Source organism: Ideonella livida (assembly GCF_010499455.1).
Classification (GTDB): Bacteria; Pseudomonadota; Gammaproteobacteria; order Burkholderiales; family Burkholderiaceae_C; genus Ideonella; species Ideonella livida.
In genome coordinates this window covers 1-40,799 of record NZ_JAAGOH010000037.1, presented here as the reverse complement: position 1 = coordinate 40,799, position 40,799 = coordinate 1, and the positions used below count along the sequence as shown (strand labels likewise).

General features: G+C 73.1%; 35 protein-coding genes and 1 pseudogene. 21 read left to right on the top strand and 15 right to left on the bottom strand.

Going from position 1 to position 40,799, the window contains the following annotated elements:
* From G3A44_RS20120 to G3A44_RS20080, 9 genes are all read left to right on the top strand, one after another.
* Positions 1–428: SPOR domain-containing protein (locus G3A44_RS20120; protein WP_203561498.1), on the top strand; the 428-nt coding region annotated here is incomplete at its 5' end.
* A 103-nt stretch (positions 429–531) separates the two neighbouring features.
* Positions 532–1,173, top strand: a complete 642-nt coding sequence (locus G3A44_RS20115; protein WP_203561497.1) for a thiol:disulfide interchange protein DsbA/DsbL — start codon at positions 532–534, stop codon at positions 1,171–1,173.
* Positions 1,174–1,286: 113 nt separating this feature from the next.
* Positions 1,287–1,862: a lipopolysaccharide transport periplasmic protein LptA gene (gene lptA / locus G3A44_RS20110; protein WP_163459545.1), complete on the top strand. Its 576-nt coding sequence runs from the start codon at positions 1,287–1,289 to the stop codon at positions 1,860–1,862.
* Positions 1,859–2,644, top strand: coding sequence for an LPS export ABC transporter ATP-binding protein (lptB, locus tag G3A44_RS20105; RefSeq protein ID WP_310734423.1), 786 nt, complete (start codon positions 1,859–1,861; stop codon positions 2,642–2,644). The genes lptA and lptB overlap by 4 nt, the downstream gene beginning before the upstream one ends.
* A 23-nt stretch (positions 2,645–2,667) precedes the next feature.
* Complete coding sequence (locus G3A44_RS20100; protein WP_163459544.1) at positions 2,668–4,194, top strand: RNA polymerase factor sigma-54; 1,527 nt, start codon at positions 2,668–2,670, stop codon at positions 4,192–4,194.
* Between the two features lie 134 nt (positions 4,195–4,328).
* Entirely contained in the window at positions 4,329–5,591 is a 1,263-nt protein-coding gene (locus G3A44_RS20095) for a THUMP domain-containing class I SAM-dependent RNA methyltransferase (protein ID WP_239061997.1), read from the top strand.
* Positions 5,592–5,679: 88 nt separating this feature from the next.
* Positions 5,680–7,125 carry a M16 family metallopeptidase gene (locus G3A44_RS20090; protein WP_163459542.1) on the top strand — a complete coding sequence of 482 codons (1,446 nt, stop codon included), beginning with the start codon at positions 5,680–5,682 and terminating at the stop codon, positions 7,123–7,125.
* On the top strand, positions 7,122–8,633 hold the full coding sequence (locus tag G3A44_RS20085) for a M16 family metallopeptidase (protein ID WP_163459541.1): 1,512 nt from the start codon (positions 7,122–7,124) through the stop codon (positions 8,631–8,633). The genes G3A44_RS20090 and G3A44_RS20085 overlap by 4 nt, the downstream gene beginning before the upstream one ends.
* A 137-nt stretch (positions 8,634–8,770) precedes the next feature.
* On the top strand, positions 8,771–10,096 hold the full coding sequence (locus G3A44_RS20080; protein WP_163459540.1) for a tryptophan--tRNA ligase: 1,326 nt from the start codon (positions 8,771–8,773) through the stop codon (positions 10,094–10,096).
* 48 nt (positions 10,097–10,144) lie between these two features.
* Here the strand turns inward: G3A44_RS20080 and proC are convergent, their stop codons facing one another.
* Complete coding sequence (gene proC, locus G3A44_RS20075; protein WP_163459539.1) at positions 10,145–10,984, bottom strand: pyrroline-5-carboxylate reductase; 840 nt, start codon at positions 10,982–10,984, stop codon at positions 10,145–10,147.
* Positions 10,985–11,193: 209 nt separating this feature from the next.
* Here proC and G3A44_RS20070 point away from each other — a divergent pair, with 209 nt between their 5' ends.
* Complete coding sequence (locus G3A44_RS20070) at positions 11,194–12,468, top strand: Glu/Leu/Phe/Val family dehydrogenase (RefSeq protein WP_163459538.1); 1,275 nt, start codon at positions 11,194–11,196, stop codon at positions 12,466–12,468.
* Positions 12,469–12,493: 25 nt separating this feature from the next.
* Here the strand turns inward: G3A44_RS20070 and dsbD are convergent, their stop codons facing one another.
* From dsbD to mrtJ, 7 genes are all read right to left on the bottom strand, one after another.
* On the bottom strand, positions 12,494–14,422 hold the full coding sequence (dsbD, locus tag G3A44_RS20065) for a protein-disulfide reductase DsbD (RefSeq protein WP_163459537.1): 1,929 nt from the start codon (positions 14,420–14,422) through the stop codon (positions 12,494–12,496).
* A 142-nt stretch (positions 14,423–14,564) separates the two neighbouring features.
* Positions 14,565–15,512, bottom strand: a complete 948-nt coding sequence (locus G3A44_RS20060; RefSeq protein ID WP_163459536.1) for an FAD:protein FMN transferase — start codon at positions 15,510–15,512, stop codon at positions 14,565–14,567.
* 16 nt (positions 15,513–15,528) lie between these two features.
* On the bottom strand, positions 15,529–16,818 hold the full coding sequence (locus G3A44_RS20055) for a DUF3570 domain-containing protein (protein WP_163459535.1): 1,290 nt from the start codon (positions 16,816–16,818) through the stop codon (positions 15,529–15,531).
* Complete coding sequence (locus tag G3A44_RS20050; protein ID WP_163459534.1) at positions 16,805–17,032, bottom strand: DUF4266 domain-containing protein; 228 nt, start codon at positions 17,030–17,032, stop codon at positions 16,805–16,807. Before G3A44_RS20050 ends, G3A44_RS20055 begins: the two co-directional genes overlap by 14 nt.
* Before the next feature lie 27 nt (positions 17,033–17,059).
* On the bottom strand, positions 17,060–17,581 hold the full coding sequence (locus G3A44_RS20045; protein ID WP_163459533.1) for a TlpA family protein disulfide reductase: 522 nt from the start codon (positions 17,579–17,581) through the stop codon (positions 17,060–17,062).
* Between the two features lie 63 nt (positions 17,582–17,644).
* A complete protein-coding gene (locus G3A44_RS20040) occupies positions 17,645–18,931 on the bottom strand; it encodes a choice-of-anchor D domain-containing protein (RefSeq protein WP_163459532.1) in 1,287 nt (428 codons plus the stop codon).
* Positions 18,932–19,033: 102 nt separating this feature from the next.
* Positions 19,034–19,477, bottom strand: coding sequence for a JDVT-CTERM system glutamic-type intramembrane protease MrtJ (mrtJ, locus tag G3A44_RS20035; protein WP_163459531.1), 444 nt, complete (start codon positions 19,475–19,477; stop codon positions 19,034–19,036).
* 115 nt (positions 19,478–19,592) lie between these two features.
* On the opposite strand from mrtJ, the gene G3A44_RS20030 reads away from it, so the two are divergent.
* Positions 19,593–20,582, top strand: coding sequence for a Bug family tripartite tricarboxylate transporter substrate binding protein (locus G3A44_RS20030; RefSeq protein ID WP_163459530.1), 990 nt, complete (start codon positions 19,593–19,595; stop codon positions 20,580–20,582).
* Between the two features lie 181 nt (positions 20,583–20,763).
* Positions 20,764–21,273: a hypothetical protein gene (locus G3A44_RS20025; RefSeq protein ID WP_163459529.1), complete on the top strand. Its 510-nt coding sequence runs from the start codon at positions 20,764–20,766 to the stop codon at positions 21,271–21,273.
* Between the two features lie 40 nt (positions 21,274–21,313).
* Here G3A44_RS20025 and G3A44_RS20020 read toward each other — a convergent pair whose 3' ends face one another.
* Both G3A44_RS20020 and recG read right to left on the bottom strand, forming a co-directional pair.
* Positions 21,314–22,237 (bottom strand): LysR substrate-binding domain-containing protein, encoded by a 924-nt coding sequence (locus tag G3A44_RS20020; protein WP_163459528.1) that lies wholly within the window; start codon positions 22,235–22,237, stop codon positions 21,314–21,316.
* 17 nt (positions 22,238–22,254) lie between these two features.
* Positions 22,255–24,423, bottom strand: coding sequence for an ATP-dependent DNA helicase RecG (gene recG, locus G3A44_RS20015; protein WP_163459527.1), 2,169 nt, complete (start codon positions 24,421–24,423; stop codon positions 22,255–22,257).
* A 167-nt stretch (positions 24,424–24,590) separates the two neighbouring features.
* Between recG and G3A44_RS20010 the strand changes: the two genes are divergently transcribed.
* The 8 genes and pseudogenes from G3A44_RS20010 (at position 24,591) to G3A44_RS19975 (ending at position 33,477) form a co-directional block, all read left to right on the top strand.
* On the top strand, positions 24,591–24,731 hold the full coding sequence (locus G3A44_RS20010) for a hypothetical protein (protein WP_163459526.1): 141 nt from the start codon (positions 24,591–24,593) through the stop codon (positions 24,729–24,731).
* A 174-nt stretch (positions 24,732–24,905) separates the two neighbouring features.
* Positions 24,906–25,928, top strand: a pseudogene (queA, locus tag G3A44_RS20005) (tRNA preQ1(34) S-adenosylmethionine ribosyltransferase-isomerase QueA); the annotation flags it as partial.
* A gap of 163 nt (positions 25,929–26,091) precedes the next feature.
* Positions 26,092–26,469: a c-type cytochrome gene (locus tag G3A44_RS20000; protein ID WP_163459525.1), complete on the top strand. Its 378-nt coding sequence runs from the start codon at positions 26,092–26,094 to the stop codon at positions 26,467–26,469.
* 128 nt (positions 26,470–26,597) lie between these two features.
* Positions 26,598–27,650 carry a cache domain-containing protein gene (locus G3A44_RS19995; RefSeq protein WP_163459524.1) on the top strand — a complete coding sequence of 351 codons (1,053 nt, stop codon included), beginning with the start codon at positions 26,598–26,600 and terminating at the stop codon, positions 27,648–27,650.
* Positions 27,647–28,780, top strand: a complete 1,134-nt coding sequence (locus G3A44_RS19990) for a ligand-gated ion channel (RefSeq protein ID WP_163459523.1) — start codon at positions 27,647–27,649, stop codon at positions 28,778–28,780. Before G3A44_RS19995 ends, G3A44_RS19990 begins: the two co-directional genes overlap by 4 nt.
* A 44-nt stretch (positions 28,781–28,824) precedes the next feature.
* On the top strand, positions 28,825–29,970 hold the full coding sequence (gene tgt, locus G3A44_RS19985) for a tRNA guanosine(34) transglycosylase Tgt (RefSeq protein ID WP_163459522.1): 1,146 nt from the start codon (positions 28,825–28,827) through the stop codon (positions 29,968–29,970).
* Positions 29,971–29,974: 4 nt separating this feature from the next.
* Complete coding sequence (locus tag G3A44_RS19980) at positions 29,975–30,592, top strand: UPF0149 family protein (protein ID WP_163459521.1); 618 nt, start codon at positions 29,975–29,977, stop codon at positions 30,590–30,592.
* Positions 30,593–30,768: 176 nt separating this feature from the next.
* Complete coding sequence (locus tag G3A44_RS19975) at positions 30,769–33,477, top strand: hypothetical protein (protein WP_163459520.1); 2,709 nt, start codon at positions 30,769–30,771, stop codon at positions 33,475–33,477.
* Positions 33,478–33,554: 77 nt separating this feature from the next.
* On the opposite strand, the gene G3A44_RS19970 is transcribed toward G3A44_RS19975, so the two are convergent.
* From G3A44_RS19970 to G3A44_RS19955, 4 genes are all read right to left on the bottom strand, one after another.
* Positions 33,555–34,688, bottom strand: a complete 1,134-nt coding sequence (locus G3A44_RS19970) for an NUDIX domain-containing protein (protein WP_163459519.1) — start codon at positions 34,686–34,688, stop codon at positions 33,555–33,557.
* A gap of 194 nt (positions 34,689–34,882) precedes the next feature.
* Positions 34,883–36,667: an NAD+ synthase gene (locus tag G3A44_RS19965; protein WP_163459518.1), complete on the bottom strand. Its 1,785-nt coding sequence runs from the start codon at positions 36,665–36,667 to the stop codon at positions 34,883–34,885.
* Between the two features lie 41 nt (positions 36,668–36,708).
* The gene (gene pncB, locus G3A44_RS19960; protein ID WP_163459517.1) at positions 36,709–37,947 is read right to left on the bottom strand and encodes a nicotinate phosphoribosyltransferase; all 1,239 of its coding nucleotides are present in this window, start codon (positions 37,945–37,947) and stop codon (positions 36,709–36,711) included.
* A gap of 69 nt (positions 37,948–38,016) precedes the next feature.
* Positions 38,017–38,877: a cysteine hydrolase family protein gene (locus tag G3A44_RS19955; protein WP_163459516.1), complete on the bottom strand. Its 861-nt coding sequence runs from the start codon at positions 38,875–38,877 to the stop codon at positions 38,017–38,019.
* A gap of 121 nt (positions 38,878–38,998) precedes the next feature.
* Between G3A44_RS19955 and G3A44_RS19950 the strand changes: the two genes are divergently transcribed.
* The gene (locus G3A44_RS19950) at positions 38,999–39,727 is read left to right on the top strand and encodes an NUDIX hydrolase (protein ID WP_163459515.1); all 729 of its coding nucleotides are present in this window, start codon (positions 38,999–39,001) and stop codon (positions 39,725–39,727) included.
* Between the two features lie 356 nt (positions 39,728–40,083).
* On the opposite strand, the gene G3A44_RS19945 is transcribed toward G3A44_RS19950, so the two are convergent.
* Positions 40,084–40,650 (bottom strand): GNAT family N-acetyltransferase, encoded by a 567-nt coding sequence (locus G3A44_RS19945; RefSeq protein ID WP_163459514.1) that lies wholly within the window; start codon positions 40,648–40,650, stop codon positions 40,084–40,086.
* Between the last annotated feature and the right edge of the window lie 149 nt (positions 40,651–40,799).

Here is a 40,799-nt window from a genome sequence, read left to right as displayed (position 1 = left end):
CCTCCGCACCGCCGCTGCCCGCCTCGGCCCCGGCCCGCGCCGCCAGCCGCGCCCCGGCGGCCAGCCCGGCGCCGGTGGCCTCGTCCCCGGCACGTGCCTCCGGTCGGGATCCCCTGGCCATCCTGGAGGGCGGCCCGGTCATCACCGAGGCCACCAAGCCCGCGCCCAAGCCGACCGAGCCCGTGGCGGCCGGCTTCTATGTCCAGGCCGGGGCCTACTCCAGCGGCGCCGACGCCGAGCAGCAGCGTGCCCGCCTGGCCATGCAGGGCTTTTCCTCCAAGGTGGTCGAGCGCGAGCAGAACGGCCGCAGCGTCTACCGCGTGCGCCTGGGCCCCTACGGCAGCCGCGAGGACGCCCAGCAGGCCCAGGACCGGCTGAAGTCGGCCGGCTTCGACGCCATCCTCTCCAGCGACCGGCCCAAGCCCTGACAGGCACCTGGCCCCGCGCCCTTTGCGCCTCCCTTGTCCACCGCAGGCCGCCTCCGCACGTTGCGGTCAGGCTGTTCCCCTGAAACCGGAGTTCCCCTGGACCATGATTCCCCGTCGTGACCTCACCCTGGGCCTGGCTGCCGCCGGCCTGCTGCCTGCCCTTCCCGCCCTGGCCCAGGGCGCACCCGCCGAGGGCAAAGACTTCGTGCGCCTGAGCCAGCCGGTGCCCATGGCTGCCTCCGGCAAGGTCGAGGTGGTCGAGTTCTTCTGGTACGGCTGCCCGCACTGCAACGCCATGGAGCCCTCCCTGGAGGCCTGGGTGCGCAAGCTGCCGGCCGACGTCTCCTTCCGCCGCATGCCGGTGGGTTTCACCCCGGTGCATGAGCTGCACCAGCGGCTGTTTTACACGCTGGAAGCCCTGGGCCAGCTCGAGGCGGTGCACCGCAAGGTCTTCGCCGCCATCCATGTGCAGCGCCGCAACCTCAACAGCGAGGCCGCGCTGGTGGAGTTTGCCGGCAGCGTGGGCTTGGACGCCGCCCGCTTCAGTGAGACACTCAAGTCCTTCAGCGTGTCGGGCAAAGCCCGGCAGGCCAAGCAGATGACGGCGGCCTTCCGCATCGACGGCGTGCCCGCGCTGGGCGTGCATGGCCGCTTCTACACCTCGGCCGCGCTCACCGGCAGCCACGAACGGGCCTTTGCTGTGACCGACTGGCTCATCCAGCAGGTCCGCAAGGCCGGCGTCTGAGCCGCCGCGGACGGCGCGGGACGCGCCGCCCGGGTCTTCCCGGGCCACGGTCGAAGTTCTCCCTACGGCCCGGCCCAGGGTCTAGAATGGCAAGCAAGTTCCGTGCCCTTGCCATGACGCCACACCGCTCCCTCCTTCTGTCCGCGCCCCTGCTGCTGCTGGCCTGCGCCGCGCAGGCCGAACGCGCCGACCGGCTCCAGCCCATGGTGGTGGAGAGCGACGGTCAGCAGGCCGCCACTGTGGACCTGGCCCGCAAGATCACCGTGGTCTCGGGCCATGTGCTCATCACCCAGGGCACGCTCAAGGTCCAGGCCGACCGGGTTGAGGTGCGCGAGGTGGCCGCCGGCCGCTACACCGCCCTGGCCACCGGCCAGGCCGGCGAGCCCGCGCGCTACCGCCAGAAGCGCGACCGGCCCGACGAGGTGCTGGAAGCCCAGGCCGAGCGCATCGAGATCGACGGTCAGGCCGAGCGCACCCGCTTCTCCGGCACTGCCCAGCTGCGCATCCTGCGCAATGGCGTGGTCAGCGACGAGGCCAGCGCCGCCGTCATCGTGTACGACCAGAAGACCGACACGCTGGTCTTCGAAGGTGGGGAGCGCAGCGCAGCCCGTCCCGAGTCCGGTCGCGCCCGCCTGGTCTTCACCCCGCGCCAGGAGGCGGCTTCCGCCCCTGCGGGAGCCGGCAAGTGAGCGCCGACGCTGCCGTGCCCGCGGTGGCCCCGGCCCTGCCGACCAGCCGCCTGGAGGCCAGCGGCCTGCAGAAGGCCTACGGCAAGCGCCAGGTGGTCAAGGAAGTCCATCTGGCGGTGGGGGCTGGCGAGGTGGTGGGGCTGCTGGGCCCCAACGGCGCGGGCAAGACCACCACCTTCTACATGGTCGTGGGCCTGGTGCGTTGTGACGCCGGGCAGATCCTCATCGACGGCGTGCCCGTGGAGCGCCAGCCCATCCACCGCCGGTCCCGGCTGGGCTTGTCCTACCTGCCGCAGGAGGCCTCCATCTTCCGCAAGCTCACCGTCGAGGAGAACATCCGCGCCGTGCTGGAGCTGCAGAAGGGCCCCGACGGCCGGCCCCTGCCCAAGGCCGAGATCGATCAGCGCCTGGACGGCCTGCTCTTTGACCTGAGCCTGACCAAGCTGCGCGAATCGCCGGCCCCGGCGCTGTCCGGCGGCGAGCGCCGGCGCTGCGAGATCGCCCGCGCCCTGGCCACCCAGCCGCGCTTCATCCTGCTGGACGAGCCCTTTGCCGGTGTGGACCCGATCGCCGTCATCGAGATCCAGCGCACCATCAGCTTCCTCAAGGCCCGCGGCATCGGCGTGCTCATCACCGACCACAACGTGCGCGAGACCCTGGGCATCTGCGACCGGGCCTACATCATCAGCCAGGGCAGCGTCCTGGCCGAGGGCACGCCCGCCCAGATCATCGAGAACCCGGACGTGCGCCGCGTGTACCTCGGCGAGCACTTCCGCATGTAAAGCAGTACCAGAGGTCGCTTCGGATGAAACCCACCCTGCAGGTCCGCCTCTCCCAGCATCTGGCGCTCACCCCCCAGCTGCAGCAGTCCATCCGGCTGCTGCAGCTCTCCACGCTGGAGCTGCACCAGGAGGTGGAGCAGATGCTGGAGCAGAACCCCTTCCTGGAGGCCGACGACGACCTGGGGGGCTTCGACTACAGCGCCAGCGCCACCGCCAGCAGCCGCGAGGAGGCGGGCACCACCGCCACCTCCGCCACCGCGGAATCCGGCAGCACCGAGTCCGGTGGCGACGAGCCCGCGGGCCTGGACGGCCAGGACTTTGGCACCACCGAGCGCGACGACTGGGAGAACGGCACCGAGCGCGACGACTTCGACGGCATCCGCGAGACGCCCTCGGCCGCCAGCGGCGCCGGCGGCGACGAGGACTTCGAGCCCCAGGAGCGGTCGGCCCATGGGCCCACCCTGCAGGAGCACCTGCGCGCCCAGCTCATGGGCATGCGCCTGTCGCCCCAGGACGCCGCCGCGGTGCATGTGCTCATCGAGTCGCTGGATGAGGACGGCTACCTGGACGGCGCGCTGGAAGAGATCGTGGCCCGGGTGGCCGAGGTGTTGGGCATCGAAGGTGAGGAAGCCCTGGACGAGCTGCAGGACCAGCTGCGCTGCGGCCTGCGCTGGCTGCAAAGCATGGAGCCCACCGGCGTGGGCGCGGCCAACCTCTCCGAGTGCCTGACCCTGCAGCTGCGCCAGCGTGCCCCCGGCGCGGCGCGGGAGTGCGCCATCGCCATCGCCCAGGCCCACCTGGAGCTGCTGGCCCGGCGCGACCTCAAGAAGCTCTCGGCCGCCACCGGCTGCGACGAGGCCACCGTCAAGGCCGCGCAGGGCCTGATCGTGGGCTGCGAGCCCAAGCCCGGCCGGCCCTTTGTGCCCGCTGAAAGCCTGGTCATCGTGCCCGACGTCATCGTGGTCAAGAGCGGCCGCAACTGGAAGGTCACGCTCAACCCTGACGTGATGCCCAAGCTCAAGGTCAGCGACCTCTACGCCCAGGCCATCCGCGGCCAGCGCGGCGGCGGCAACCTCTCGGCCCGGCTGCAGGAGGCGCGCTGGTTCATCCGCAACATCCAGCAGCGCTTCGAGACCATCCAGCGCGTGTCCCAGGCCATCGTCGAGCGCCAGAAGGCCTTCTTCACCCACGGTGAGATCGCCATGAAGCCGCTGGTGCTGCGCGAGATCGCCGACGAGCTGGGCCTGCACGAATCCACCATCTCCCGCGTGACCACCGCCAAGTACATGGCCACGCCGTTTGGCACTTTCGAGCTCAAGTACTTCTTCGGCTCCAGCCTCAACACCGACGCCGGCGGCAACGCCAGCTCCACCGCGGTGCGCGCGCTCATCAAGCAGTTCGTGGCCGCGGAGGACACCAAGAAGCCGCTGTCCGACAGCCAGATTGCCGACATGCTCGAAGAGCAGGGCATCCAGGTGGCCCGTCGCACGGTGGCCAAGTACCGCGAAGCGCTCAAGATCGCGCCCGCCAACCTGCGCAAGGCGCTATGAACTCCCTGCCCCCCTCCCGGCCGCCCGGCGCTCCCGCGTCCGGCGGCCCCCGCCGCATCCCCCGCGCTGACCGTTCCGGCCCGGAAGGCCTCGCCCAGCCGGTCCGTCCCTACAGCGGGCCCGAGCGCGGCACCCTGTTCCTGCCCTGTGCCGCCGGCGTGGAACCATTCCTGCTGGCCGAGTGCCAGCGCCTGCTGCCCGCCGGCACCCGCGCCGAGACCGGCCGCGGCGGCGTCTATGTGGAGGGCACCCGCCAGGACGCCATGGCCCTGAACCTGGGCAGCCGCATCGCCCAGCGGGTGCTCTGGGAGGTGGCCGCCGGACCCTACCGCGACGAGCGCGACCTCTACGACCTGGCCCTGCAGGTGGACTGGACCGAGTGGATCAGTCCGCGCCACACCCTGCGGGTGGACGTGTCGGCCCACCGCAGCCCGCTGCAGAGCCTGCAGTTTGCCGGCCTGCGGGTCAAGGACGCGGTGTGCGACCAGATGCGCCATGCCGCCGGCGCCCGCCCCGACGTGGACACCCACCACCCTGACCTGGCCCTGGTGCTGCACGTCGGGCCGGAGTGGGCCGCCCTGTCGGTGGACCTCTCCGGCGAGGCGCTGTTCAAGCGCGGCTGGCGCGAGGTCAAGGGTGAAGCCCCGCTCAAGGAGACCCTGGCTGCGGCCATGCTGGCGGCCGCCGGCTGGCAGGGCCGGGAAGAGGACGGCGGCCTGCTCGACCCCTGCTGCGGCGCCGGCACCATCGTCATTGAGGCCGCGCAGATGGCTTGCGGCATGGCCCCGGGCCTGCACCGGCGCTTCGCTTTCGAGCGCCTGCTGCCCTTTGCCGGCTTGCAGGCCGACTGGCGCCAGCTCAAGGCCGCTGCCCAGGCGGCGGTGCATCCCCCGCGGGTGCCGGTGTGGGGGGGCGATGTCTCCTTCCGCATGACCGACTTCGCCAGCCGCAACGCCGAACGTGCCGGCGTGCTCAACGCCATCCAGTTCAAGACCGCCGACGCCCTGCAGCGCCCGGCCCCGGCAGAGCGCGGCACCCTGATGATGAACCCGCCCTACGGCGAGCGCATCGCGCCCAAGGGTTCCGGCCAGGGTCAAGGCCTGGGCGGCCGCCGTGGTGAGGTGCAGGGCGAGCGCTTCGAGGGCGCGGCCGACGCCGCCGACTTCTATGCCCGCCTGGCCGCCCACTGGAAGAAGGGCTACGCCGGTTGGACCGCCTGGGTGCTTACCCCCGAGGCCAAGACCCCCAGCCTCATGCGCCTGAAGGAAAGCCGCCGCGTGCCCATGTGGAATGGCGCCATCGAGTGCCGCATGTTCCGCTTCGACATGGTGGCTGGCAGCGCCCGCAGCGCTGCCGCCCCGGCGCCCGGTGCGGCGCCGGACGCCAGCGCCGCCTGAGCCCCCGCGCCCGGCCGCCGGCGCTGCCTGCGGCTATGCTCCCGCGCCGATGGCCCCGTCGTGTGCAAGGGGGCAAGGAGAGCGTTCCGTGGTGGCAGAGGTGGACAAGGATCGCCGGCGCTGGCTGGCGTGTGGCGCGGGCCTGGCGCTGGCGGCCGGTGTGCCGGCGGTGGCTGGGGCGGCGGGACCTGGCGGTGTGCGCGGGGGGCCGGCGCTGAGCCTGCCGCGGCTGGACTACCAGGCTTTCGCCCTGGACAACGGCCTGCAGGTGCTGCTGCAGCCCGGGGGCGCCGGCGGCATGGTCAGCGTGCAGGTCTGGTACCGCGTGGGCGGCAAGGACGACCCCGAGGGCCGCTCCGGTTTTGCCCACCTCTTCGAGCACCTCATGTTCAAAGGCTCGCGCCATCTGCAGCCTGAGCAGTTTGACCGCCTGACCGAGGACGTGGGCGGCATGAACAACGCCTTCACCGCCGAGGACGTCACCGCCTACCAGAACCTGGTGCCCAGCCACCACCTGGAGCGACTGCTCTGGGCCGAGGCCGAGCGCATGGGCCACCTGGACGTGAGCGATCCGCACTTCCAGAGCGAGCGCAAGGTGGTCATCGAGGAGTTCAACGAGCGCGTGCTCGCCGCCCCCTACGGCCGGCTCTTCAACGCCCTGCCGGCCCTGGTCTTCCAGCGTCACCCCTATCGCCGCCCGGTCATCGGCAGCGTGGCCGACCTGGAGGCCGCCACCCTGGCTGACGTGCGCGCCTTCCATGCCGCCTACTACCGGCCCGACAACGCGGTGCTCATCGTGGCCGGCGACTTTGAGGCCGGGGCCGCCCGCGCCGCCATCGCCCGCTACTTCGGCCCGCTGACCCGGCCGGCCGGCGACATCCCCCGGGTGCAGGTGGCCGAGCCGCGCTGGAGCGCCTCGCGCCAGACCATCCTCACCGCGCCCAACGTGCCGCTGCCCGCGGCTGCGGTGCTCTGGCAGGGCCCCGATGCCCGCGACCCGGACGCCGCCGCCCTCACCGTGGCCCAGGCCCTGCTGGCCCAGGGCGATGCCTCGCGGCTCGACGCCAGCCTGGTCCACCGCCAGCGCCTGGCGCAGCAGACCGGCTTCTATGCCCAGCTCCTGCAGGACGGCGGCTACCTGGCGGCCTTTGCCATTGCCGCCGGGCCCCGGCCGGCCCGGGCCCTGGTGGCCCCGCTGCGTGCCGAGGTCGAGCGCCTGGCCCGCGGCCCCATCGCCGCCGAGGAGCTGGACCGCGTCCGGAACCAGCTTTTCACCGGCGTGCTGGCCGGCTGGCAGGCCCCCTGGAGCCGGGCTGAGAGCCTGGGCACCGCCATGATCACCCACGGCGATCCCGCCCGCGTCAACCGCGAGCTGGCCGAGATCGCCGCGGTGCAGGCGGCCGATGTGCAGCGTGCCCTGCGCCGCTGGTGCCTGGACCGGCCCACCCACACCGTGCTGTACCAGCAGGACGCGGCCGCCTCGGCCGCACGCCCCTCCGCCCCCACTTCCACCGCCGCTGGAGCCCCCCGGTGAACCGCCCCGTCCCCTGCGCCGCACGCCGCCACGCCCACCACGACCGCCGGCAATGGCTGGCCCGCGCCCTGGCCGCCGCCGCCGGCCTGGGCCTGCCCCCCCTGTCCCGGGCCGAGCCCGGCGTGGACGAGCCGCCCCTGCCTGGTACGCCCCGTCTGCTGCGCCTGCCTGAGCCGCGGCAGGCCTGGCTGGACAACGGCCTGCAGGTGGTGGTGGCCCCGCTGCCCGGTCTGCCCCTGGTCACCCTGTCGCTGATGCAGCGCCCTGGCGGCCTGGCCGACCCGCTCCGGCTGGCCGGCCGCACCGCCCAGATGGCCCAGCTGCGCACCCGTGGCGCCCGCTGGCAGGGCCGGGCGCTGGACGCCACCGGCCTGGCCCGCGTGGCCGAGGGCCTGGGCGGCAGCCTGGCCGCCGGGGCTGGGTTGGAGACCACCCACACCAGCCTGACCATCACCCGGCCGCAGCTGGACACCGCCCTGCAGCTGCTGGGCGCCGTCGTGCGCCAGCCCACGCTGGCCGCGGCCGAATGGTCACGCCAGCGCGACAGCGAAGCCGACGGCCTGCGCTTTGCCCTCTCCGACCCCGGCACCCTGGCGGGCTGGGTGGGCAGCCGCGCCTTCTGGGGCGACAGCGTGCTGGGCAGCGCCTTCACCGCCGCCAGCCTGTCACGCCTGCGGCTGGACGACCTGCGCCAGGCCCATGCCGCCCAGGACCGCCCCGATGGCAGCTGCCTGCTGCTCACCGGCGACATCCAGTTGGAGGAGGCGCTGGCGCTGGCCCACCGTCACCTGGGCGGCTGGCGCCGGCCGACATCCCCCGCCCCCGTGTCCCCGGCCCCCGGCCCGGCCCGGCCTCAGGCGCCGGCCACCGTGCTGGTTGACCTGCCGGGGGCGGGCCAGTGTGCGGTGGTGGTCAGCGCCCCGGCCGTGGGGGCGGAGTCGCCCGAGCGGCGCGTGGCCCAGCTGGCCTCGGCCGTGCTCGGCACCGGCTACCGCTCGCGGCTCAACGAGGCCATCCGCATCCGCCGCGGCCTGAGCTACGACGCCCGCACCGCCCTGGAACTGCAGGCCCCCGGCGGCCGCCTGAGCGCTGTCAGCCAGACCGCCCCGGCCAACGCCGCCGAGGTGGTGCGCCTGTCCCGGCAGGTGCTCACCAGCCTGGCCGATCAGCCCCCCAGCGCCGAGGAGCTGGCCGCCCGCCAGGCCACCCTGCTGGGCGGCCTGAGCCGGCAGGTGGAGACCACCGCCGGCCTGGCCGGCCGCCTGGCCGATCTGGTGGCCCGTCAGCGGCCGCTGGACGAGCTGGCCCGCATCGGCCCGGAGCTGCTGGCCGTCACCCCCGAACAGGTGCAAGCCCTGGCCGCGCGGGACTGGACCCCTGCCCGCCTGCGCACCGTGGTGGTGGGCGACCTGCAGGCCGCCGGCGACAGCCTGCGCCAGCTCGATCCCGACGCCCTGGTGCTCTCCGTGCGGCAGCTTGACCTGGACCTGCCCGGCCTGAGGCGCTGAGGCGCCGTTTCCGCCCCCGTCATCCACAGCCTTGTCCACAGGACCGGCCGTGCGGGGGCGCGCCGGGGCCGGGGCCGGCCGGCTGCACACGCCACAATCAGGGCCCTTCTTCGCACCATCCCACGCCAGAGCCTGCCATGTCCGCCCGCACCCGCGTCCTCACCGGCATCACCACCACCGGCACCCTGCACCTGGGCAACTATGTGGGCGCCGTGCGGCCCTGCATCGAGGCCAGCCGCCGCGCCGAGGTCGACAGCTTCTTCTTCATGGCCGACTACCACGCGCTGATCAAGTGCGACGACCCGGCCCGCATCGAGGCCAGCCGCCTGCAGATCGCCGCCACCTGGATCGCCGCCGGCCTGGACACCGACCGCGCCACCTTCTACCGCCAGAGCGACATCCCCGAGATCCCCGAGCTCAACTGGCTGCTGACCTGTGTGACGGCCAAGGGCCAGATGAACCGCGCCCACGCCTACAAGGCCAGCGTGGACGCCAACGTGGCCGCCGGCGAGGACGCCGACGCCGGCGTCACCATGGGCCTGTACTGCTACCCCATCCTGATGGCCGCCGACATCCTGATGTTCAACGCCCACCGCGTGCCGGTGGGCAAGGACCAGGTGCAGCACATCGAGATGGCGCGCGACGTGGCCCAGCGTTTCAACCACCTGTTCGGGGCCGGCCAGGAGTTCTTCGTCTTGCCTGAGGCCCAGATCGATGCCGAGATGGAGCTGCTGCCCGGCCTGGACGGCCGCAAGATGAGCAAGAGCTACGACAACGTCATCCCGCTGTTCGAGGGCGGCGAGAAGGCGCTGCGCGAAGCCATCGCCCGCATCGTCACCGACAGCAAGCTGCCCGGCGAGCCCAAGGAGCCCGAGGGCACCGCCCTGATCCAGATCTTCGATGCCTTTGCCACGGCCGAGGCGCGCGCCGCCTTCCGTGCCGAGCTGCGCGCCGGCCTGGGCTGGGGCGAGGCCAAGGCCCGCCTGTTTGATCAGATCAACGGCCAGATCGGCCCCATGCGCGCCCGCTACGACGCCCTGATGGCCGAGCCCGAGAAGATCGAGGCCATCCTGCAGGCCGGTGCCGACAAGGCCCGGGCCGTGGCCCGTCCGCTGCTGGACACGCTGCGCCACGCCGTGGGCCTGCGCCGCTTCCAGCCGCTGCAGGCCGCCGCCGCGCCGGCCGCCAAGGCCAAGGTGGCGCTGGCGGTGTTCAAGCAGTACCGCGAGGCCGACGGCCAGTTCTACTTCAAGCTCAGCGCCCACGACGGCCGGGTGCTGCTGCAAAGCGGCGCCTTTGCCGGCGGCCGCGAAGCCGGCGAGTGGGTCAAGCGCCTGAAGACCGAAGGCGCTGCGGCGCTGGACAGCGCCCTCACCACCGCCAGGGTGGGCCTGGGCGAGGGCGTGGCGGCCGACGAGGTGCGTGCCGCCCTTACCGCCCTGGTGGACGCCGCGGCGGCCTGAGTGGCAGGCCGGGCGTTCCGCCCGGCCCCCGTGCCCCGCCAGTGAGGGTCAACGGCCGAACTCGTCGCCCAGTTCCTGGGCGCGGCGGGCGGCGGCGTGCAGGGCCTGCACAAAGGCCGGCTTCATGCCCGCCGCCTCCATGGCCGTGAGGGCGGCGTAGGTGGTGCCGCCCTTGGAGGTGACGCGCTGGCGCAGCACCTCGGGCGGTTCCTCGGACTGGCCGCACAGCGCGGCGCCGCCGCGGAAGGTGCCCACCGCCAGGCGGCGCGACTGCTCCGGGCTCAGGCCCAGCTCGGCGCCGGCCTGCATCATGGCCTCGATGAAGTAGAAGACGTAGGCCGGGCCCGAACCTGACAGGGCCGTCACCGCGTCCAGTTGCGCCTCGTGCTCCACCCACAGCAACTCGCCCGTGGCGGCCAGCAGGGCCTGGACCTGCCCGCGGTCGGCCGGGCTGACCGCCGGCGTGGCGAACAGGCCGGTCATGCCCTGGCCCACCAGCGCCGGGGTGTTGGGCATGGTGCGCACCACGCGGGCGCTGCCGGTGGCGCGCACCAGGGCGTCGCTGCGGATGCCCGCCATCACCGACAGCTGCAGCGCGCCGCCGATGTGCGCGGCGCAGGGGGCGGCGGCCTCGGTGAACAGCTGCGGCTTGACCGCCCACACCACCACCTGGGCGCTGGCCAGCGCGGGGCCGGCGGCCTCCAGCACGGTGAGGCCGGCAAAGCGTTCGCGCAGGCGCTGGGCCTGCTCCGCAAAGGGTTCGACCACCAGGAGGGAGGCCGCGGGGGTGCCGGTGGCCAGCAGGCCGCCCAGGATGGCGCTGGCCATGTTGCCGCCACCGATGAAGGCGATCACGGCGCAGGGGGAGACGGGGACAGGGGTGTTCATGCCGGGCAGTGTAGGAGGGCTTGCCGTTTCTGCATGATGCCGTTCACCGGTGGAGATGATGCACAAATGGCATGGTGCTTGGCGACTTATTCGGCATCAAGCCGCCTAGAGTGCGGCCCCACGGAGACGGCGGGCCCACCGGCCGCGCCGTCCCGGGTCCGGCGCCCACAAGGCGCTCCGGCCGGTAGCCACCACAAGGAGACAAGCAAATGTCCAATCCGCTCTCGTTCGTGAATCCGACCCCTGACAGCCCCTGGCAGACCTACCTCTCGCAGGTCGACCGGGTGCTGCCCTACCTGGGCCACCTGGCCCGCTGGGCCGACACCCTCAAGCGCCCCAAGCGCGCGCTGATCGTGGACGTGCCCATCGAACTGGACAACGGCACCGTGGCCCACTACGAGGGCTACCGCGTGCAGCACAACCTCAGCCGTGGCCCGGGCAAGGGCGGCGTGCGCTACCACCCCGACGTCACCCTGGAAGAGGTGATGGCCCTGTCGGCCTGGATGAGCATCAAGAACGCCGCGGTCAACCTGCCCTATGGGGGCGCCAAGGGTGGCATCCGCGTCGATCCCAAGCAGCTCAGCCAGAAGGAGCTGGAGAAGCTCACCCGCCGCTACACCAGCGAGATTGGCCTGATCATCGGCCCGCAGCAGGACATCCCGGCGCCGGACGTGAACACCAACGCCCAGATCATGGCGTGGATGATGGACACGTACTCGATGAACACCGGCGCTACGGCCACCGGCGTGGTCACCGGCAAGCCCATTCACCTGGGCGGCTCGCTGGGCCGCGTCAAGGCCACTGGCCGCGGCGTGTTCGTCACCGGCCGCGAGGCCGCGCGCAAACTCGGCCTGGACCTGCAGGGCGCCCGCGTGGCGGTGCAGGGCTTTGGCAATGTGGGCTCGGCCGCGGCCGAGCTGTTCGGCCAGGCCGGCGCCAAGATCGTGGCGGTGCAGGACCACTCCGGCTGCCTGATCAACACCCGCGGTTTTGACCTCTCCGAGCTGGTGCCCTGGGTGCGCCAGCACGGCGGGGTGGGTGGCTTCCCCGGCGGCGAGCCCCTGACGGCTGAGGAGTTCTGGGATGTGGACTGCGAGATCATGATCCCCGCCGCCCTGGAAGGTCAGATCACCGCCGACCGCGCCAACCGCCTCAAGGCCCGCCTGGTGTTGGAAGGCGCCAACGGCCCCACCCTGCCCGCGGCCGACGACATCCTGGCCGAGCGCGGCATCCTGGTGGTGCCCGACGTGATCTGCAACGCCGGCGGCGTGACCGTGTCCTACTTCGAGTGGGTGCAGGACTTCAGCTCGTTCTTCTGGACCGAGGACGAGATCAACCTGCGCCTGGACAAGATCATGCAGGGGGCCCTGCGTCGCATCTGGGACACGGCCGACCAGCACGGCGTCACGCTGCGCACCGCCACCTTTGCGGTGGCTTGCGAGCGCATCCTGATGGCGCGCGAGGAGCGCGGGCTCTACCCCTGAGCGGTGCCCGGCCTGGGTGCGTGCCTCAGCGTGCCAGGGCCTGGTCCAGCACGGCCCCAAACACGGGCGCCTTCTGGAAGCCGATCACCCGCAAGTCCTGCCGCTCCGCCCCGCCTGGGGCGAAGAACAGGATGCCCGGCGGGCCGAACAGGCCAAAGCGTTTGAGCAGCGCGCGGTCCTCGGGGCTGTTGGCGGTCACGTCCACCTGCAGCAGCGTGAAGCGCTGCAGGCGCGCGGCCACCGCCGGCTCGGAGAAGGTGAACTTCTCCATCTCGATGCAGGACACGCACCAGTCGGCATAGAAGTCCAGCATCACCGGCTGGGTGCTGGCGGCCAGCGCGGCGTCCAGCTCGGCCCGGCTGGCCACCCGACGGAAGGCGGGATGCACCGCGGCCACGCCGCCCGGGGCCGCGCCTGCCGGCCGTGCCAGGTGCGACAGCGGCTGCAGCAGCTCCCGTCCGCCCGAGAGCCCGCCCAGCACCTGGGCCCCGCCCAGCAGCGCCAGGGCCACCGCCGCCGTCTGGGTCAGCGTGTGCCAGAAGGGCGCGGCCGCGCCGCCGTGCACATGGGTGCGCCACAGGGCCAGGCCGCTGCCCAGGGCCAGCAGGCCCCAACCCACCAGGGCCGCCGGGCCGGGCAGCACGGGGCTGAGCAGCCACCAGGCCACGGCCAGCAGCAGCACGCCAAAGGCGTACTTCACCCGGGTCATCCAGCCGCCGGTGTGCGGCAGCAGGCTGCCGGCCGACAGGCCCACCAGCAGCAGGGGTACGCCCATGCCCAGGGCCATGGCGAACAGGGCGGCCCCGCCCAGCACCAGGTCACGGGTCTGGCCGATGTAGACCAGGGCGCCGGCCAGCGGTGCGGCCACGCAGGGCCCGACGATGAGGGCCGAGAGCCCGCCCATGGCGAAGACGCCGGCAAATTGCCCCCCCGGCAGGCGGTTGGACACCTCAGACAGCCGGCCCTGGAAGGCCGCGGGCAGCTGCAGCTCGTAGAGGCCGAACATGGACAGCGCCAGGCCGGCCAGCAGCAGCGCAAAGGCGCCCAGCACCCACGGGTTCTGCAGGTAGCCGGCCAGGCCTTCGCCCATCCAGCCGGCCAGCATGCCGAAGGCGGTGTAGACCGCGGCCATGCCCAGCGTGTAGGCCAGCGCCAGGGCAAAACCCCGCCCCCGGGAGACGGCCCCCTGCCCCACGATGATGGACGACAGGATGGGCACCATGGGCAGCACGCAGGGCGTGAAGGACAGCAGCAGCCCGGCCAGCCAAAACACACCCATCACCGGCAGCAGGTGACCGGCCTGGAGCACGCGGGCCACCTCGTCGGTGCCGGCGGTGGCCTGCGGGGCCGTCGCGGTGTCGGGCGCGCCCCGGTCCCCCCCGGTGGCACCGGCCAGCAGACCGCGCACGCCCGTGGCGGCGCTGCTGCCACTGCCACTGCCGCTGGCGCCCGCCTCGTCTTCGGCCGCTTGCACCACCACCTGGGTGATGGCGCCGCCGGCCACGGTCACGTCCACCTGGCGCACGGTGGGCGGGTAGCACAGGCCGGCGTCGGCGCAGCCTTGGTGGTTCACCTGCACCCGCCACCGGCCATCGCCCGCGGCCAGGGCCACGGTGCCCTGCACCGGGGCGGTGAAGATCTCCACTTCTTCGTTGAAGTTGGGGTCGAACTTGCGGTGGCCGGCGGGCAGGCGCAGGGCGTCGGCCGGCAGCGCGCCGCCCGGGCCCTCACCGGCCGCCGACATGCGGGCGCGGTAAAGGTAATAGCCTTTGGCCGGGGTCCAGCTCAGGCGCAGCACGCCCGGCTCAGGGGCGTCGGCGCTCAGGCGGAAGGCTTGGTGCTCGGGCAGGAAGTCGTCGTTGCCGGCGCGGGCGGGGCCGGCGGCCAGCCAGAGGGTCAGGGCCAGCCAGGGCAGGAGCCAGGGCATCAGCCGTCGGCACAGGGCAGCAATCATGAACGGTTCACTCCGGAAAAGGCCGGCCGCGGCGGGGTGGGGCGCGGCCCGCTCCACTGCAGGCAGAGCCGTGGCGGGGCTTCAAGTTCCCGGGCGGGGCCCGGATGGGGGGATCGTATCGGCTGGCGGTGACCGGCCGGCTTCAGGGGGGCGGGGGCGTGGCCGGCGCAGGGGCCACCCGCAGCAGCTGGCCGGTTGGGTCGATGAGCAGGGCGCTCACGCCCTGGCCGGCCAGGAAGTCGGGGGCGTGCGGTCCCAGCAGCATGGCCACGGTGCTCAGCGCCCCGGCGGCCAGGCAGGCCGGGGCGATGACACTGACCGATTGCCAGTGCGCCGTCGGCCAGCCGGTGAGGGGGTTGAGGATGTGGCAGTAGCGCCGGCCGTCGACCTCCAGGAAGCGCTCGTAGTCGCCGCTGGTGGCCAGACCGCCGTGGGCCAGGTCCACGGCAGCGGCCACCGCGCCGGGCTGGCGGGGGTGGACGATGCCCAGGTGCCAGGGACGGCCGTCGGGCATGGGGCCCAACAGGCGCAGGTCGCCTCCAAGGTTCACGTAGCCGCTGTCGCAGCCGGCGTCCATCAGCAGGGTGGCGGCCCGGTCGGCGGCGTATTCCTTGCCCAGTCCGCCCAGGTCCAGCGCCATGCCAGCGCGTGGCAAGCGCAGGGCCTGGCCGCCGTGGCAGGCCCATTCCACCTGGCCCCAGCCCACCAGGGGCAGCAGCGCGGTGATGGCCTCGGGCGTGGGCAGGCGGGTGGCGCGGAAGTCCCACGCCCGGTTGAGCACGCCGGCGGTGACGTCAAACAGCCCGCCACTGCCGTGCCAGAGCTGGTCGGCAAAGCCCAGCACGGCGGCGGTCTCGGCGTCCAGTGGCAGGGGCTCGGGCCCGCCAGCGGTGGCGTTCAGGCGCGAGACGATGCTCTCGGGCCGGTAGCGCGACCAGGCGCGCTCCAGGCGCAGCACCTCGTCCACCGCGGCCTGCACCGCGGCGGCGGTGGCGGGCCGGGTGGCGGCGGCACCGGCCACGCGCACGCGGCAGGGCGAGCCCATGGCACGGAACTCGCGCTGCAGTTCGGGCGCAGGGGGGTGGGGCATGGTGGCGGCCCGGCGCTCAGAAGGCGTGGCTCAGGCCGAACTGCCAGAACAGCGCGGTCAGCGGCTGCAGGCCCGGTGAGCCTTCGCCACCCAGTCGCCAGGCGGCACGCTGCTCGTAGAGGCTCGCCTTGGCGTCGGCCGTCCAGTCCTTGGCGAACTGCCAGCTCAGCTTGGTCCCCACCGTGAGGGCGCCCCAGGCGGCCAGCCGCTGGTCGCTGCTGTAGACGGTGGCGCCGGCGGCGGGGGCCGGGTAGAGGGCGCTGTCGGGGTTGGCGTCGTAATAGAAGCGGGCGGCGTTCTGGGTGTAGTAGCGCAGGTCCGGGGTGAGCGTCCAGCGCTCGCCCAGGGGCAGCACCCAGGCGGCTTCCCAGGTGTGGGCGCGCAGGTCGTAGCTGTCACGGTAGAGGCGGTAGCCCAGCTTCAGCGTGCTCTGCCCCAGCCAGTGGTTCCAGCGCAGCTGCACGATGGTGGCGTTGCGGTGGTCCGGCCGCTCGTCGTAGAGCTTGTAGGGGTCGTTCAGGTAGCCCTTGGCGCGGCTGAGGGTCAGGCTGGCCTGGACGATGTCGCGCGGGTTCAGGGCCTGGGTGACGCCGATCTGGAACTCCCGGGTGCGCTTGGTGGTGGGGGCCACCTTGCCGTTGCGGGGGGCGATGTCGTCGTGGGTCAGGCCCAGGCCCAGGTTGAGGGTGGTGTTCTGGTCTTCGCTGGCCAGGCGGCCCTCCAGCGACAGCGCCTGCGAGAGGTAGTCGGCCTCGCGGGAGCGGGCCAGACCCAACGACAGCGACTGGCGCTCGAAGTAGCGGGTGAGCTTGAGGTCGCCGGCGGTGCGCCGGTCCTCCATATGGCTGGCGCCGGACATGTCGGCGTAGTACTTGGGTGAGGCGCCGGAGACCTCGTCCACGGTCAGCGAGCCCTCTGCGGCCCAGTGCCGCCCCAGGGGCAGCAAGGCATGCACCGAGGGGCTGACGATGCTCATGCGGGTGTCGCCCGAGCCCAGGCCCAGCCCGCCGCCGCCGCTGGCACCGGAGGTGGTGGCCAGCGCCCGTGTCCGCGCGCTGCGGCCGTTGCGGGCCGCGCGGGCCTCTTCGGAGGACGCCCCGTCCACCGTGGGCTGCCACTCGTCGTAGCCCGAGAGTTTGAAGGAGACCACCGCCTGCTCCGGTGCCTCCTCGGCCTGGGCCGACTGGGGCATGACACCGGGCAGGGCGCAGGCGGCCAGCACCAGGCCACCCAACAGGGCGCGCGCGGGCGCAGCGGGGGGGCGCAGGGCGTCCGCGGACGCGGCGCGCAGGTCAGTTGCAGCCACAGCCACCGCCTCCCACGCCACCGCCGCCAGAGGCGGCTTCCTTGCTGAAGTAGGTGTGGCTCTCAAAGCGGGCCTGCAGCGGGTCGGCGTCCAGGCGCATGGCCGGGCGGGCCAGGTCGCCCTTCTCCCAGGGTTGGGGCGGCGCCCACAGGCTGCAGCCGCCCAGGGCGGTGGCGCCCAGTGCGGCCAAGAGGACAAGTCGGGGTCGGGTCATGGGTTTTCCTGCCGGGGACGGTGGGGTTCAGCGCTTGGGCAGCGCCTGGACGATGGCCTGCTCCAGCGCCGCGCGCTCATCGGCGCGAAAGCCGCTGTGCACCTGGATCACCTTGCCGTCCGGGCCGATGAGCACCGAGGTGGGCATGCCCTTGATGGCATAGGTCTTGGGGCTCTGGCCCTTGGGATCGAAGGCGATGGTGAAGTGCGCCGGCACCTCGGCCAGGAATTTCTCCGCATCGGCGGGACGGGCGTCCACACTCACCGCCACCACCTGCAGGCCTTGCGGGCCGTACTTGGCCTGCATCTCGTTCATCCAGGGAAAGGACTGCTTGCAGGGGCCGCACCAGGAGGCCCAGAAGTCCAGGTAGACCAGTTTGCCGCGCAGGGCCGCCAGCTGCACCGGGCCGCCGGGGCCTTGCAGCTGCACCTCCGGGGCCGCTTCGCCCGGGGTGACGGCCAAGGCCACGCCGGCGGCGCCGGCCAGGCTCAGCGCGACCAGGGGCCGCAGGCCTGCGCGCAGCAGGCGGGACAGAAAAGGGGTGGGCATCACAAAGGGCTCCGGTGCAGGCGTGAAGGACAGAGGCTGGCGGCGGGGGCGGGCCCCCGGGGGTCAGGGTAGTGGCGCAGCGCCGTCGGCGGGGGGCGCCGTGCGGGGTGACGGGCGGCGCGACCCGGGTTCTTGACCCCGGTCAAGCCGGGTGCGCCGCCACAGCACCGCCGCTGCGCCCAGCGCCAGGGCCCACAGCACGGGGTCGGCCGGGCCGTCCGGCGCGCCGGGCTGCAGCAGCGAGCAGCCGCCCGCGCCGACGTTGGGCCCGGGGCTGCCCCCGTTACCGCCGCCGCTGCCGTCGGGCGCCGCGGTGGCGGTGCCCGACAGGGTCAGGCTGGGGGGCAGTGTGCTGTTGCCGGCGGTGACGGCCAGGGTGGCCGATTTCTGGCCGGCGCTTTGCGGCGCCAGGGCCACCGTCACCGTGCAGCTGGCCCCGGCGGCCACGGTGCCCCCGGCCAGGCAGGTGCCACCGGTGGTGAAGTCCCCGGCCTGTGCACCGCCCAGCACGATGGCGGTGAGGGTGGCGGTGCCGCTGCCGGTGTTGCGCAGGCTCAGGGTGGTGGGGGTGCTGGTGGCGCCCACGGCGGTGTCGGGCAGCGTGATCCCGCCGGCGGTGCCATTCCAGCCCAGGGCGCCCACGGCCGCGCTCAGCGTGCCGGTGCCGCCCAGGCCCACCGTGTGCGGCGAGCCGCTGGCGTTGCTGGCCACCCGCAGCGTGTCACTGCGGGCGCCGGCGGCCGTGGGCCGGAACTGCACGGTCAGGGTGCAGGCGGTGCCGGCGGCCAGGCTGGCGCCGCAGTCGCTGCTGCGGCTGAAGCCCTGGCTGCCGCTGGCCAGCGTGATGCCGCTGAGGTTGAGCGCGGCATTGCCGGTGTTGCGCAGGCTCACCGTGCGGCTGACCGTCTCCCCCACGGTCACGGTGCCAAAGGCCAGGCTGCTGGCACCCAGCGCCACCACCGGCGCGGTACTCACGCTCAGGTAGCTGGCGGTCTGACCGGTGGCACCGGCGATGTAGGCTGCCAGGTCATTGAGCTGGCTGTCGGTGAGGTGGCCGCTGAGAAAGCGCATGTCGCCCACGTTGGTCAGCGCGCTGCGGGTCACCGCGGCGCTGGCACCGCGACGGATGCGGTTGAGGTTGCTGGCCGGGTTGCCGCCGTGGCAGGCCGAGGCGGCGCAGGTCTGGCGCCCGCTCACGATGACCGCTTGGTAGAGCGCCTGGCCATTGGCCGCGTCCTGCGCGGCCGCGGGCCCCGCCGCCGCGGCCAGCAGGCCCAGCCAGGCCGCCCAGGGCAGCGGGGTGCGGCACCGGGGCCGGCGGAAGGGGGCGGGCGGGGTCAGGTGGGTCATGGTCGTGGCGCAGGGCAAGAAAGGGGGGGCGGACAGGCCAGGCTGGCGGCTGGTGGTCAGATACGCGGCCACACGGCGCCAGGACGCAGGCAGGTGGGGCCCTCATGCGGGGGATACCCCCAACAGCCACAGGCCGTTGAAGGCGGCATGCAGGCCCACGCACCACGGCAGGCGGCGCCAGCGCGCCCAGACCCCGCCGAGCAGCAGCCCGGGCACGGCCGTGGCCAGGGACATCGCCGTCCAGCCGGCGCGCAGGCCATGGGCCAGCGTGAAGGCGGCCGTGGCCACCAGCACCGCCGCGGCAGGCGACCAGCCGCGGCGGTGCAGCATGTCCTGCAGGCCGGCCCGGAACACCAGCTCCTCCAGCACCGGCGCCAGCACCAGCAGGCTCAGCCATGGCGTCCAGGCCGGCTGTGCGTGCGACAGCAGCCCGGCCGCCGCCGCCAGCCCCAACAGGGCAGCGCCCCAGGCGGCCTGCGCGTGGGCAGACGGCGGTGGGATGTCGCGGGTGCGGCGGAGGGCGCAGGAGGCCGTGGCAAGGAGCATGGCCGCGATCCTGAGCAGCCAAGCTTGTGCAATTCTTAAATGTAAATTTTGCACATTTATTCTCCTGCGTCATCGGGTGAGAATCGACGCCTCCCCTTCCCTGCCCGTCCCCATCATGCCCCTGCTTGCCCGTCGCCGACTGTCCCTCCTGCTCCTCGGTCTGGCCGCTGCCGGCGGGTCTTCGCCCGGGGTGGCGCTGGCCGCCGAGGCCTGGCCCACCCGCCCGGTGCGGGTGGTGGTGCCCGCACCGGCGGGCAGTTCGCTGGACCTGATCGCCCGGCTGCTGGGCGACAAGCTCAAGGACCGCTGGGGCCAGCCGGTGGTGGTGGAGAACAAGGCCGGCGCCGGCGGCATGCTGGGCACCGACGTGGCCGCCAAGGCCGCGCCCGATGGCCATACCCTGGTGCTCAGCTTCAACGGACCGGTGGCCTTTGCCCCGCACCTCTACGCCAAGGTGCCCTACGACCCGGCCCGTGACTTGGTGCCGGTGGTCATGACCACCTCGCAGCCCAATGTGCTGGCGGTCAGTGCGGCCCTGCCCGTCAAGACCCTGGCGGAATTCATCGGTTGGGCCCGCGCCAAGCCGGGCGGCCTGAACTTCTCCTCCCTGGGCATGGGCAGCTCCGCCCACCTGACCATGGAGATGTTCCTGGCCGAGATCGGCGCCAAGGGCACGCACATCCCCTTCAACGGCTCGCCGCCGGCGGCCATGGCCGTGGCCCAGGGCGAGGCCGACGCCAGCTTCATGACCGCGCCGGCCCTGATGGCCCATGTGCGCAGTGGCAAGGTGCGCCTGCTGGCGGTCAGCAGCACCCAGCACCCTGAGAGCCTGAAGGACCTCCCCTCCCTGGCCAGCGCCGGCGTCAAGGTGGAGTCGCTGGCCTGGAACGGCCTGTTCACCGCCGCCGGCACCCCCGAGGCGGTGGTGGCGCGCCTCAACGCCGACGTCAACACCGTGCTGGCCGATCCGGCCGTGCGCGCCCAGATGGAGCAGCAGGGCCTGACCCCGGTGGGCGGCACGGCCGCCGACTTCCGCAAGGTGGTCGACGCCGACGGCGCCCGCTGGGGGGCGCTGATCCGCCGCTTGGGGCTCAAGCTGGACTGAGGCCCGGCCGCCTCCATCCCTCCATCCGGCCAGCCGGCCGCCGTGGTGCGCCGGGCGGCGCCCACCCCCCAGGTTGCGCCCATGCCGGGGTTCCGGCCGGCCTCCAAGATGCGCGGCGGCGTTACGGCACCGTGTCCGCGGCCGAGCCGGTACCGCCTAGCGCAACCTGGAGGATGGATCCATGAACATGATTTCGCGCGCCCTGCGCACCACCTTGTCGGCATCGGCCCTGGCCGCCCTGGCCTTGCTGAGCGCCTGCGGCGGCAGTGGTGACGGCGACGACAGCCCGGCCGAAGGTGTCGACAAGTACGTGGGGACCTGGAAGTCGCCCTGCACGGTCGAGACGTCCGAAGGGGTCGACGTCGGTGTGCAGCTCACCCTGGTCGTCACCAAGACCGGCGCCAACTCGATCTCGAGCACCGGCTCGGCCAAGGGCTATGCCAACACCACGTGCACCGGCACGGCGGTGATCACCCAGGACCTGGGCCAGGCCAGCGCCGCCCTTGCGGGCACCAAGACGGTGGGGGGCAAGACGGTGGACAAGGCCACCTTCACCGACGACGAAGGCACCTACAAGGACATCATCCTGCTGGAGTCGGGCCGCCTCTACAACGGCGACGTCGACAGCGCCCTGGATGCCGAGGGCTATCCCACCGCCCTGGACATGACCCTGTACTACCAGAAGCAGTGAGGGCCGACGCCGGCGGCACCAGCGTGGCGCCGGCGCGCGTTCAGTCGCTCAGCCGGGTCACGCCCGGCAGCGTGCAGGCGTAGACGGCATTGCGCAGGGCGGCGATGGCCTCGTAGCGCGTGAAGCTCTTGCGCCAGGCCAGCACCACCCGGCGGGTGGGCACTGGCGCCTCGAAGGGCACATAGCGCAGGTGCGGATGCGTCTCGCGGGGGATGGACAGCCCCGGCACCACGGTGATGCCCATGCCCGAGGCCACCATGTGCTTGATGGTCTCCAGCGAGGAGCCCTCAAAGCTGCGGCGGATGCCCTCGGCATCGCTGGCAAAGCGCGCGAACTCCGGGCACACCTCCAGCACATGGTCGCGGAAGCAGTGGCCGGTGCCCAGCAGCAGCATGGTCTCCTGCTTGAGCGCTGCCGAGCTGATGGCCGGCTGCATCGCCAGCGGGTGGCTGGCCGGCACCGCCACGTAGAAGGGCTCGTCGTACAGCGGGGCCAGGGCCAGGCCGGTGTCGGGAAAGGGCTCGGCCAGGATGGCGCAGTCCAGCTCCCCGGTGCGCAGCATGTCCAGCAGCTTGACCGTGAAGTTCTCCTGCAGCATCAGCGGCATCTGCGGCGTCTGCTCGATGGCGTTCTTCACCAGCTCAGGCAGCAGATAGGGCCCGATGGTGTAGATGATGCCCAGGCGCAGCGGGCCGGCCAGCGGGTCCTTGCCGCGCTTGGCGATCTCCTTGATGGCCTGCGCCTGCTCGATCACCTGCTGGGCCTGGCGCACGATGGCCTCGCCCAGCGGGGTCATCGTCACCTCCGAGCTGCCACGCTCGAAGATCTTGACGTCCAGCTCCTCCTCCAGCTTCTTGATGGCAACCGACAAGGTGGGCTGGGAGACGAAGCAGGCCTCGGCCGCGCGGCCAAAGTGGCGTTCACGCGCCACGGCCACGATGTAGCGCAGTTCGGTCAGGGTCATGGGGGGATTGTGGGCCGTCAGGCCTTGAGGAACTCCGCCTTGGCGCCCAGCCAGCGGGCCACCTGGGCGCTGGCGGCGGCGGTGTGGCGGTCCAGCAGTTGTGGGGCCAGGGTGCGGGCCTGGGCCAGCAGGGCGCCGTCCTGTGCCAGGTCGGCAAAGCGCAACAGGGCGTCGCCCGACTGGCGGGCGCCCATGAACTCGCCGGGGCCGCGGATCTCCAGGTCGCGCCGGGCGATCTCGAAGCCGTCGGTGGTTTCGGCCATGGCCTTCAGGCGCTGCTTGCCGGTTTCGGACAGCGGGGTGGAGAACAGCAGCACGCAGACGCTGGCCACCGCGCCGCGGCCCACCCGGCCGCGCAGCTGGTGCAGCTGCGCCAGGCCAAAGCGCTCGGCGTGCTCGATCACCATCAAGCTGGCGTTGGGCACGTCCACGCCCACCTCGATCACGGTGGTGGCCACCAGCACGGCGGTCTGGCCGGCGCTGAAGGCGCCCATCACCGCGGCCTTCTCGGCCGGCGGCAGGCGGCCGTGGATCAGGCCCACCTGCACGCCGGGCAGCGCCTCGCTCAGGGTCTGGTGGGTTTCGGTGGCGTTGCTCAGCTCGGACAGCGGCTTGCCGCCCCAGCCCCCGCCGCCACTGTCGGGGGTCGCCTCGGCCTCGCTCTCCTCGATCAGCGGGCACACCCAGTAGACCTGCCGGCCCTTGGCCACCTCGTCGCGGATGCGGGCGATGACCTCCTCACGCCGGCTCTCGGCAAACACCTTGGTGACGATGGGCGTGCGCCCTGGGGGCAGCTCGTCGATGGTGGAGACCTCCAGGTCGGCGTAGTAGGTCATGGCCAGCGTGCGGGGGATGGGCGTGGCGCTCATCATCAGCAGGTGCGGCTCCAGGGCCGGGCCGGGCGCGCCGTCGGCTTCCTCAGCGCCCTGCAGCTTGCGCCGCAGCGCCAGGCGCTGCGCCACACCAAAGCGGTGCTGCTCGTCCACCACGGCCAGGCCCAGGCGGGCGAACTGCACATCGTCCTGGATCACGGCGTGGGTGCCCACGGCCAGGGCCGCCTCGCCGCTGGCCAGCTGGGCCAGGGCCTCGCGTCGGGCCTTGCCCTTGCGGCTGCCGGTGAGCCAGGCCACCTTCACCCCCAGGGGCTGCAGCCACTGCAGCAGCTTGGCAAAGTGCTGCTCGGCCAGGATCTCGGTGGGCGCCATCAGCGCGCACTGCCAGCCGGCGTCGATGGCCACGCAGGCCGCCAGCGCGGCCACCACGGTCTTGCCCGCGCCCACGTCGCCCTGCAGCAGGCGGTGCATGGGCTGGCCGCCGGCCAGGTCGGCGGTGATCTCGTCGACCACCCGCTGCTGCGCCCCGGTCAGGCCCCAGGGCAGGGTGGCCAGCAGCTGGTCGCGCAGCGCGCCGCTGCGGGCCACCAGGCGCGGCGCGGCCAGGCGCGCCCGCTCGCGGCGGGACTGCATCTGGCTGAGCTGCTGGGCCAGCAGCTCCTCGAACTTCAGCCGCTGCCAGGCCGGGTGGCTGTGGTCCTCCAGCGTGGACAGGGGCGTGCCGGGCGGCGGGTGGTGCAGGAAATTCAGGGCCTCGCGCAGTGGCGGCAGGCCCTTGGGCACGGTGCCCGGCGGCAGCACCTCATGCAGCGCGGCGCGCGACAGGCCGGCGGCCACCGCTTTGCGCAGGTAGGTCTGAGGCAGCTGGGCGGCGGCCGGGTAGACCGGCGTGAGCGCGTCGGCCAGCGGGGCGTCGTCCTGCACCGCCTTGAAGGTGGGGTGCACCATTTCGCGGCCCCAGAAGCCTGAGCGCAGCTCGCCACGCACCCGCACCCGCTGGCCGGCCGCCAGGGTCTTCTGGTGGCTGGGGTAGAAGTTCACGAAGCGCAGCACCAGCTCGTCGCCGGCGTTGTCCTCCAAGGTGGCCACCAGCTGCCGGCGCGGGCGCAGCTCCACCTTGCAGTGCTGGATGTGGCCTTCCACCTGCACGGTCTCCCCGGGCCGGGCGTCGCGCACGGCGGTCAGGCGGGTCTCGTCCTCATAGCGCAGCGGCAGGTGCAGGGCCAGGGCGATGGGGCTGTCCAGGCCGAGCTTCTGCAGCGCGCGCGCCGGGGCGCTGAGCTTGGGCGCGGCCGGCGCTGCCGCGGCGGGCGCGGGAGCGGCGGCGTCGGTGGGGGCGTTGCGGGCGGCCATGGCGAGGCATTGTCCACAGACGGGCGTGGCCTGGCGCCCTCACACGGGTCGGCGGGCGGTGTCATGCCCGCCCCGGGGCGGGTGACAATGGGACACAGACCCGGCCGGCGCCCCGCGCGCGGCAGGCCGGGCGTGGAGTGGATGCAGGCTGGAGAACAGGGCAGGTCATGGCGGTGGTGCGGATGATGGTGCGTGTGGTGGTGTCGGTCGGCCTGGTGCTGGGCATGGGGCTGGCGCTGGCCTGGGCCTGGGACCGCAGCGATGGAGCAGCCCCGCCGGCGGTGCCGCCCGCGCAGGCCCCGCGCTGAGTCGCTGTGGAGCCGGCGTTGAGCCCTCGCCCCTGCGGCTGCCGCCCCGGGGCGAGTCCCTGCTCGCCATGGGCCGCAGGGGGGCATGGAACAATCTGGCGCCCGTCAGGATCCATCGGACATGCGCCCGCGGTCCCCACCTGACCGCTCCACCCCGCCTGCCGCGTCCTGCCCATGTCCCGCACCTACACCCTGGCCGACTTCGACTTCGAGCTGCCGCCGGAACTCATCGCCCAGCATCCCGCTGCTGAGCGCAGCGCCTCCAGGCTGCTGGATGGCCGCGGCGCGGCGCCGGTGGACCGGGTGTTCCGTGACCTGCCCCAGCTGCTGTCGCCGGGGGACCTGCTGGTGTTCAACGACACCAAGGTGCTCAAGGCCCGCCTGCATGGCGAAAAGGCCACTGGCGGGGCGGTGGAAGCCCTGGTGGAGCGTGTGCTGCCCGCCGCCCAGGGCGCACCGTGCGAGCTGCTGGCCCATGTGCGCGCCAGCAAGTCGCCCAAGCCCGGTGCCTGCATCCGCCTGGGCACCGACCGCGGCGCCGGCTTCGAGGCCGAGGTGCTGGGCCGCGGTGGCCCGGACGGCTCGCTGTTCCACCTGCGTGTCGACGGCGATGCCTTCGCCCTGATCGAGGCCCACGGCCATGTGCCGCTGCCGCCCTACATCACCCATGCCGACGAGGCCGAGGACGAGCGCCGCTACCAGACCGTCTTCGCCAGCCGGCTGGGCGCCGTGGCCGCGCCCACCGCAGCCCTGCACTTTGACGAGCCGCTGCTGGCGGCCCTGGCCGCGCGCGGCGTGGCCACCGCCCGCGTCACCCTGCACGTGGGGGCGGGCACCTTCCAGCCGGTGCGCACCGAGAACCTGGCCGAGCACAAGATGCACAGCGAGTGGTACGAGGTGCCGCAGGCCACGGTGGACGCCATTGCCGCCACCCGCGCCGCCGGGGGCCGCGTCACCTCGGTGGGCACCACCACGCTGCGGGCGCTGGAATCGGCCGCCTGGCAGGCCGCGCAGGCCGGCGAGACCCCGCTGCGCCAGGCGCGCAGCGGTGAGACCGACATCTTCATCACCCCCGGCTTTGAATTCCGGGTGGTGGACCGGCTGGTCACCAACTTCCACCTGCCCAAGAGCACGCTGATGATGTTGGTCAGCGCCCTGGCCGGCCATGGCCAGGTGATGGCGCTCTACCGCCACGCCTGCTCCAGCCTGCAACAGCCGGGGTCGCCGGCGCGCGACACCTGCGCGGGCGGCTGCTCCATCCTGGCGAAAGCTCCCGCGGCCTTGATGTGCCTCAACTTTCGTCCGGCGCAGCTTTCCATCATCGACGACAGACCCACTGCAACCCGCACAGGAGATCGTCATGTCGTCCCTTTCCCGCATCGCCCTGCTGGCCCTGGCCACTGCCGCCGCCCCGGCCCTGGCCGCCGGCGCCGCCGACGAGGCCATGGTCAAGCTGGCCAACACCAGCGGCTGCTTCACCTGCCACCACATCGAGCCCGGCGCCAAGGGCCCGGACGGCCTGGCCCCCATCGGCCCGGCCTGGAAGGATGTGGCCGCCAAGTACGCCGGCCAGAAGGGTGCCGCCAAGACCCTGACCGCCACCGTGCTGGCCGGCTCCAACCCCTATGAGAGCCACTGGAAGGGCAAGGTCAGCGGCCTGGCCATGCCGCCCAACAAGGTCGCCATCACCGAAGCCGACGCCGGCAAGCTGGTGAACTGGATCCTGAGCCTGAAGTAAGGCGCCTGCGGCGCTGGTGGCGGCCGCACCGCGCCGGTGGCACTTTGTCACAGGCGCAACCTCTGGTGCTGGCAGCATGGCAAGGTGGCCCCAGGGCCATCCCCCGCCGCCAACGCCTGCCTTGCCGGATGAACGCCTCCACCCCTGAACACGCCGTCATCGCGCCGACCCCCGTCGACTCCCGCCGGATCACCCGGCACGCCCTGCGCGCCGCCGGGGCCGTCATGGCCCTGACCCTGGGGCTGATGCTGCTGCTGGCCCACCGCGCCCTGGACGCGCTGCAGGCGCAGGATCGCCGCACCGAGATGGCGGCCATCGACCGGGCCCTGAGCGTGTCGATGGAGCGCGCGGCCCGGTTTGCCCTGGGGCAGGCCGAGGCGCTCGCCCGGCAGCCGGCGCTGGCTCCCCTGCTGCGGCGTGGTGACCGCGCCGCCCTGCAGGCCCAGACCCAAGCCACCTACGACTACCTGAGCACCCAGGCGGGGGTCAGCGTCTTGGGCTTCCACACCGCTGACCTGCGTTACCTGCTGCGCATGCACCGGCAGGACGCCCCCGTGGATGACATCGCCGCCGCGCGCCCCATGGTGCTGGCCGCACGCCGCAGCGGCCAGCCCCAGTCCGGGGTGGAGGTGGGGGTGAGCGGCATCGTCGGGGTGCGTGGCGTGGCCGTGCTGCGTGAGGCGGGGCAGGTCGTCGGCACCGCCGAGGTGGGTGTGGACCTGCTGCCCCTGCTGGAAGACATCCGCACCACCACCAATGCCGAGGTGGCCGTGGTCGTCAGCCGGGCGCTCAGCGGTCTGGACCCCGCCCCTGGCGGCCTCCAGGTCACGGTCGGTGACCTGACCCTGGCCGCGGCCACCGACACCGCCCTGTTCGGCCGCCTGCTGCGTGAGGAGCGCCTGCCGCCGGGGCTCGGGCATGAGCAGACGGAGCTCCAGCTCGACGGTCGCCGGCATGCCTTGGCGGTGCAGCCACTGGTGGACTACAGCGGCCGGCAGATCGGCAGCGTGCTGGCGCTGCGCGACCGCGCGGCCCACGACACGCTGCGCCAGCGCAGCCGCGTGGAACTGGCGCTCGCCGCCCTGTGCGGCGGCCTGCTGGCCTGGGCGGCGCTGCGGGCGCTGTGCGGCCTGGCCCTGCGGCCGCCCCGCGCCGGTGACGAGGCCGGGGCGCAGGCATGAGGGCTTCCCGTTTGGGCCCGGCCCGCGCCGGCGTTTGCCGGGCGTGGTGCGGGCTGCTGTGGGGCCTGCTCTGGGCGCTGTGGGTCTTGGCGGCCCCCACCGCCCGCGCGGCGCAGGACCTCCGCACGGCCACCGCGCCGGCCCCTGCCACCGCGCTGCCTCCAGGGGTGGCCCTGCCGGTGCAGGTGGGTTTGGCGGTGCAGATCCTCAACCTGACCGAGCTCCACGAAGTGGCCGGCACGCTCCGCCTGCAACTGGAGACCCGGCAGCGCTGGCGCGACCCCCGCCTGGCGTTTGACCCGCTGCGCGAAGGGCGCCACCGGCTGGACCGGCAGGACGAGGCCGCGCAGCGCTACCTGGCCGGCATCTGGACGCCCGGCCTGGTGCTGGAGAACCAGCTCGAGCCGCCCACCTCGCGCACGGTGGCCGTGTCCACCCATGCCGATGGCGTGGTGGAGCTGGTCGAGCGCTACGAGAGCCGCCTGCGCGTGACCCTGGACCTGGCGGCCTTTCCCTTCGACCGCCAGGCCCTGGCCCTGGACTTCGCGCTGCCCCGCCACGCGCGCCAGGCGGTGGTGCTGGTCAGCACCGGGCTGGACCGGCGGGCGTCGGGCGTGGCGCCGCGGCTGTCGCTGGCGCAGTGGCGTCCGACGGGCCTGCGCTTTGCGCATGGGCAGGCCAGCGGCTGGAATGCCGCGCCCCATGCACGGCTGACCGCCACGCTGGCGCTGGAACGCGATGCGGCCAGCTACCTGCTGCGTGTCTTCGTGCCGCTGGTGGCCGTGCTCAGCGTGTCGGTCTTTGTGCTGTGGGTGCCGGGCCTGGCGCCCAAGGACGAGGGCAGCCTGATCTTCTCCTCCCTGCTGGCGCTCACCGCCCTGGGCTTCACCTTCGAGTCGAGCTTTCCCGGGGCGGTGTCCCAGGACACACCGGTGGCCCAGATCCTCTCGCTGGGCTATGCCTACCTGGTGGCGGTGCTGCTGGCGCGCACGGTGCTGGGCCGGCTGATGCCTCCCGGCCCGCGGGCCGCCCTGGCGCGGGCCTGGCTCGACGAGCTGCGCTGGCTGCTGCCGCTGCTCATGGCCCTGGTGGGCACCGGGGCCGTGCTGCGGACCTTGCCCCTGGGCTGAGCCCGCTGCGGCGGGGCCGGCGCCCTCGGCGACAATCCCGCCCCATGCTCCAGTTCGAACTGCTCAAGACCGACGGCCATGCACGCCGCGGCCGGCTCACGCTCAACCACGGCGTGGTGCAGACCCCCATCTTCATGCCGGTGGGCACCTACGGCACCGTCAAGGGCGTGCTGCCGCGCTCGCTGCACGACATGGGCGCGCAGATCATCCTGGGCAACACCTTCCACCTGTGGATGCGTCCGGGGCTCGACATCATGAAGAGCTTCGGCGGCCTGCACGGCTTCGAGCGCTGGGACAAGCCCATCCTCACCGACTCCGGCGGCTTCCAGGTCTGGAGCCTGGGCGAGATGCGCAAGATCACCGAGGAGGGCGTCAAGTTCGCCTCGCCGGTCAATGGCGACAAGCTCTTCCTGACCCCCGAGGTCAGCATGCAGATCCAGACGGTGCTCAACAGCGACATCGTCATGCAGTTCGACGAGTGCACGCCCTACGAGACCAAGGGCCACCTGACCACCGAGAAGGAAGCCCGCTTCTCGATGGAGCTCAGCCGCCGCTGGGCCAAGCGTTGCATCGCTGAATTTGAGCGCCTGCAGAACCCCAACGCCCTGTTCGGCATCGTCCAGGGCGGCATGTTCGAGCACCTGCGCCAGGAGTCGCTGGACGCCCTGGTCGAGATGGACCTGCCGGGCTACGCGGTGGGCGGCGTCAGCGTGGGCGAGCCCAAGGACGAGATGCTGCGCATCATGGCCCACACCCCGCACCGGCTGCCGGCAAACAAGCCGCGCTACCTGATGGGCGTGGGCACGCCCGAAGACCTGGTCGAAGGCGTGGCCTGCGGCGTGGACATGTTCGACTGCGTCATGCCCACCCGCAACGCGCGCAACGGCCACCTGTTCACCCGCTTTGGCGACCTCAAGATCCGCAACGCCCGCCACAAGAGCGATCACCGCCCGATCGACGAGACCTGCACCTGCTACGCCTGCACCGGCGATGCCGTCAACGGCGGCTTCAGCCGTGCCTACCTGCACCACCTGGACCGCTGCGGCGAGATGCTCGGCCCCATGCTGGCCACCATCCACAACCTGCACTACTACCTGAACCTCATGCGCGAAGTGCGCGAGGCCCTGGACGCCGGCACCTTTGCCGACTTCCGCAGCCAGTTTGCCGCCGACCGCGCCCGTGGGGTCTGAAGTCATGAGCGCCCACGACGCCCTCCCCGAGAACACCCCGGCCCAGCCGTTCTGGAACGCCGCCGAGGTCGAGCAGCTCCTGGACGCCCTCCTCGACGAGGACAACGGCCTGGACTGCCCCATGAGCCCCTCGGCCATCGACGGCTTCTTCTGCGCCCTGCACAGCGCCCCGCGTGCCGTGCTGCCGGTGGATGCCTTGCGCTGGATCTGGGATGCCGAGCACGGCCGCCAGGAGCCCGGCTTTGCCGACCCCCAGCGCCTGGACGCCCTGCTCACCCTGCTGCTGCGCCAGTGGGAGGCCATCGGCCAGGCCCTGCAGCGCGGGCAGGACTATGAGCCCCTGCTGCTGGAGGAGCACGCCGAGGCCGGCCCGGGCCGGCTGATCCTGGACGACTGGTGCGAGGGCTACCAGATGGCCATGGCCCTGGACGCCGAAGCCTGGGCCCCCCTGCTGGTGGCCCAGCCGCCGCTGTTCGAGGTGCTCAACCACTTTGGCACCGAGTCCGGCTGGGAGGCCCGCCAGACCCATCCCCCTGACGCGGACGCGCTGCAGGCTGCGGCCCAGGCCCTGGCCGAAGACCTGCGCCGCATCCACGCCCACCACCGCGGCACCGGCCGCTGATTCTCCCGGGGTGCGCCGGGCCAGGCGGTGCCGGACCTCACCGGTGCCGGCCGCCGGCCGCCCTTGAACCCCGTGTGGCGGCGCCCCGCGCCCCGCACCCGCCGGATCCACCCTGCCGCTGGCCCTGCCCGGCCTGTGGATCCTCCCTGCCAACTTCACCGAAAGTGATTCGCCCCATGGCGACTTCCACCCGCCGCAGCGCCCGCCCGGCCGACGCGACGACCGCCCCTGCCGCCGACACCCTGGAGACCACGGCCCCGGCCGGGGCCGACACCCCGGCACCCAAGCCCAGCCGCCGCCGCAGCCCCGCGGCCCAGGACGAGGCCCCGGCCGCCGCCGCGCCCGGCCGCAAGCGCGCCGCCGCCCGTGCCCCGGTGGCCGACCTGGCGCCGGCCGAGCCCGCTGGCCCGCAGCCCACCACCACCTGGGCCACCGAGACCGGTGCGCCCCCCATTGACTTTGGCGCCAGCCGTGCCGGCGCCCCCCGGCCCCGCCGTAGTGCCCCCACCCCGGTGAGCGTGCCGGCGGCCGACGCCATGCCGGAGCAGCCTGCCCCCGTCTTGAAGGCGGCCGAGGTGCCCGAGGTGCCCGTGGCGCAGGCCACGGACAAGGCGGCCGCCAAGCCTGCGGCCAAACCGGCCGCCAAGCCCGCGGCCAAGGCCACCGCCCCAGGCAAGTCGGCCCCCAAGAAGCGCGCCGAACCGGTGGCCCCCGCCCCCGTGGCGGTCGAGGCTGGCGCCGAGGCCGCACCCGCCACCGACGCCCCCCCGGCGCCGTCCGCAGGGGCAGAGGCCCCGGCCCGTCCGGCGGCCCGCTCGCGCCGTCGCAGCGCCCCGGCCCCGGCCGAGACCGCCCCGGCCGAGACCGCTCCGGCCCCCCTGCCCACCGCCGCCCCGCTGCCGGTGGCCGACACGCCGGCTGAGGCACCTGCCGAGGCCGAGGCTGTGGTCGCCACCCCCGCCGAGGTTTCTGCAGCGCTGCCTGCCGACCTGCCTGCCGACCTGGCCGTGGCATCGCCTGTGGACAACTCGGTGGACCACGCGGCGCAGACGCCTGCGCAGGCCGAGGTCGCCTTGGCCGCCCCTGCGCAGGCCGAGGCGGTGGGCGCACCGGCCCATGCCGAGGCCCCGGCCGAACCGCCCGCCCCGGTGGCCCCGCCGGTGCCCGAGCACAGCCAGCTCCAGCTGGCCGAAGTGGGCCTGCGCCGCCAGCTGCGCTGGCTGGCGGGCAGCCGCTGCCCCAGCACCCTGGCCCAGGCCGTCAACCGCTGGCGCCTGCGCGACGCTGCGCCCGACGCCCCCGGCGTAGGCCTGGCCCTGTCCAGCGTGGACGAGCTCAGCGAACTGCTGGCCACGGCCCAGCGCACCGGCCATCCGGTGCAGGTCGAGGAGGCCGTCTGGCAGCACCTCACCCGTTACGGTGACCTGCTGGGCCGCATCGCCCACCTGGAAGCGCTCTACCCGCAAGGCCTGGAGCCCGCCGCCCAGCCCGCCGGCAGCCTGCTGGCCGCGTGGCGCACCTGCCAGCTCGAAGGCGCCTTCTATGCCGCCTGCGTCGGCCGTTGCGTGCTGGCCGACGAGGCCGCCCTGGCCCCCGAGGCCGAGCTGCTGCTGGCCGCCCGCGTGGTGATGCGCCACTTTGGCGCCGCGGCGCCGGTGGTGCTGGCCCCAGCGGCGCAGCAGCCCGCCTGGTTGGCGGCCTGGGCCGCCGTGGCAGCGGCCGAGCCGCTGGCCCCGGCCCCTGCCGCCGACGCGGCGCCCGCCCCGGTCGAAGGCCTGCATCCGCATGTGGTGGACGGTGAGGCCGCCCCCGAGGCCGCCACCCCGGCGGCGTGGCCGGCCCTGACCCTGCTGGAGCCCGGCGCGGCCGTACCCGTCGGCACCGAGATCCTGGTGCTGGACCAGCGCGCGGGCCTGGATGCGGCCCCCGCCCAGGCCGAGGCGGCGCAGGCCGCCCCCTGGCTGTGGGTGCTGGCCGACGCCGACCGCCTGAGCGGCGATCTGGCCGCCATTGCGCCCGAAACCACCGCCCTGCTGGCCGCGGTGGACACGCTGCGCCAGGGCGCCCTGGCGGACTGGGCCGACAGCGGTGACGCCGCCGCCCTGGCCCCGCTGGTGCTGGCCCGCCGCTTTGCCGACGTGGCCGAGCAGTGGCCCGCCTGGGCGCCGCAAGTGCGTGAAGTGCCTGCCGCGGACCCCGCGCCGCAGGCCGCCTTGCGCGCCGAGCTGGCCCAGCGCCTGGCCCGCTGGCAACGCAGCGGCTACCTGGCCGACAGCGAGCAGCTGGCCCTGCGCCGCGGCGTGCAGGCCCTGTGGGCCCAGGCCCGCGCCGCCAGCGTGGCCGGCCTGCCGGCGCTGCTGGCCCCGGCCTTGGCCGATGGCGTGCAGCGTGTGGTGCTGTTCAGCGAAGACGCCGAGGGCCTGCCCGCCCTGGCCCAGGCCCTGCAGGCCGTGGGCCTGCCGGTGGAGACCCTGCCCACGGCCGCCTCGCCGCGCCTGATCGATCAGGCCCTGCGCAGCTTCCGCGAGGCCCCTGAAGCCCGCCTGCTGCTGCTGGCCGATGGCGTGGAAGGCAGCGAGCAGCGCATTGGCGTGCAGCTCTCGCGCGCCTTGGTGGTGCACCTGGACAGCCCTTGGCAGCCCGCCGTGCTGGCCCGCCGCCTGCAGCGTGTGCGCCCGGGCCGCACCCAGCGCGAGGTGCCGGCTTGGCAACTGCTGCCCCAGGGCAGCCTGATGGCCCGCCGCAGCCAGCTGGCCGCCCCGACGGTGCCGGCCCCCGAGGGCGCGGCCCCCAGCCCGCTGCAAGGCCCCCTGCTGCGCGGCGCCGCCTTGGCGGCCTGGCAGGCCGAACTGGCCGCCCTGCTGGCCGACGGCCCGGCCCACTGACCCAGGTCCCGGGGCACGCCCCCTGCTCCTTTTCCACAGGGCGCCACCGGCGCCCTTTTTCTTGCCGTGGCCACCGCTCAGGCCGGCGGCAGCAGGCCCAGAAAGTGGTCCAGGATCAGGAAGTGGTCGTCCAGGCACTGCCCCTCCAGCGCAGGCAGGGCCGCCAGGGGCAGCCAGTGGGCGCCGGCGGCGTCGTCGCCGGCCTCAATGGGCGGCAGCGGCCGCAGCCCCAGGTCAAAGTAAAAGCCATGGGTCACGGTGCGCCCGCGCTGGCTGCGCTGCGGGTCGTCAAACACCTGCTGGCCACGCAGGGCGGCGCGGGCCTGGGCCGGGCTCAGGTCCAGGTGGGTCTCCTCCACCAGCTCGCGCAGGGCTGAATCCAGCACCGTGTCCTCTTGCTCCAGAAAGCCGCCGGGCAAGGCCCACAGGCCCCGGCCGGGCTGCTGGCCGCGCCGGATCATCAGCACATGGCCGGCGCACTGCACCACCGCATCCACGGTGACAAAGACCGGCGGATAGGGCGCGCACGCCCAGGCCTGGCGGTAGCCGGCCAGCACCCGCCCTTCGTCGGCCAGATCGTCCCAAGCCTGGGCCACCGCCGGCTGCGCCAGCAACTGGCGCACGGCCGGCAGCAGGGTGGGGTCCTGCCCGCAGTGGCGGGCGTCGGGGCCGGCGGCACCCGTCCACCAGGCCTGCCGCAGCGCCCGGGCCTGGGCCGCCAGGGCCGGGGCGTCGGGATCCTCCTCCACCGCCCAGCCGGTCAGCGCGTCCAGCGCCCGCCAGCGGGCATGGGCCCCGCCGCCCAGGCGCCGCACCGGCAGTGCCGCGCCGTCCCCGGGGCCGTCCAGGGCCTGCACCGCCGCCTGCAGCCGCCGGGCCCAGCGCAGCGGGTCGCCGTCCTCGCGCAGGCTCAGCACCTGCAGCCGCGCCCGCTCCTGGGGGCTGAAGGCCCCGGCCAGGGCGGCGTCCAGTTGTGCGCGCTGTTCCTGGGGGGTGAAGGGGGCGCGCTGTGAGCGGGCCAGCCCCTGGCCGGTGAGCAGCAGCACCACCTGCCGGGCGCGGGCCAGGGCCTGGCGCCACTGCTGCAGGTGGCCGGGCAGCAAGGGCTGCAGGGTGACGGGCAGCAGCAGCCTCAACGCGGCGGGTGCCGCGCCCGGCGCCACAGGCTTGTTCACGGTGTTGCCCACAGGGCTGTCTATAGGGTCTGTCATGAGCTTGTCCACGGGCTTTTGCAGGGGTTTTCCGTCAGGTTCTTCCACGGGGTTTGCCATGGGTAAAGCCAACGCTTCTCCACGGATTTTCAGGGGGTGATCGTCACCGGGTTGCCCACAGCCTGCGCGATGGGGTCGGAACGCTTAGCGCAGGTCAGGTTATCCACAGACTGGCCGGGGCGGGAGGGGGCGGTTCAGCCGGCTGTCTCGCACAGCACCGGCCAGGCCTGCACCGCTGCAATGGGCAGTTGGCGGCCGGCGCCAAAGGCCCGGGCGCGCAGCCGCAGCACCGGCGGGGCTTGGCGGCGCTTGTATTCGCTGCGGGTCATCAGGCTGCGCACGCGGGCCAGCAGGGCGCGGCCGTCGGCGTGGGCCTGCAGGGCGTCCACCGTGGCCCGGGCGCGGCCGGCCTCTGCGGGGTCCAGCCGGTCGCCCTCGATCAGCCACTTCAGCACCTCGTCCAGCAGTTCATAGGGCGGCAGGCTGTCGGTGTCGCGCTGGCCGGGGGCCAGTTCGGCCGAGGGCGGCTTGTCCAGAATGGCCGCGGGAATGGGCGGCACGCCCACCGCTGTGGCATTGAGGTGCCGGGCCAGGGCGTAGACCTCGGTCTTGTAGAGGTCGCCCAGCAGGCCCAGGCCGCCGTTGGTGTCGCCATACAGGGTGCAGTAGCCCACCGAGAGTTCAGACTTGTTGCCCGTGGTCAGCACCAGGTCGCCGTGGGTGTTGGACCAGGCCATGAGCACCGTGCCCCTCACCCGGGCCTGCAGGTTTTCCAGCGCCACGCCCTGCAGCGGCGCGCCCAGGCTGGCCTGGCACTGGTCCTGGTGGGCCTGCACCAGGGCGGCAATGGGGTGGGTGATGAGGCGCACGCCCAGGTGGCGGCACAGCGCGGCGGAATCCTCCACCGAGCCCGCCGACGAGATGGCCGAGGGCAGGGTGATGGCGGTCACGTTCTGCGGCCCCAGGGCCTCGGCCGCCAGGGCCAGGGTGAGGGCGCTGTCTATGCCGCCGGAGCTGCCCACCACCGCCCGGCTGAAGCCGCAGCGCCGGGCGTAGTCCCGCAGGCCCAGCACGATCTGGGCGCGGTAGAAGGCGCTGGGGTCCTCGGGCCGGGGGTCGGGCCGGGGTGGGCGGGCGCCGTCCAGGCCCAGGAACTGGCCGCCGGCAAAACGCAGCGTGCGCACCTCGGGGGCAAAGCGCGCGGCCTCCCACACCAGGCCGCGCCGGGGCTCCATGGCAAAGGAGGCGCCGTCGTAGACCAACTGGTCCTGCCCGCCCACGGGGTTGACCCACAGCAGCGGCAGCCCGTGGCGCTGGCTGGCAGCGCCCAACACCGCGTGCCGCTGCGCGCGCTTGCCGCGGTGCGAGGGGCTGGCGTTGACGGCCAGCACCAGGTCGGGGCGGGCCTGGCGCAGGCGCTCAAAGGGGTTTGTGCCGTAGGCCTGGCCAGCGTCGTTCCAGCCGTCCTCGCACAGCAGCAGGCCCAGGCGCCAAGGGCCCACGCGCAGCACGGCGGCCACGTCGGGCCCAGGCTCAAAGTGGCGCCGCTCGTCGAACACGTCGTAAGTGGGCAGCAGCTGCTTGGCGTAGGTCTGCACCACCTCGCCTTCGCGCAGCACCACCAGCGCGTTGTGCAGGGGCTTGCCGGGGCCCTGGCGGCGCTGGGGCAGGCCCACCACCCAGTGCAGGCCGCCGAACTGGCGCGAGGCCAGGCGCAGCCGCTGCAGGCCCGCCTCCACCGCGTCCAGAAAGGCGGGGTCGTCCAGCAGGTCGCCAGGGTGGTAGCCGGTCAGGGCCAGCTCGGGTGCCACCAGCACCTGGGCGCCCTGTTCGCGGGCCTGGTGGGCGGCGTCCACCAGGGCGCGCACATTGCCTTCAATGTCCCCCACGGTGGGGTTGAGCTGGGCCAGGGTCAGGCGCAGCTCGGGGCTGGGGGCGGCGGGGCGCTCCAGCGGGTCCAGCGGGTCCAGCAGGTCCATGAACGGGGCTCCGGAGAGAGGTGAAAAGAGGGTGGGTGGGCTCAGGCCGCGGCGGGCCGTGGCGCCAGCGGAAAGGCCTGGCGCAGCCGGGCCAAGAAGCCGGCGTCTTCACACAAGGTCTTGCCCGGGCTGTCGGAGAGCTTGGCCACCGGCTGGCCGTTGCAGCGCATCAGCTTCATCACCACGTTCAGCGGCGCCAGGCCCAGGTCGTTCGTCAGGTGGGTGCCAATGCCAAAGCCCAGGCGGGCCCGGCCGGCCAGGCGCTGGTGCAGGCCCAGCGCCTGCTCCAGGGTCAGGCCGTCAGAGAACACCAGGCGCTTGTCGCGCGCCTCAATGCCCAGGCGTTCGTAGTGCGCCAGGGCCTTGTGCGCCCAGACCAGCGGGTCGCCCGAGTCGTGGCGCAGGCCGGCGTAGCGCCGGGCCAGGTCGGCGTCAAAGTCGGCCAAGAAGGCGTCCATGCCCACCACGTCGGTCAGGGCAATGCCCAGGTCGCCGCCGTAGGTGTCCAGCCAGTCCTGCAGGGCCCGGCGCTGGTGGCCGCCCAGGCCGCCGGCCCCGTCCAGCGCCTGGTAGGTCTGCAGGTACTCATGGGCCATGGTGCCAATGGGCGTCAGGCCCAGGGTGCGCGCCAGGTGGGCGTTGCTGGTGCCGCAAAAGCTGCCCGGCGCGCCCTGCTGCAGGCGCTGCAGCACCTGCGCCTGCCAGTCGGCAGAGAAGCGCCGGCGCAGGCCAAAGTCAAACAGCTCAAAGGCCGGTGCCTGCGGGCCGGCGGCGGCGGCCCAGGCCTGCAGGCGGTCAATCTTGGCCTGCAGGCGCCGCTCGCCCTCGGCGCGCACGGCCGGGGTGTCCAGGCGGCGGAAGTACAGGCCATTGACCAAGGCCAGCACCAGGATCTCAAAGCCCATCACCTGCACCTGGGGGCCCTGGGCCACCACCCGCAGCGTCTCGCCCTCGGCCCAGGCGCGGATGTGGCCGCGCTGCAGCCGAAAGTCGGCCAGCCAGGCCACAAAGTCGGCCCGCATGAAGCGCAGGCCGCCCAGCCAGGCCAACTCCTGCGGGCTGAAACGCAGCGCGCACAGGGCGTCCAGCTCGGCCTGCACTTGGGGCAGCAGTTCGGCCAGGGGCCGCTCGGGCCGCTGGCGGCACACCAAGTGGTACTCGGCCGTGTTGTGGGGGTGGCGCCGCCACAGCGCCTGCCACATGGTGAACTTGTAGAGGTCCATCTCCAGCAGGCTGGTGAGCACGGGACCGTCCGCAGCCGTGGCGTTGAGCGGGGACATGGGGAACTCCTGTTGAGGGGTAAGGGTCAAGAAGAACGGTGGGTGGAGCCGGGCCGCAGGCGCCGCCCCTCAGCCCAGCAGCTTGCGCAGCACCTGGGCCGTGGTGGCCAGGCGGGCGCCCCGGGCCTGCAGACCAGCCAGAAAGGCGGCGGCCTGGGGCTCAAAGCCGGGCACCGGGCTCATGCCGTCGGTCAGCAGCACCAGCTTGTCCAGCCGCTGGCTGGGCAGGTGCTCGGCCAAGTGCTCGCAGGTGGCGCGCACGCAGTGGCTGCTGGCCTGGCCGGCCACCAGCAGCAGGTCGGCCTGGTCCAGCGCGGCGATCAGCTCGCGCTGCAGCGCGGTGCCGGGGTCAGCCGGGTCGGGCACCTCGGCCTGCAGGGCGCTGTAGTGCTCGGTCCAGGGGTTCTGGCCCTTGGCCACGGTGCGCAGCGGGCGCTGGGCCAGCGCCTGCCAACTGCGGCAGGCCTGCTGCACCGCGGCATGCACGCCCTGCCCCCAGCTGCCCACCTCGGCGTGCAGCGGCCACACCATCAAGGTGTAGCGGCCGGCGGCCTCCAAGGCGTCCAGGTAGTCCAGCACCCGCGGCAGGGCCGCGGGCTGGCGCGGCCGCCACTGGCCGGCCCGCACCTGGGCGGCGGTGATGGGCGTGAACGGCGGCACCGCCGACCCATCTCCCCCGCACCAGAACAGCGGGTGGGCAATGTCATAGGCGTGGTGGCTGTCCAGCGTCAGGGTGATGCCCTGCAGGCGCGGCCCCAGCGCCTGCACCAGGGCGGCCACGCGCAGCAGGTCGGCATGGGCACCGGGCACCGGCAGGGCCGGCTGCAGGCGGGCGCCCGGGCGCAGCGGGTCGGCCGGGCAGGCCGCGGGCGGCAGGTCGCAAAAGTCGTTCTGGGGGTCGATGAGCAGCAGCTCCAGTCGGGCGGGCATGGGGGCTCCAGCAAGGCCGGCAGGGGCCTGCCGGCATGAACCCATCGTAGCCCTTGTTAGTTCATTGCTGCAACAAACTAGATTGCCCGACTTGGTTGCAAGGTTGAATTAACATTCATCCATGCCCGCCCCCACGCCCAAGCCCGCCTCCCCCGCAGACGCCCTGGCGCCTGCCGCGCCGGTCATCTGCACCGTCGACATCGTGCTGCTCACCCTGGTGGACGCCGAGCTGCAGGTGGCCCTGCTGCAGCGCGACCGCGAGCCCTTCCAGGGCGCCCTGGCCCTGCCCGGCGGCTACATCCACCCCCAAGAAGACGACAGCGCCTGGGACGCCGCGGCCCGCGTGCTGCGTGACAAGGCCGGCCTGCCCAACCCCTACCTGGAGCAGCTGGCCACCTTCTCGGGCCCCGGGCGCGACCCGCGCGGCTGGTCCCTCTCGGTGGCCTATTGCGCCCTGGTGCCGGCGGCCGAGCTGGCCGCACCCACCGCCGGGCCACTGGTGCTGCGCCCGGTGGCGCGCCTGCCCAGCCTGCCCTTTGACCACCGCGCCATCATCGACACCGCCGTGGCCCGGGTGCGCACCAAGAGCCAATACAGCTCTTTGCCGGTCTACCTGTGCGGCCAGGTCTTCACCCTGCCGCAACTGCAGGCCGTGTACGAGGCCGTGCTGGGCGAGCCGGTCAACAAGGTGAGCTTTCGCCGCAAGATGGACGAACTGGCCATGCTGGAACCCGTGGAAGGCGCCATGACCACCGGCGGCGCCCACCGCCCCGCCCAACTGTGGCGCCTGCGCAAACCCTTTGAGCGCCGGCTGTCATTGAGCGAGCGGGGGTTGGGGGTGGGGGGGTGAGGGGGCGGCGCCGGCTGGGCAGGCCGCTACGCGCCAAGAACACCACCGGTCAGACCGGCAGCAGGCAAGCTCGATCACTCGACTGTGGCCACCGCCCTCAAAAGCCCAGGACCACGCTGAACGACTGGAGCCCTGCTGCGCGGTTCCCCTCTGGGGCATCGGCCGGCCACTTGCGCCCACGCCACAAGCCCGTCTGTAGATATGAAGTCTGTCCCCGATGGTGTTTGGCAACCCGCGCAGCTCAAAGGTATGGGGGAGCTTTACCTATGGATTTGAAAAACCAATTCAGCTTAGGAGGGTAAACCCTTGCCTGCGGGGGTTGTGCTGTGGGGGAGTCCCTGTAGACCTGTTAGGCCTCACGCTTTAGCTGCCACGACCCGGGATACAACCCAGTGATTCTTGCCAAGCTGCGCAACTCGCGTGAAGCCCTGATGTTCGAACATTGCAAGGCGGCTGTTGTGCAGGAATGAGGCGGATACGGTACGTCCCTCGACGTCCTCAGGGTAGCTCTCGACGGTGCCGCCCCCGAGCGATGCAATCTGTGTCAGGGCGCCGGCGAGTGCTGCTGAAGACACGCCCTTGCCTCGGTACTCCTTGTCGACGAAGAAGCATGTGATGCGCCAGTCCGGGCGACCTTCAACCGCGAGCTCGTAGGCGCGCTTGTGCTTGATGCGAGGTAGCTCTTCGGGACTGCCGAATTGGCACCAACCAACACAGCGGTCTCTATCAAACACCAGCGCGGCGTGTGCGGTTCCATCCCGGACCCGGCACTCCTTTCGTTCCTTTCGGTGCGGCCCTCGTTCCTTGCCATCCGAGTGGAACTCCATGCACCAGCATCCGCCCCAGACACCGCCATGACGCTCTATAAGGCCCGCATACGCAGGCCATGTCTCGGGGCTCAACGACTTGATGTTGAACGACATGCGGCGTGGGTTGGTTTGTGAGGCCTAACGAATGAAAGGGACTTCCCCGCCCCGGGTCGGTCGCGATGCGGCGCAAGTTGAGGGGTGCCAGGATGGGCGCAGGTCCGTCATGGTGTCGGTGCCTTGTTTCTCAGTCAAAGGAGAAGTCC

What these genes read in the sequence shown, in the direction of transcription:
- proC (WP_163459539.1), bottom strand. Translation starts at nt 10,984, where the DNA reads ATGAACACCCCTGTCCCCGTCTCCCCCTGCGCCGTGATCGCCTTCATC.
- G3A44_RS20080 (WP_163459540.1), top strand. Translation starts at nt 8,771, where the DNA reads ATGTCCGCCCGCACCCGCGTCCTCACCGGCATCACCACCACCGGCACC.
- mrtJ (WP_163459531.1), bottom strand. Translation starts at nt 19,477, where the DNA reads ATGCTCCTTGCCACGGCCTCCTGCGCCCTCCGCCGCACCCGCGACATC.
- G3A44_RS20040 (WP_163459532.1), bottom strand. Translation starts at nt 18,931, where the DNA reads ATGACCCACCTGACCCCGCCCGCCCCCTTCCGCCGGCCCCGGTGCCGC.
- G3A44_RS20045 (WP_163459533.1), bottom strand. Translation starts at nt 17,581, where the DNA reads ATGCCCACCCCTTTTCTGTCCCGCCTGCTGCGCGCAGGCCTGCGGCCC.
- G3A44_RS19980 (WP_163459521.1), top strand. Translation starts at nt 29,975, where the DNA reads ATGAGCGCCCACGACGCCCTCCCCGAGAACACCCCGGCCCAGCCGTTC.
- G3A44_RS19975 (WP_163459520.1), top strand. Translation starts at nt 30,769, where the DNA reads ATGGCGACTTCCACCCGCCGCAGCGCCCGCCCGGCCGACGCGACGACC.
- lptA (WP_163459545.1), top strand. Translation starts at nt 1,287, where the DNA reads ATGACGCCACACCGCTCCCTCCTTCTGTCCGCGCCCCTGCTGCTGCTG.
- tgt (WP_163459522.1), top strand. Translation starts at nt 28,825, where the DNA reads ATGCTCCAGTTCGAACTGCTCAAGACCGACGGCCATGCACGCCGCGGC.
- G3A44_RS20000 (WP_163459525.1), top strand. Translation starts at nt 26,092, where the DNA reads ATGTCGTCCCTTTCCCGCATCGCCCTGCTGGCCCTGGCCACTGCCGCC.
- G3A44_RS20115 (WP_203561497.1), top strand. Translation starts at nt 532, where the DNA reads ATGATTCCCCGTCGTGACCTCACCCTGGGCCTGGCTGCCGCCGGCCTG.
- G3A44_RS20100 (WP_163459544.1), top strand. Translation starts at nt 2,668, where the DNA reads ATGAAACCCACCCTGCAGGTCCGCCTCTCCCAGCATCTGGCGCTCACC.
- G3A44_RS20030 (WP_163459530.1), top strand. Translation starts at nt 19,593, where the DNA reads ATGCCCCTGCTTGCCCGTCGCCGACTGTCCCTCCTGCTCCTCGGTCTG.
- G3A44_RS20060 (WP_163459536.1), bottom strand. Translation starts at nt 15,512, where the DNA reads ATGCCCCACCCCCCTGCGCCCGAACTGCAGCGCGAGTTCCGTGCCATG.
- pncB (WP_163459517.1), bottom strand. Translation starts at nt 37,947, where the DNA reads ATGTCCCCGCTCAACGCCACGGCTGCGGACGGTCCCGTGCTCACCAGC.
- G3A44_RS19990 (WP_163459523.1), top strand. Translation starts at nt 27,647, where the DNA reads ATGAGGGCTTCCCGTTTGGGCCCGGCCCGCGCCGGCGTTTGCCGGGCG.
- recG (WP_163459527.1), bottom strand. Translation starts at nt 24,423, where the DNA reads ATGGCCGCCCGCAACGCCCCCACCGACGCCGCCGCTCCCGCGCCCGCC.
- G3A44_RS20025 (WP_163459529.1), top strand. Translation starts at nt 20,764, where the DNA reads ATGAACATGATTTCGCGCGCCCTGCGCACCACCTTGTCGGCATCGGCC.
- G3A44_RS19955 (WP_163459516.1), bottom strand. Translation starts at nt 38,877, where the DNA reads ATGCCCGCCCGACTGGAGCTGCTGCTCATCGACCCCCAGAACGACTTT.
- G3A44_RS19950 (WP_163459515.1), top strand. Translation starts at nt 38,999, where the DNA reads ATGCCCGCCCCCACGCCCAAGCCCGCCTCCCCCGCAGACGCCCTGGCG.
- dsbD (WP_163459537.1), bottom strand. Translation starts at nt 14,422, where the DNA reads ATGATTGCTGCCCTGTGCCGACGGCTGATGCCCTGGCTCCTGCCCTGG.
- G3A44_RS20010 (WP_163459526.1), top strand. Translation starts at nt 24,591, where the DNA reads ATGGCGGTGGTGCGGATGATGGTGCGTGTGGTGGTGTCGGTCGGCCTG.
- G3A44_RS20020 (WP_163459528.1), bottom strand. Translation starts at nt 22,237, where the DNA reads ATGACCCTGACCGAACTGCGCTACATCGTGGCCGTGGCGCGTGAACGC.
- G3A44_RS19970 (WP_163459519.1), bottom strand. Translation starts at nt 34,688, where the DNA reads ATGACAGACCCTATAGACAGCCCTGTGGGCAACACCGTGAACAAGCCT.
- G3A44_RS20070 (WP_163459538.1), top strand. Translation starts at nt 11,194, where the DNA reads ATGTCCAATCCGCTCTCGTTCGTGAATCCGACCCCTGACAGCCCCTGG.
- G3A44_RS20050 (WP_163459534.1), bottom strand. Translation starts at nt 17,032, where the DNA reads ATGACCCGACCCCGACTTGTCCTCTTGGCCGCACTGGGCGCCACCGCC.
- G3A44_RS19945 (WP_163459514.1), bottom strand. Translation starts at nt 40,650, where the DNA reads ATGTCGTTCAACATCAAGTCGTTGAGCCCCGAGACATGGCCTGCGTAT.
- G3A44_RS19995 (WP_163459524.1), top strand. Translation starts at nt 26,598, where the DNA reads ATGAACGCCTCCACCCCTGAACACGCCGTCATCGCGCCGACCCCCGTC.
- G3A44_RS19965 (WP_163459518.1), bottom strand. Translation starts at nt 36,667, where the DNA reads ATGGACCTGCTGGACCCGCTGGACCCGCTGGAGCGCCCCGCCGCCCCC.